The organism is Streptomyces sp. NPDC058665, assembly GCF_042714995.1.
Taxonomy (GTDB): Bacteria; Actinomycetota; Actinomycetes; order Streptomycetales; family Streptomycetaceae; genus Streptomyces.
Map to the genome: position 1 here is coordinate 119,286 of NZ_JBHXRX010000001.1, position 56,974 is coordinate 176,259.

General features: G+C 69.7%; 52 protein-coding genes, 4 tRNA genes and 1 pseudogene (2 of these 57 only partly in view). 41 read left to right on the forward strand and 16 right to left on the reverse strand.

Annotation, left to right across the window (positions count from 1 at the left end; translation table 11 throughout):
• Positions 1-94 carry the 5' end (the start) of a fumarylacetoacetase gene (fahA, locus tag ACFWV8_RS00590; protein ID WP_384196705.1) on the reverse strand. 1,130 nt of this gene lie to the left of the window's left edge, so only the first 94 of its 1,224 coding nucleotides appear in the window; the start codon lies at positions 92-94; its stop codon lies beyond the left edge, outside the window.
• A gap of 318 nt (positions 95-412) precedes the next feature.
• On the opposite strand from fahA, the gene ACFWV8_RS00595 reads away from it, so the two are divergent.
• From ACFWV8_RS00595 to ACFWV8_RS00610, 4 genes are all read left to right on the forward strand, one after another.
• A complete protein-coding gene (locus tag ACFWV8_RS00595; RefSeq protein WP_329383276.1) occupies positions 413-1,423 on the forward strand; it encodes a polyprenyl synthetase family protein in 1,011 nt (336 codons plus the stop codon).
• Positions 1,424-1,660: 237 nt separating this feature from the next.
• Entirely contained in the window at positions 1,661-2,935 is a 1,275-nt protein-coding gene (locus tag ACFWV8_RS00600) for an outer membrane lipoprotein carrier protein LolA (RefSeq protein WP_384196707.1), read from the forward strand.
• A 137-nt stretch (positions 2,936-3,072) separates the two neighbouring features.
• Positions 3,073-4,023: an ATP-binding cassette domain-containing protein gene (locus ACFWV8_RS00605; protein ID WP_384196709.1), complete on the forward strand. Its 951-nt coding sequence runs from the start codon at positions 3,073-3,075 to the stop codon at positions 4,021-4,023.
• Positions 4,010-4,951 carry an ABC transporter permease gene (locus ACFWV8_RS00610; protein ID WP_384196711.1) on the forward strand — a complete coding sequence of 314 codons (942 nt, stop codon included), beginning with the start codon at positions 4,010-4,012 and terminating at the stop codon, positions 4,949-4,951. Before ACFWV8_RS00605 ends, ACFWV8_RS00610 begins: the two co-directional genes overlap by 14 nt.
• Before the next feature lie 18 nt (positions 4,952-4,969).
• Here the strand turns inward: ACFWV8_RS00610 and ACFWV8_RS00615 are convergent.
• Positions 4,970-5,935 (reverse strand): annotated as a pseudogene (locus ACFWV8_RS00615) (M28 family metallopeptidase); the annotation flags it as partial.
• A gap of 235 nt (positions 5,936-6,170) precedes the next feature.
• Here ACFWV8_RS00615 and ACFWV8_RS00620 point away from each other — a divergent pair.
• On the forward strand, positions 6,171-6,809 hold the full coding sequence (locus ACFWV8_RS00620; RefSeq protein WP_384196713.1) for a CGNR zinc finger domain-containing protein: 639 nt from the start codon (positions 6,171-6,173) through the stop codon (positions 6,807-6,809).
• On the opposite strand, the gene rarD is transcribed toward ACFWV8_RS00620, so the two are convergent.
• The 6 genes from rarD to ACFWV8_RS00650 all read right to left on the reverse strand — a co-directional run bounded on the left by rarD (position 6,784) and on the right by ACFWV8_RS00650 (position 14,910).
• Entirely contained in the window at positions 6,784-7,779 is a 996-nt protein-coding gene (gene rarD / locus ACFWV8_RS00625; RefSeq protein WP_384196715.1) for an EamA family transporter RarD, read from the reverse strand. The genes ACFWV8_RS00620 and rarD overlap by 26 nt on opposite strands.
• Positions 7,780-7,957: 178 nt before the next feature.
• A complete protein-coding gene (locus ACFWV8_RS00630; RefSeq protein ID WP_329383261.1) occupies positions 7,958-9,016 on the reverse strand; it encodes a 2-oxoacid:ferredoxin oxidoreductase subunit beta in 1,059 nt (352 codons plus the stop codon).
• The gene (locus ACFWV8_RS00635; protein ID WP_384196717.1) at positions 9,009-10,991 is read right to left on the reverse strand and encodes a 2-oxoacid:acceptor oxidoreductase subunit alpha; all 1,983 of its coding nucleotides are present in this window, start codon (positions 10,989-10,991) and stop codon (positions 9,009-9,011) included. Before ACFWV8_RS00635 ends, ACFWV8_RS00630 begins: the two co-directional genes overlap by 8 nt.
• Positions 10,992-11,273: 282 nt before the next feature.
• Positions 11,274-11,945 (reverse strand): response regulator transcription factor, encoded by a 672-nt coding sequence (locus ACFWV8_RS00640; protein ID WP_078075602.1) that lies wholly within the window; start codon positions 11,943-11,945, stop codon positions 11,274-11,276.
• A gap of 229 nt (positions 11,946-12,174) precedes the next feature.
• Entirely contained in the window at positions 12,175-13,491 is a 1,317-nt protein-coding gene (locus tag ACFWV8_RS00645; protein WP_384196719.1) for a sensor histidine kinase, read from the reverse strand.
• A 186-nt stretch (positions 13,492-13,677) separates the two neighbouring features.
• Positions 13,678-14,910 carry a sensor histidine kinase gene (locus ACFWV8_RS00650; RefSeq protein ID WP_384196720.1) on the reverse strand — a complete coding sequence of 411 codons (1,233 nt, stop codon included), beginning with the start codon at positions 14,908-14,910 and terminating at the stop codon, positions 13,678-13,680.
• A gap of 335 nt (positions 14,911-15,245) precedes the next feature.
• Between ACFWV8_RS00650 and ACFWV8_RS00655 the strand changes: the two genes are divergently transcribed.
• The 12 genes from ACFWV8_RS00655 (at position 15,246) to ACFWV8_RS00710 (ending at position 26,647) form a co-directional block, all read left to right on the forward strand.
• A complete protein-coding gene (locus ACFWV8_RS00655) occupies positions 15,246-15,647 on the forward strand; it encodes an NADH-quinone oxidoreductase subunit A (RefSeq protein WP_329392303.1) in 402 nt (133 codons plus the stop codon).
• Entirely contained in the window at positions 15,638-16,252 is a 615-nt protein-coding gene (locus tag ACFWV8_RS00660; protein WP_384196722.1) for an NADH-quinone oxidoreductase subunit B, read from the forward strand. Before ACFWV8_RS00655 ends, ACFWV8_RS00660 begins: the two co-directional genes overlap by 10 nt.
• Positions 16,252-17,475 (forward strand): NADH-quinone oxidoreductase subunit C, encoded by a 1,224-nt coding sequence (locus tag ACFWV8_RS00665; RefSeq protein ID WP_384196724.1) that lies wholly within the window; start codon positions 16,252-16,254, stop codon positions 17,473-17,475. Before ACFWV8_RS00660 ends, ACFWV8_RS00665 begins: the two co-directional genes overlap by 1 nt.
• Positions 17,472-18,440, forward strand: coding sequence for an NADH-quinone oxidoreductase subunit H (locus ACFWV8_RS00670; RefSeq protein WP_384196726.1), 969 nt, complete (start codon positions 17,472-17,474; stop codon positions 18,438-18,440). Before ACFWV8_RS00665 ends, ACFWV8_RS00670 begins: the two co-directional genes overlap by 4 nt.
• Positions 18,441-19,022, forward strand: a complete 582-nt coding sequence (locus tag ACFWV8_RS00675; RefSeq protein ID WP_384196727.1) for a NuoI/complex I 23 kDa subunit family protein — start codon at positions 18,441-18,443, stop codon at positions 19,020-19,022. It begins immediately after the preceding gene.
• Positions 19,019-19,579, forward strand: a complete 561-nt coding sequence (locus tag ACFWV8_RS00680) for an NADH-quinone oxidoreductase subunit J (protein WP_384196729.1) — start codon at positions 19,019-19,021, stop codon at positions 19,577-19,579. Before ACFWV8_RS00675 ends, ACFWV8_RS00680 begins: the two co-directional genes overlap by 4 nt.
• Complete coding sequence (gene nuoK, locus ACFWV8_RS00685; protein ID WP_329383235.1) at positions 19,579-20,004, forward strand: NADH-quinone oxidoreductase subunit NuoK; 426 nt, start codon at positions 19,579-19,581, stop codon at positions 20,002-20,004. Before ACFWV8_RS00680 ends, nuoK begins: the two co-directional genes overlap by 1 nt.
• Positions 20,001-22,007 (forward strand): NADH-quinone oxidoreductase subunit L, encoded by a 2,007-nt coding sequence (locus ACFWV8_RS00690; protein WP_384196731.1) that lies wholly within the window; start codon positions 20,001-20,003, stop codon positions 22,005-22,007. Before nuoK ends, ACFWV8_RS00690 begins: the two co-directional genes overlap by 4 nt.
• Positions 22,008-22,010: 3 nt before the next feature.
• Entirely contained in the window at positions 22,011-23,603 is a 1,593-nt protein-coding gene (locus tag ACFWV8_RS00695) for a NuoM family protein (RefSeq protein WP_384196733.1), read from the forward strand.
• Positions 23,600-25,207, forward strand: a complete 1,608-nt coding sequence (locus ACFWV8_RS00700) for an NADH-quinone oxidoreductase subunit N (protein WP_384196735.1) — start codon at positions 23,600-23,602, stop codon at positions 25,205-25,207. Before ACFWV8_RS00695 ends, ACFWV8_RS00700 begins: the two co-directional genes overlap by 4 nt.
• A gap of 187 nt (positions 25,208-25,394) precedes the next feature.
• On the forward strand, positions 25,395-26,258 hold the full coding sequence (gene htpX / locus ACFWV8_RS00705; RefSeq protein WP_384196737.1) for a zinc metalloprotease HtpX: 864 nt from the start codon (positions 25,395-25,397) through the stop codon (positions 26,256-26,258).
• Positions 26,255-26,647 (forward strand): YccF domain-containing protein, encoded by a 393-nt coding sequence (locus ACFWV8_RS00710; RefSeq protein WP_384196739.1) that lies wholly within the window; start codon positions 26,255-26,257, stop codon positions 26,645-26,647. The genes htpX and ACFWV8_RS00710 overlap by 4 nt, the downstream gene beginning before the upstream one ends.
• A gap of 34 nt (positions 26,648-26,681) precedes the next feature.
• Here the strand turns inward: ACFWV8_RS00710 and ACFWV8_RS00715 are convergent, their stop codons facing one another.
• Positions 26,682-27,944: an APC family permease gene (locus ACFWV8_RS00715; RefSeq protein ID WP_384196740.1), complete on the reverse strand. Its 1,263-nt coding sequence runs from the start codon at positions 27,942-27,944 to the stop codon at positions 26,682-26,684.
• An 86-nt stretch (positions 27,945-28,030) separates the two neighbouring features.
• Between ACFWV8_RS00715 and ACFWV8_RS00720 the strand changes: the two genes are divergently transcribed.
• Positions 28,031-28,300: a GlsB/YeaQ/YmgE family stress response membrane protein gene (locus ACFWV8_RS00720; RefSeq protein ID WP_384196742.1), complete on the forward strand. Its 270-nt coding sequence runs from the start codon at positions 28,031-28,033 to the stop codon at positions 28,298-28,300.
• A gap of 6 nt (positions 28,301-28,306) precedes the next feature.
• Here ACFWV8_RS00720 and ACFWV8_RS00725 read toward each other — a convergent pair whose 3' ends face one another.
• Together ACFWV8_RS00725 and ACFWV8_RS00730 are read right to left on the reverse strand one after the other, a co-directional pair.
• Complete coding sequence (locus tag ACFWV8_RS00725; RefSeq protein ID WP_384196744.1) at positions 28,307-28,966, reverse strand: alpha-ketoglutarate-dependent dioxygenase AlkB family protein; 660 nt, start codon at positions 28,964-28,966, stop codon at positions 28,307-28,309.
• 139 nt (positions 28,967-29,105) lie between these two features.
• Complete coding sequence (locus ACFWV8_RS00730; RefSeq protein ID WP_329383210.1) at positions 29,106-29,594, reverse strand: YajQ family cyclic di-GMP-binding protein; 489 nt, start codon at positions 29,592-29,594, stop codon at positions 29,106-29,108.
• Positions 29,595-29,821: 227 nt separating this feature from the next.
• Here ACFWV8_RS00730 and ACFWV8_RS00735 point away from each other — a divergent pair.
• A tRNA-Tyr gene (locus tag ACFWV8_RS00735) sits at positions 29,822-29,903 on the forward strand.
• A gap of 64 nt (positions 29,904-29,967) precedes the next feature.
• Here the strand turns inward: ACFWV8_RS00735 and ACFWV8_RS00740 are convergent.
• Positions 29,968-30,627, reverse strand: coding sequence for an SDR family oxidoreductase (locus ACFWV8_RS00740; protein WP_384196746.1), 660 nt, complete (start codon positions 30,625-30,627; stop codon positions 29,968-29,970).
• Between the two features lie 92 nt (positions 30,628-30,719).
• Positions 30,720-31,967: an amidohydrolase family protein gene (locus tag ACFWV8_RS00745; RefSeq protein WP_384196748.1), complete on the reverse strand. Its 1,248-nt coding sequence runs from the start codon at positions 31,965-31,967 to the stop codon at positions 30,720-30,722.
• Positions 31,968-32,282: 315 nt separating this feature from the next.
• On the opposite strand from ACFWV8_RS00745, the gene ACFWV8_RS00750 reads away from it, so the two are divergent.
• The 8 genes from ACFWV8_RS00750 (at position 32,283) to ACFWV8_RS00785 (ending at position 37,107) form a co-directional block, all read left to right on the forward strand.
• Positions 32,283-32,355 (forward strand) — tRNA-Thr (locus ACFWV8_RS00750).
• A gap of 47 nt (positions 32,356-32,402) precedes the next feature.
• Positions 32,403-32,475: transfer RNA gene (locus ACFWV8_RS00755), tRNA-Met, on the forward strand.
• Positions 32,476-32,564: 89 nt separating this feature from the next.
• Positions 32,565-32,729, forward strand: coding sequence for a 50S ribosomal protein L33 (gene rpmG / locus ACFWV8_RS00760; protein ID WP_003956487.1), 165 nt, complete (start codon positions 32,565-32,567; stop codon positions 32,727-32,729).
• 130 nt (positions 32,730-32,859) lie between these two features.
• Positions 32,860-33,312 carry a MaoC family dehydratase N-terminal domain-containing protein gene (locus ACFWV8_RS00765; protein ID WP_384196750.1) on the forward strand — a complete coding sequence of 151 codons (453 nt, stop codon included), beginning with the start codon at positions 32,860-32,862 and terminating at the stop codon, positions 33,310-33,312.
• A 5-nt stretch (positions 33,313-33,317) separates the two neighbouring features.
• Complete coding sequence (locus ACFWV8_RS00770; protein ID WP_384196752.1) at positions 33,318-33,746, forward strand: MaoC family dehydratase; 429 nt, start codon at positions 33,318-33,320, stop codon at positions 33,744-33,746.
• A 102-nt stretch (positions 33,747-33,848) separates the two neighbouring features.
• Entirely contained in the window at positions 33,849-34,412 is a 564-nt protein-coding gene (locus ACFWV8_RS00775) for a TetR/AcrR family transcriptional regulator (protein WP_384196754.1), read from the forward strand.
• Between the two features lie 102 nt (positions 34,413-34,514).
• A complete protein-coding gene (locus ACFWV8_RS00780) occupies positions 34,515-35,978 on the forward strand; it encodes an MFS transporter (protein ID WP_384196756.1) in 1,464 nt (487 codons plus the stop codon).
• Positions 35,979-36,051: 73 nt separating this feature from the next.
• Positions 36,052-37,107 (forward strand): UDP-N-acetylmuramate dehydrogenase, encoded by a 1,056-nt coding sequence (locus ACFWV8_RS00785; RefSeq protein ID WP_384196758.1) that lies wholly within the window; start codon positions 36,052-36,054, stop codon positions 37,105-37,107.
• A 548-nt stretch (positions 37,108-37,655) separates the two neighbouring features.
• Here the strand turns inward: ACFWV8_RS00785 and ACFWV8_RS00790 are convergent.
• Complete coding sequence (locus tag ACFWV8_RS00790; protein WP_384196759.1) at positions 37,656-38,291, reverse strand: NAD(P)-dependent oxidoreductase; 636 nt, start codon at positions 38,289-38,291, stop codon at positions 37,656-37,658.
• 104 nt (positions 38,292-38,395) lie between these two features.
• On the opposite strand from ACFWV8_RS00790, the gene ACFWV8_RS00795 reads away from it, so the two are divergent.
• The gene (locus ACFWV8_RS00795; protein WP_384196761.1) at positions 38,396-38,998 is read left to right on the forward strand and encodes a TetR/AcrR family transcriptional regulator; all 603 of its coding nucleotides are present in this window, start codon (positions 38,396-38,398) and stop codon (positions 38,996-38,998) included.
• Positions 38,999-39,018: 20 nt separating this feature from the next.
• On the opposite strand, the gene ACFWV8_RS00800 is transcribed toward ACFWV8_RS00795, so the two are convergent.
• Both ACFWV8_RS00800 and ACFWV8_RS00805 read right to left on the reverse strand, forming a co-directional pair.
• Positions 39,019-40,077, reverse strand: coding sequence for an adenosine deaminase (locus ACFWV8_RS00800; RefSeq protein WP_384196763.1), 1,059 nt, complete (start codon positions 40,075-40,077; stop codon positions 39,019-39,021).
• A gap of 119 nt (positions 40,078-40,196) precedes the next feature.
• Complete coding sequence (locus ACFWV8_RS00805; protein WP_384196764.1) at positions 40,197-41,423, reverse strand: pyridoxal phosphate-dependent aminotransferase; 1,227 nt, start codon at positions 41,421-41,423, stop codon at positions 40,197-40,199.
• 226 nt (positions 41,424-41,649) lie between these two features.
• Here ACFWV8_RS00805 and ACFWV8_RS00810 point away from each other — a divergent pair.
• From ACFWV8_RS00810 to fusA, 13 genes are all read left to right on the forward strand, one after another.
• Positions 41,650-41,722: transfer RNA gene (locus ACFWV8_RS00810), tRNA-Trp, on the forward strand.
• Between the two features lie 108 nt (positions 41,723-41,830).
• Positions 41,831-42,121, forward strand: coding sequence for a preprotein translocase subunit SecE (gene secE / locus ACFWV8_RS00815; protein ID WP_329383175.1), 291 nt, complete (start codon positions 41,831-41,833; stop codon positions 42,119-42,121).
• Positions 42,122-42,201: 80 nt separating this feature from the next.
• A complete protein-coding gene (nusG, locus tag ACFWV8_RS00820) occupies positions 42,202-43,050 on the forward strand; it encodes a transcription termination/antitermination protein NusG (RefSeq protein WP_384196766.1) in 849 nt (282 codons plus the stop codon).
• Positions 43,051-43,250: 200 nt separating this feature from the next.
• Complete coding sequence (gene rplK, locus ACFWV8_RS00825) at positions 43,251-43,685, forward strand: 50S ribosomal protein L11 (RefSeq protein ID WP_078075574.1); 435 nt, start codon at positions 43,251-43,253, stop codon at positions 43,683-43,685.
• Positions 43,686-43,783: 98 nt separating this feature from the next.
• On the forward strand, positions 43,784-44,506 hold the full coding sequence (rplA, locus tag ACFWV8_RS00830; RefSeq protein ID WP_384196768.1) for a 50S ribosomal protein L1: 723 nt from the start codon (positions 43,784-43,786) through the stop codon (positions 44,504-44,506).
• Between the two features lie 142 nt (positions 44,507-44,648).
• The gene (locus ACFWV8_RS00835; protein WP_384196769.1) at positions 44,649-45,596 is read left to right on the forward strand and encodes a hypothetical protein; all 948 of its coding nucleotides are present in this window, start codon (positions 44,649-44,651) and stop codon (positions 45,594-45,596) included.
• A gap of 329 nt (positions 45,597-45,925) precedes the next feature.
• Entirely contained in the window at positions 45,926-46,483 is a 558-nt protein-coding gene (gene rplJ, locus ACFWV8_RS00840; protein WP_384196770.1) for a 50S ribosomal protein L10, read from the forward strand.
• A gap of 85 nt (positions 46,484-46,568) precedes the next feature.
• Complete coding sequence (rplL, locus tag ACFWV8_RS00845) at positions 46,569-46,955, forward strand: 50S ribosomal protein L7/L12 (RefSeq protein ID WP_363240248.1); 387 nt, start codon at positions 46,569-46,571, stop codon at positions 46,953-46,955.
• A gap of 606 nt (positions 46,956-47,561) precedes the next feature.
• Positions 47,562-51,044, forward strand: coding sequence for a DNA-directed RNA polymerase subunit beta (gene rpoB / locus ACFWV8_RS00850; RefSeq protein WP_329383161.1), 3,483 nt, complete (start codon positions 47,562-47,564; stop codon positions 51,042-51,044).
• Positions 51,045-51,178: 134 nt separating this feature from the next.
• Positions 51,179-55,084, forward strand: a complete 3,906-nt coding sequence (locus ACFWV8_RS00855; protein WP_329383158.1) for a DNA-directed RNA polymerase subunit beta' — start codon at positions 51,179-51,181, stop codon at positions 55,082-55,084.
• A gap of 316 nt (positions 55,085-55,400) precedes the next feature.
• The gene (rpsL, locus tag ACFWV8_RS00860) at positions 55,401-55,772 is read left to right on the forward strand and encodes a 30S ribosomal protein S12 (RefSeq protein WP_003948652.1); all 372 of its coding nucleotides are present in this window, start codon (positions 55,401-55,403) and stop codon (positions 55,770-55,772) included.
• Positions 55,773-55,775: 3 nt separating this feature from the next.
• Positions 55,776-56,246, forward strand: coding sequence for a 30S ribosomal protein S7 (gene rpsG / locus ACFWV8_RS00865; RefSeq protein ID WP_023539364.1), 471 nt, complete (start codon positions 55,776-55,778; stop codon positions 56,244-56,246).
• 38 nt (positions 56,247-56,284) lie between these two features.
• On the forward strand, positions 56,285-56,974 hold the 5' portion of the coding sequence (gene fusA / locus ACFWV8_RS00870) for an elongation factor G (protein ID WP_384196773.1). Its footprint extends 1,440 nt past the window's final position; only the first 690 of its 2,130 coding nucleotides appear in the window; the start codon lies at positions 56,285-56,287; its stop codon lies off the right edge, out of view.

Sequence of the window (56,974 nt, forward strand, 5' to 3'; positions counted from 1 at the left end):
CGGGCTCGTCGGCGGTGGTGAAGACGCCGTAGGGGAGGTTGTGCGGACCGTAGGGGTCACCCTCGGCCACTTCGAGCGGGCTCTGCTCGGGCATGGGTGCTGCCTCACTTTCCGGATCGATGCGGGACACGTTACGTCGGTGTTGCCCGGTGGCGGCAGTGGTGAAAAGCGTGCAATGCCCGAAAGGGCCCGAGTGCGGTGGGGAGTTAGGGGAACCTACCGGCGGTAGCCCGAACGAGCAGGGGGTGCGGACAAACGGGGGTAGTTCAGGTCGTATTTACTGATCACGAACATACGGGTGGAGCCGGGAAGGCGCCCATGGTGATCGAAACTCGACCGGATACGCTGACTTGAATGACAGCAGCGACACATCGACAATCCATGTGATCGTCAGCAGACAGGAGTACCCCTCGTGACCGTCGTCGGGCCGTTCGGGCTGAGCGTGCGGGACCCGGCTCTTGAAGCCGATGTCCTGAGCGGATTGTCGGCCGTGGAGGCGGGTCTCCTCGAAGCCACCAAGAGCGAGGTCCCTTTCATCACGGAAGCGGCGCAGCACCTGGTGCGCGCCGGAGGCAAGCGGTTCCGGCCGCTCGTCGTGATGCTGGCAGCCCAGTTCGGCGACCCGTACGCCCCCGGGATCGTCCCGGCGGCCGTCGTCGTCGAGCTGACCCACCTGGCGACGCTCTACCACGACGACGTGATGGACGAGGCGGACGTACGCCGGGGTGTCGACAGCGCCAACAGCCGCTGGGGCAACTCCGTCGCGGTCCTCACCGGTGACTTCCTCTTCGCGCGCGCCTCGCACATCCTGGCGGACCTCGGCCCCGAGGCCGTACGGATCCAGGCCGAGGCGTTCGAGCGGCTGGTGACGGGTCAGATCCTGGAGACGGCCGGACCGCGCGACGGGCGGGACCCGGTCAGCCACTACCTCGACGTGCTCGCCGGCAAGACCGGCGCGCTGTTCGCCGTGTCGGGCCGCTTCGGCGCGCTGACGTCCGGCGCCGACGAGACGGTCATCGACACCCTCACCCAGTACGGTGAGCGGCTCGGCGTCGCCTTCCAGCTCGCCGACGACGTCCTGGACATCGCCAGCGACTCCCACGAGTCCGGCAAGACACCGGGCACCGACCTCCGCGAGGGCATCCCCACGCTGCCGGTGCTGCTGCTGCGGGCCCAGGCGGAGGCGCATGGGCGCCCCGAGGACATCGAGCTGGTCGAACTCCTCGACGGCGACCTGACGGACGACGCCCGGCACACCGAGGCGCTGCACAGGCTGCGCGCCCACCCGGCGCTGGAGCAGGCGCGGCGGGACACCGTCCGGTACGCCGAGGAGGCGCGTACGGCCCTCGCGCCGCTGCCCGAGTGCTACGCGAAGTCCGCGCTGCTGGAGCTGTGCGACCTGGTGGTCCACCGCGCGGGCTGAGTACGCCTGTTGACGCCCCCGACGCCGGACCCGGCCGTCCCCTACTGGATGGGGGAGGTGGCGGGTCCGGCTGTCATCCCAGAGCAGTACGCGAGGTTGGCCCCGCGGGTTGACGCTTCCGGTTAGCCGATTTGGTCTTATGGAGAACGCCACCCCGGACCAATTCGAGTGAGAATGGCGGCAAGGGGTGGACGAGTGTGAAGGACGGAAGCCGCCGACCACGGAGGTAGGGCACACATGGCACCGAACGACAGCGCACAGATCACCGGCGGGAACGACGAAACCGGGGACCTTCCGGCGGGCCGTCGCAGAGCGGCGCGCTATGTGGTCCCGGTCGCGGTGGCGGGGGTCGCCGCGGCGACCATCGGACTCGTCCCCGCGCTCGCCGCGTCGGGCGACCCGGACCTGCCGAAGATCACCGCGGCGCAGCTGATCGAGAAGATGGCGGCGTCCGACACGGAGCGGCTGTCCGGCACGGTCAAGATCACGACCGACCTCGGCATCCCGTCGCTCGGCGGCCTCGGCGGTTCGGCTGCCGGAGCGCTCGCGCCGAAGGGCGGGGCCGACAGCGGCGGCAAGGACGGCGGTTCGGCCGCGGAGCCGACCGGCAAGCTGATGGAACTGGCCTCCGGCGAGCACACCCTGCGTGTCGCCACGGACGGACCCGACAAGCAGCGGCTGTCGATCCTCGACAGCGCCGCGGAGTACAGCCTGATCCACAACGCCGGCGAGGTGTGGGCGTACGACAGCTCTTCCAACCAGGCGTATCACGCGAAGGCGCCCGCCGGCGCGGACAGCGGCAAGCTCGGGGTGTCCGGCAAGTCCGGCAAGGACCAGGCGGTTCCGAAGGAGCTGCCCGCCACGCCGCAGGACTTCGCGCGGGAGGCTCTGAAGGCCGCCGGCGACACGACCTCGGTGACGGTGGACGGTACGGCGCGGATCGCGGGCCGGGACGCCTACCAGCTGGTGATCAAGCCGAAGCAGGCCGGTTCGACGATCGGCTCCGTCAAGGTGGCGGTCGACTCCAAGACCGGTACGCCGCTGAAGTTCACGCTCCTGCCGAGCAGCGGCGGCAAGGCCGTGATCGACGTCGGCTTCACCAAGGTCGACTTCTCCCGGCCGGCCGCGTCCACCTTCACCTTCACGCCTCCCAAGGGCGCGAAGGTGACGGAGGCCGACGAGTCGAAGGCCGCCGGCAAGGACCAGGCCCACAAGGCGCCCAAGGACGCCAAGGAGCTCGGTTCGGAGCCGAACGTGATCGGCGAGGGCTGGACCTCCGTGGTCCAGCTCAACACCGGCGCCAAGGTCCCGACGGCAGCCGCGTCGAAGGACATGCCGGCCGAGGCCCGGCAGTTCATGGACGCGCTGGGTGACAAGGTCAAGGGGAAGTTCGGTTCGGGCACGGTCTACAAGACGCGCCTGGTGAACGCCCTGATGACGGACGACGGCAAGGTCTTCGTCGGCGCGGTCACGAAGGACGCGCTGGTCAAGGCGGCCAACGAGGCGAAGTAGCGCGAGGTGGGGCCGCCCCGTCGTACGCTCCGTACGGCGGGGCGGACCGCTGTCCGCGCGCCGGGTCCGGGAGGGCCGGGCGGACCCGCGGGGCCGGGCAGGACCGGTGGGACCGGTCGGGAAAGGAAGGGCCAGGGATGACCGTCGTCATAGAGACACGCGGGCTCACCAAGCGCTACCGGGGCGGGCAGCTCGCCGTCGACCGTCTCGACCTCGCCGTGCCCGCCGGCAGTGTCTTCGGCTTCCTCGGCCCCAACGGCTCCGGGAAGACCACCACCATCCGCATGCTGATGGGCCTGATCGAGCCGACCGCGGGGACGGCCTCGGTCCTCGGCCGCGCCATGCCGCGCGCGGCCAGGGCCGTACTGCCGCAGGTGGGCGCGTTGATCGAAGGCCCGGCGCTGTACGGGTACTTGAACGGCCGCGACAATCTGCTGCGGTACGACTCCGCCGACCCGACGGCCGATCCCCGTACCCGGCGGGCCCGGGTGGCGGAGGCGCTGGAGCGCGTCGGGCTCACGGCGGCGGGCGGCAAGAAGGCGAAGGCGTACTCGCTCGGTATGAAGCAGCGGCTCGGGCTCGCCGCCGCGCTGCTCCAGCCGCGCAGGCTCCTGGTGCTCGACGAGCCGACGAACGGGCTCGACCCGCAGGGCATGCGGGAGATCAGGGCACTCGTACGGGAGCTGGCCGGGGAGGGCACGACGGTCTTCCTCTCCTCGCATCTGCTGGACGAGATCGAGCAGGTGTGCACGCACGCCGCCGTGATGGCACGTGGGCGGCTGCTGACCCAGGCCACGGTCGCCGAGCTGGCGGCGGGCACCCGCGGGCGGCTGGCGGTCACGACGCCCGATCCGGCGGACGCGGCGCGGGTGCTGAAGGAGCTGGGCGTCACCGATGTGACGGTGGCCGGGGACCGGGTCAGCGGAGAGCTCGCCGTGTCCGACACGGGGGAGCCCGCCGATCCGGCGGAGGTGAACGCCGGGCTCGTACGGTCGGGTGTGCGCGTACGGGCCTTCGGGGTCGAACGGGCCTCGCTGGAGGACGCGTTCGTGGCGCTGACCGGGGAGGGATTCGATGTCGCGGGTTGAGGACGCGGGTGCGGACGCGCGTACGGACGTGGCGATCGGCGCCGCCAAGGCCCCCGCTCCCGCCTCCGCGCGCGCCGTGTCGCCGCTCTGGACGCTCGGGCTCTTCCGCTCCGAGCTGACCACCACCTTCCGCCGCTGGCGTACCCTCGCGCTGCTGGGCGTGCTGGCGGCCGTACCGGTCCTGATCGGCATCGCCATCAAGATCGAGACGAGCGACGGCGGCCCGGTCGGCGGCGGCGGGCCCGAGGGCCCCGCCGGCCCCGCCTTCCTCACGCAGATCACCAACAACGGGCTGTTCCTGGTCTTCGCCGCGCTCGCCGCGACGCTGCCGGTCTTCCTCCCGATGGCGGTCGGCGTCATCGCGGGCGACGCGGTCGCGGGCGAGGCGAACGGCGGCACCCTGCGCTATCTGCTGGTCGCACCGGCGGGCCGGACCCGCCTGCTGCTGGCCAAGTACGCGGCGACGCTGGTGTTCTGTCTGGCCGCCACCCTGGCGGTCTCGGTCTCGGCGCTGGTGGTGGGGGCGCTGCTCTTCCCGCTCGGCGACGTCACGACCATCTCGGGCACGACCATCTCGTTCGGCGAGGGACTGCTGCGGGCGGTGCTGATAGCGCTGGTCGTGGCCGCCTCGCTGATCGGCCTCGCGGCGCTCGGCCTGTTCGTCTCCACCCTCACCAACAGCGGGATCGCGGCGATGGCCACGACGGTCGGGCTGGTGATCACGGTGCAGATCCTGGACACGATCCCGCAGCTGCACGGGATCCACCCGTATCTCTTCCCGCACTACTGGCTGTCCTTCGCCGATCTGCTCCGCGAGCCGTTCTACTGGGACGACGTGCTGAAGAATCTCGGCCTGCAGAGCGTGTACGCGGCCGTGTTCGGCTCGGCGGCCTGGGCGCGTTTCACGGCGAAGGACATCAGTGCGTGAGGAGAGCGGGGGTCAGGTCGCCAGCTCCCAGATCGCGTAGGCGACGGCGTCGCTGTTGCGGTCGAGCGCGGTGTCGTTGATGCTCGCCGTCGTGTCGCAGGCCGAGTGGTAGCAGCGGTCGAAGGCCTGCCCCGCCGTACCGCCCCACTTCTGGGCCTGGGCGGCCGACTTCGTACGCCCGGCGCCGGTGAAGAGCCCGCCGACCGGTACGCCGATGCTCATGAAGGAGGCGTGGTCCGAGCGGCCGTCGCCCTCGGTCTCGATCTCCGTCGGGACGCCGAGTCCGGCGAAGTACGTCTTGAAGGTCTGCTCGATGGCGGGGTCGTCGTCGTAGACGAAGTAGCCGGGGTTCGACGAGCCGATCATGTCGAAGTTGAGATAGCCGTCGAGCTTCGCGCGCTCGGCGGACGGCAGGTTGTTCGCGTAGTAGCGGGAGCCGACCAGCCCCAGCTCCTCGGCGCCCCACCAGCCGAACCGCAGGTGCTTCGCCGGCTGCAGCCCTGCTCTGGACACCGCGAGCGCGGTCTCCAGTACGGCGGCCGAGCCGGACCCGTTGTCGTTGATCCCGGCGCCCGATGTCACGGAGTCGAGGTGCGCGCCGGCCATCAGGACCTGGTTGGGGTCACCGCCGGGCCAGTCGGCTATCAGGTTGTACCCGACGCGCCCACCGGAGGTGAACTGCTGCACGGAGGTGGTGAACCCGGCCGCGTCCAGCTTGCCCTTCACATAGTTGACGGAGGCCAGATAACCGGGCCGGCCGTGGGCCCGGTTGCCGCCGTTGGCGGCGGCTATGGAGGAGAGCTCGCCGAGATGCGCCTTGACGTTGGTGAGAGATATGTCGGGGGCGGCGAGAACGGCGGCGGGCGCCGCGCTGCCGCCCTGCGAAGCGGTCGCGGCGGGCACACCGCCCGCGAGCAGCCCGCCGATCGCGAGCGCGCCGACAAGGAGGGAACGTGCGGGAACGGAGAGCGTGGAGAGTTTCATGTGGGGGCTCCGGATTCCGTACGGGGGACTGACGGAAGTGGTGCGGATGCGTGCTGATGGTCGACGCACGCTCAACACACCGTCAAGAGCGGGAACCGGACACGGGTGTTCGCACTCCGGATACCTGTAGGTCAGCGCCGTTCCATGCCCTGTCGGGACATGGCGGTGAACGTGGGCGTCCCGGCGGCCGGAAGTCGGCCCAGTGCGGGGTCATGAAACTGCTTATAGTGGTTACATGACTGGTCGCGCGACGAACACGCCGGGGATGGTCCTGGGGACCTCCGAGGGGCGTCCCTACCGTTTCGATCCGGGCGCCCTCTGCCTGGAGTTGCTGGTGACCGGTGGGCCGGCGGCGCCGACGCCGTACGAGGTGCTGGACCGGCCCGCCGCGCTGGTCCGCTGGGCCGGGGAGAGCCGGCTCGCGCCCGGACTGGGGGCGGTGCTCGCGGTGGGCGAGGCGGACGTGCGCGCGGCCCGTGCGGTGCGTGACGCGCTGCTGCGGATCACCGCCGACCGCGCGGGGGGTCACCGCTTCGGCCGCCCCGCCGACGCCTGCGACTTCGCCGTCCTCAACGCGGCGGCGGCCGAGGCCCCGCTCGTCGCCCGGGTGGGCGCGGACGGGGCGCGGGAGTGGGCTCCCGGGGCGACAGGGGCGCAGTTGCTGTCGACCGTCGCGCGCGATGCCGTGGACCTCTTCACGGGGCCGTACGCGGACCGTATCCGCGAATGCGGCACGCACAACTGCTATTTGCTGTTCGTCGACACCTCGCGGCCGGGCCGTCGCCGCTGGTGCGCGATGGAGCGGTGCGGGAATCTCCACAAGGTCCGGGCCCATCGCGCCCGCCGTACTACGGCCGCGACGACGACTCCGTAGGCGCTGGCGTTGGCGTTGGCGCGGGCGACGGAGCAAGGGGCGCGGCCGTGTTCTCCGCCCGCCGCAGCGCCTCCGCCTTCGCCCTCGTACGCCGCGACGTCCGCAGCGCGTCCCACGTCAGGATCGTCAGCGCCGCCCACACCAGCGCGAAGCCCGCCCACCGCTCGGCCGGCATCGCCTCGTGGAAGTACAGGATCCCCAGCAGGAACTGGAACACCGGCGCCAGATACTGGAGCAGCCCCAGCGTCGACAGCGGCACCCGTATCGCCGCCGCCCCGAAGCAGACCAGCGGCACGGCCGTCACCACACCCGTGGCCGCAAGCAGCGCGGCGTGCCCCGCCCCCTCCGGTCCGAACGTCGCGTCGCCTGAGACCCCCAGCCAGACCAGATAGCCGAGTGCGGGCACGAACAGGATCACGGTCTCGGCGGCCAGCGACTCCAGACCGCCGATGTTGACCTTCTTCTTCACCAGGCCGTACGTCGCGAACGAGAACGCCAGCGTCAGCGAGATCCAGGGCGGCTGCCCGTACCCGATCGCCAGCACCAGCACGGCGAGCAGACCGACGCCGACCGCCGCCCACTGGGCGGGCCGCAGTCGTTCCTTGAGGAGCAGGACCCCCATGGCGATGGTGACGAGCGGGTTGATGAAGTACCCGAGGGACGCCTCCACGACATGGCCGGTGTTGACCGACCAGATGTAGAGGCCCCAGTTGACGCTGATCACGGCCGCGGCCACCACCAGCAGGCCCAGCTTTCGGGGCTCGCCCAGCAACTCCCGTACCCACGCCCAGCGGCGCACCACGAGCAGCGCGATCGCGACGAAGGCCAGCGACCAGACCATCCGGTGGGCCAGGATCTCGACCGCGCCGGAGGGCTTGAGCAGCGGCCAGAAGAGGGGGACCAGGCCCCACATGCCGTAGGCGCCGATCCCGTACAGCAATCCCGCGCGCTGCTCTCCGTCCGACTTCACTGGCCCTCCCGAACCGCACACATCAGTTCGACGACGGTAGCGCCGGGCGGACCGGACTGTCATGTCCGTATCGGAATACGGTCATGACAGCCCGGCCCGCCACGGGACGACACGACGAGGCCCGGGTCTCGTGGAGGACGAGATCCGGGCCCCGGGACGTGACGACGTGGTCGGCCGGTCAGCCGACCACCGTCCAGGTGTCGTTGCCGGCGAGCAGCTGCGACAGATCGCCCTTGCCGTTCTGCTCGACCGCCGCGTCGAGCTGATCGCTCATCAGCGTGTCGTAGACCGGCCGCTTCACGCTGCGCAGCACACCGATCGGCGTGTGGTGCAGCGTGTCAGGGTCGGCGAGGCGCGAGAGCGCGAACGCCGTGGTCGGGCTGGTGGCGTGCGCGTCGTGCACCAGGATCTGGTGCTCGTTGTCCGCCGTCACCGGTACGACGACGAGATCGCCGGTCGCCGGGTCCCGTACGACACCCTTGGAGTTGTCGGCCCCGAACCGGATCGGCTCGCCGTGCTCCAGGCGGATGACCGCCTCCTGGGCCCGCTCCTTGTCCTTCAGCGCCTCGAAGGCACCGTCGTTGAAGATGTTGCAGTTCTGGTAGATCTCCACCAGCGCCGTGCCCGGGTGGTCGGCCGCCTGGCGCAGCACGCTCGTGAGGTGCTTGCGGTCGGAGTCGACCGTCCGGGCCACGAAGGACGCCTCGGCGCCGATCGCCAGCGACACCGGGTTGAAGGGCGAGTCCAGCGAACCCATCGGCGTCGACTTGGTGATCTTGCCGACCTCGGAGGTGGGCGAGTATTGCCCCTTCGTCAGCCCGTAGATCCGGTTGTTGAACAGCAGGATCTTCAGGTTGACGTTGCGCCGGAGCGCGTGGATGAGGTGGTTGCCGCCGATGGACAGCGCGTCGCCGTCACCCGTGACGACCCAGACGGACAGATCGCGGCGCGAGGTCGCGAGCCCGGTGGCGATGGCCGGAGCGCGCCCGTGGATGGAGTGCATGCCGTAGGTGTTCATGTAGTACGGGAAGCGGCTGGAGCAGCCGATCCCCGACACGAACACGATGTTCTCCTTGGCCAGCCCGAGGTCCGGCATGAAGCCCTGGACGGCGGCCAGCACGGCGTAGTCACCGCAGCCGGGGCACCAGCGGACCTCCTGGTCGGACTTGAAGTCCTTCATGGACTGCTTGGCCTCGGCCTTGGGGACGAGGGAAAGCAGCTCGTTGACCTCAGGCATCGATGGCCTCCTTGAGAGCCGTGGCGAGCTGTTCGGCCTTGAACGGCATGCCGTTGACCTGGTTGTAGGAGTGCGCGTCGATGAGGTACTTCGCCCGCAGGAGCGTGGCGAGCTGACCCAGGTTCATCTCCGGCACCACGACCTTGTCGTAACGCTTCAGCACCTCGCCCAGATTCCGCGGGAACGGGTTGATGTGGCGCAGATGCGCCTGCGCGATCGCGTTGCCGCCCGTGCGCAGCCGGCGGACGGCGGCGGTGATGGGGCCGTACGTGGAGCCCCAGCCGAGCACCAGCGTGCGCGCGCCGTCCGGGTCGTCCACGACGAGGTCCGGCACCTCGATGCCGTCGATTTTGGCCTGGCGGGTGCGGACCATGAAGTCGTGGTTGGCGGGGTCGTAGGAGATGTTGCCCGTGCCGTCCTGCTTCTCGATGCCGCCGATGCGGTGTTCGAGACCGGGTGTGCCGGGCACGGCCCACGGCCGGGCCAGGGTCTGCGGGTCGCGCTTGTACGGCCAGAACACGTCCGTGCCGTCGGGCAGCTGGTGGTTGGGCGCCGTGGTGAACCGCACACCCAGGTCCGGCAGTTCGTCCGGCTCGGGGATCCGCCAGGGCTCGGAGCCGTTGGCGAGGTAGCCGTCGGAGAGCAGGAAGACCGGCGTGCGGTACGTGACCGCGATCCGGGCGGCCTCGATGGCCGCGTCGAAGCAGTCCGCGGGGGTCTGCGGGGCGACGATCGGCACCGGCGCCTCGCCGTTGCGGCCGTACATCGCCTGGAGCAGGTCGGCCTGCTCGGTCTTGGTCGGCAGACCGGTCGAAGGACCACCGCGCTGGATCGCCACCACCAGCAGGGGCAGCTCCAGCGAGACCGCCAGACCGATCGTCTCCGACTTCAGGGCCACACCGGGCCCGGAGGTCGTCGTCACGGCGAGGGAACCGCCGAAGGACGCGCCGAGCGCCGCGCCGATGGCGGCGATCTCGTCCTCCGCCTGGAAGGTGCGGACGCCGAAGTTCTTGTGGCGCGACAGCTCGTGGAGGATGTCGGACGCCGGCGTGATCGGGTACGACCCGAGGTAGAGCGGCAGATCGGCCTGGTGGGAGGCGGCGATCAGCCCGTACGACAGCGCCAGGTTCCCGGAGATGTTGCGGTAGGTGCCGGTCGGGAACGCCTTGGTGGCGGGGGCGACCTCGTAGGAGACGGCGAAGTCCTCGGTGGTCTCGCCGAAGTTCCAGCCCGCCCGGAACGCCGCGACGTTCGCCTCGGCGATGTGCGGCTTCTTCGCGAACTTCGTCCGCAGGAACTGCTCCGTGCTCTCGGTCGGGCGGTGGTACATCCACGAGAGCAGACCCAGCGCGAACATGTTCTTCGAACGCTCGGCCTCCTTGCGGGAGAGCCCGAACTCCTTCAGCGCCTCGATCGTCAGCGTCGTCAGCGGCACCGGGTGGAGCTGGTACGCCTCCAGCGAGCCGTCCTCCAGGGGCGAGGTGGTGTAACCGACCTTCGCCATGGGGCGCTTGGTGAACTCGTCGGTGTTGACGATGATGTCGGCGCCCCGCGGCACGTCGCCGATGTTCGCCTTGAGCGCGGCCGGGTTCATCGCGACCAGCACGTTCGGCGCGTCGCCCGGGGTGAGGATGTCGTGGTCGGCGAAGTGCAGCTGGAACGAGGACACACCCGGCAGGGTGCCTGCGGGCGCGCGGATCTCGGCGGGGAAGTTCGGCAGCGTGGACAGGTCGTTCCCGAACGACGCCGTCTCGGAGGTGAACCGGTCACCCGTCAGCTGCATGCCGTCACCGGAGTCACCCGCGAAACGGATGATCACCCGGTCCAGACGGCGGACTTCCTTCGAGCCTGACGCACTGGGCACACCGGGCACGCCGGACGCGTCTTCGGGCGCGCGCTGATCGCCGACGACGGACTCACTCGTGTCGTCAGCCCCGTCGGCCTGCTCGGCTGGGCTACTGACCTGGCTGGTCACTGAACTGGACCTCCCTCGAGGCGGCTGCTTGGGCCGACCGGTACGACCGGCACACCCAGGGGCCACCCTACGTCGGTAAGGGTCGCCTTCCCTGGACCGCTCGTATGGTGGACGTCGTTTCGAGACGCTTCGTAGTGGCAATTTGCCATGTTTTATCCGCCCCCGGGTGCTCTGTGTTCATCCCTGTCTGTACCGATTTGAACTCAGTCTTTTGGACTAGGACCCACTGCCTGCCCCTACTTGCCCCTCACCTGGCCGCGGCGACCGGTGGGCACGCCGCCGTCACGAGTTGAGATAGGTCAGCACCGCCAGCACCCGGCGGTGATCTCCGTCACTCGGCGACAGGCCCAGCTTCTGGAAGATGTTGCTGACGTGCTTCTCCACCGCGCCGTCGCTCACGACCAGCTGCCTGGCGATCGCCGAGTTGGTCCGCCCCTCCGCCATCAGGCCCAGGACCTCGCGCTCCCGGGGTGTCAGACCGACCAGCACGTCCTGCTTACGGCTGCGGCCGAGAAGCTGCGCCACCACCTCGGGGTCCAGTGCCGTGCCGCCCCTGGCCACCCGTACGACCGCGTCCACGAACTCCCGGACCTCGGCCACCCGGTCCTTGAGCAGATAGCCGACCCCCCGGCTGCTGCCCGCGAGCAGTTCCGTCGCGTACTGCTCCTCCACGTACTGGGACAGCACCAGCACGCCGATGCCCGGATGGTCCTTGCGCAGCTGGACCGCGGCCCGGACCCCTTCGTCGGTGTGGGTCGGCGGCATCCGTACGTCGGCCACCACCACGTCCGGCGCCGCTCCTTCACGGGCCAGGTCGCCGACGGTCTTGATCAGCGCCTCACCGTCCCCGACACCGGCGACGACGTCATGCCCGAGATCGGTCAGCAGCCGGGTCAGGCCCTCCCGCAGGAGCACCGAATCCTCGGCGATGACCACTCGTACCCTGTCCTCCACAACCCTGCCGCCCCCATGTCGATGTGCGTACGCGCTCCGCGTCCGCCCTGCGGTTCCAGCATCCCAGTATTCGTATCCGAGTGCGTCCACCGACCGGGAACTGATCGAAGCGAGAGACGTGACTCCGGCGCGGCCGGGCGGGGCCGGACACGCGACTCCGGCGCACCGGACGATGTCCGGTGCGCCGTGGCCGCGTCTGTGTCCCGCCGGTGCTCCGGCGGCGCCGGTGTCACTTGCGCCAGGGCAGCTCCGCCGTCACCGTCGTCGGCCCGCCGACCGGCGAGTCCACGACGAGGATCCCGTCCACCGCGTCGAGCCGCTCCGCGAGACCGGCCAGGCCGCTGCCCGACGAGGTGTTCGCGCCGCCCCGGCCGTCGTCCGAGACCTGGAGCATCAGCCGGTCCTGCATCCGCCACACGTCCACCGACGCGCGCCCGGCCCGGGAGTGCTTGCTGACGTTCTGCAGGAGCTCGGAGACGGTGAAGTAGGCGATGCCCTCGATGGCCGCCGCCGGGCGCTGGTCGAGGTCGACCTCGACCTGGACCGGCACGGTGCAGCGGGAGGCGACGGAGGAGAGCGCGGCGTTCAGGCCCCGGTCGGTGAGGACCGCCGGGTGGATGCCGCGCGCGAGGTCGCGCAGTTCCTGGAGGGCGACCTTCACCTCGCCGTGCGCCTCGTCCACCATCCGCGCCGCCGCCTCCGGGTCGTGCAGCAGCTTCTCCTTCGCCAGCCCCAGGTCCATGGCGAGGGCCACCAGCCGGGCCTGGGCGCCGTCGTGCAGGTCACGCTCGATACGGCGCAGGTCCGCCGCGGCGGTGTCGACCACGACACCGCGGTCCGACTCCAGCTCCGAGACGCGCTCGGCCAGCCGGGACGGGCCGAGCAGACCGGTGACCAACAGCCGGTCCACACAGGCCAGTCCACGGACCACCCACGGCGACGCGAGGACGACGACCAGACCGACGACGCACGTCGCGGCCGTCTCGAAGGGGGTGTCCAGGAAGAAGTCGTTGGTGCCGTCGCTGAAGAGCGCGATGCCGTCCTGGTCCGTGTACTCGGGGAAGACCCACTGCCACAGCGGATAGAGGAAGAGGCTCCAGCCGGTGACCATGAAGGTCACGGAGACGACGAAGGAGAACAGCGCCCACGGGAAGTGCAGGAAGCCGTAGAGCAGATGCCGCCAGGAGACGCCGCTCTTGAGGACCGCGCCGACCCAGGACATCAGACCTGACTTCTTCCCCCGGACGGGCAGCGGGCTCGCGATGTCCAGATCGAGCAGGGCCCGCGCCCTCATCCGCTCGACCGCTCCCAGGGCCCGGCAGCCGACGAGCGCGGCGGCCAGCAGCGGAATGCCGACGAAGGTCACGAGGAGTCCCGCGCTGAGCGAGACCGTCGTCACCGCGTAGACGAAGAAGAGGATGCCCATCGGGAGGTTGAGAAGGAGGTAGGCGAACTCCTTCCACGCCCGGCCCGAGAACGGAGCGCGCAGTGCCGGATGAAGGGTGTGGCTCCGTGGCGGTGTCCGCGTGCCGTAATCCGTGGCCATCGTGTCGTCCGTTCTGCGAGCGGGGCGGTCGTGTCTGCGAGCGGGGCGGTCGTGCGGCCGTGCGGTCGTGCCCCTTGTCGTACCTCTATGCTCGTCCGCCGGCCGGGCCCGCACCATGAGGGCGGTTACCGTCTTCGCCCTGGGGTTTTCCCCACCTTCGGTGGTGCGGTTTCAGGGCCCTGACGCTCACTCGTGGGCCGGTTCGTCGCGGGTCGGCTCGTCGCGGGCCGGCTCGCGCTCGCGCCAGGGGAGTTCGGCTGTGACGACCGTCGGGCCTCCGACCGGCGAGTCCAGTACGAAGAGACCGTCGACCGCGCCCAGCCGCTCGGCCAGCCCCGCCATACCCGTCCCGCCGTCCAGCCGGGCGCCCCCGCGCCCGTCGTCCTGGATCTGGATGAGCAGCCTGTCCTTCGCCCGCCACACCTCGACACCGGCCGCGCTCGCCCCGCTGTGCTTGCTGACGTTCTGCAGGAGCTCGGAGACCGTGAAGTAGGCGATGCCCTCGATCGCCGCTGCAGGCCGCTCCGCCAGCTCGACCTCGACCTTGACCGGGACCGTGCAGCGGGAGGCGATGGCCGAGAGCGCGGCGTCCAGGCCCCTGTCCGTGAGTACGGCCGGATGGATGCCGCGCGCGAGGTCGCGCAGCTCCTGGAGGGCCAGCTTCACCTCGCCGTGCGCTTCGTCCACCATGCTCGCCGCCGTCTCCGGGTCGTCCAGGAGCTTCTCCTTCGCGAGACCGAGCCCCATGGCCAGGGCCACCAGCCGGGCCTGCGCGCCGTCGTGCAGATCGCGCTCGATACGGCGCAGATCGGCGGCTGCCGTGTCCACGACGACGCCCCGGTCCGACTCCAGCTCCGCGATCCGGCTCTCCAGCTCGTCGGAGGGCGAGAGCAGCCCGCGGACCAGGGCGCGGTCGACGTTGGTGAGACCGCGCGCGATGAACGGCAGCACCGGCCAGAGGACGAACAGGCTGACCGTGGTGATCGTGAAGGTCAGGATCCCCCACGGCAGCCGGATGAACTCGTACAACGCGGTCCGCCAGGCCACCGGGTCCTTCAGCCCCGTCCACAGCCAGTCGAAGAACCCCTCGCTGCCGCGGGCCCGCTTCTTACGGCGGCCACGGCCGCGCAGCGGGCTCGGCTCGTCGATCCGGACCCCCAGCAGGGCGCGCGCCCGCGCACGTTCGGCCTTCCCCAGCAGCCGCGCCCCGGCCAGACCGCCGGCGAGCCAGGGCAGACCGATCACGGTGACGGACAGGAAGACGCCGGTGGGTACGACGAACACGACGTAGACGAAGCCGGCGATCGACAGCGGCAGATTGGCGAGGAGATGCGCGATCTCCTTCCAGGTCTGCCGGTCGAAGGCGAAACGCGGCGGCGGGAGCCGTTCGTCGTCGAAGAGGCTGTTACGGGCGGTCATAAGGCTCTAGCCTGCACGGCCACGGGGGCGCACGCCATGGGGTGGCTGGGGGAGCGCGGGTGGGGATAACCCCACCACCCCCTTGGAACCCGCCCGACCAGCACCTGAGCGGACACGTGAGCGGACACGTGTGGGAGCCATCCATGACCCTGCCGTGACTGATGCGCGACCGACTGCTTACGGTCCCTTTAGCAGGGCCTAGACTCCCGTGCGTACGGATCAGCGACCGGGGCGGCGACCAGGGGCGGCATCAAGGCCGGCACCGGGGTCGGCACCAGGTCGGCACGAGGGTCCGGGAACACACCGATCGGCGGAGCGAGGGGCGGGTGACGCGGGTGACGCATGTGCCGGGACCGACCGTTCTCGCGGCGGACTACTTCCAGAGCTACTCGGTGGTCGGCCTGCTCGCGGTCGTCGGCGTGCTCTTCGTCGCCGTCGCGTTCGGGGCGGGCAGGCTGCTGCGGCCGGTGGTACCGACGCCGGAGAAGCTGCTCACGTACGAATGCGGCGTCGACCCGGTGGGCGAGGGCTGGGCACACACCCAGGTCCGCTACTACGTCTACGCCTTCCTCTACGTCATCTTCGCCGTCGACTCGATCTTCCTGTTCCCGTGGGCGACGGTCTTCGCGGCCCCGGGGTACGGCGCGACGACGCTCGTCGAGATGTTCATCTTCCTCGGCTTCCTGGCCGTAGGACTTCTCTACGCATGGAAGAAGGGCGTCCTGGAATGGACGTGACCCCCGCCGCCGCACCGGTCGAACTGCCCGATCCCCAACGTCTGGGTGTGCTCTCGCGCCTGGCGCCCCAGCCGATGAAGGTGGTCCTCAACTGGGGCCGCCGCTACAGCCTCTGGGTCTTCAACTTCGGACTCGCCTGCTGCGCCATCGAGTTCATCGCCGCATCGATGGCCCGGCACGACTTCATCCGGCTCGGCGTCATTCCCCTGGCACCGGGCCCGCGTCAGGCGGACCTGATGGTCGTGTCCGGCACGGTGACGGACAAGATGGCACCGGCGGTGAAGCGGCTGTTCGAGCAGATGCCCGAGCCCAAGTACGTGATCTCCTTCGGCGCCTGCTCCAACTGCGGTGGCCCGTACTGGGACTCGTACTCCGTCACGAAGGGCGTCGACCAGATCATCCCGGTCGACGTCTACGTACCGGGCTGCCCGCCGCGCCCCGAAGCGCTGCTCCAGGGGATCCTCAAGCTCCAGGAGAAGATCTCACGCGAGTCGCTGGGGGAGCGTTACGGCTCCGGGGGCCGCCGGCCGAGCACCGCCGCGCTTACCAGCGGGCTGGTCGCGGCCCCGCCGACGCCGGGGGCCACGGCGGGGGAGAGCACCTGATGACTTCGGACGCGTACGAGGGCCTGCCCGACACCGTCACCGAGATCTTCGGCGCGGACGCCACGGCGGAGCGCGCGTACGACCTGCTGACGGTCGACGTCCCCGCCGCCTCCTGGCTGACCGCGCTCGAAACCGCCCGTGACGGCCTGGGCTGCACCTACTTCGACTGGCTGAGCGCCGTCGACGAACCGGGCACCGGCTTCCGCGTGAGCGCGCACGTCGCGTCGGTCGAACGCGGGGCCGTACGGCGCCTGTTGGTCCGTACGACCGTTCCGCACGAGGCCGCCGTACTGCCCACCGCCCTCGGGGTCTACGCGGGCGCGGGCTGGCACGAGCGCGAGACGTACGAGATGTTCGGCATCACCTTCACCGACCACCCCAACCTGGTGCACCTGTTGCTGCCCGAGACCTTCGAAGGGCACCCGCTGCGCAAGGACTTCGTCCTGGCGGCCCGGGTCGCGAAGGCCTGGCCGGGCGCGAAGGAGCCGGGGGAGTCCGCGCCGGGCCACACGGGCCCCAAGCGCCGCCAGATGCTCCCGCCGGGCGTACCGGACCCGAACGACTGGGGCCCGCTCAAGGGCCAGCTCCCACCGGCCCCCGCCCGCCCGGCCCGCGCACCCCGCGCGACGGGTGACCGCCCGCCCCGCCGCACCCGCAGCGTCACGGAGGGCTCGACGAGCCAGCAATCCTCGCCCGCGACGACGGACGCCCCGTGGCGCAAGGCGGCCCCTGAGTCCGTCGAGCAGACACCGGGGCCCGCACAGCAGCAGACGCCCAAGCCGCAGCCGGAGCCTGCACCCGGGGCCGAGCCTGCGCCCGGGCCCGGGCCGGACACCGCGCCGGAGGCGCGGCCCACGCCCAAGCGTGGGCCGGACGCCGGGCCGGAGCGCGCGCCGGGCGAGGAGCCCACCTCTAAGCCGGTGCCAGAGGTGGCACCCGGGGCCGAGGCCCCGGAGTCCGGCCAGGCGGGGCCTGCGCCGAAGACCGGTTCCGCGCCGGAGGCGCGGCCTGAGGCCGAGGCCGACCCCGCGCCCGAGTCCGAACCCGAGCCTGCGTCCGGGCCGGAGGTGGCACCGGGGTCCGAGGCCCAGGAGTCCGGCCAAGCGGCGCCTGCGCCCGAGCCCGACCCCGCGCCGGAGGCGCGGCCTGAGGCCGAGGCCGAGCCTGGGCTCAAGCCCGACCCCGCGCCGGAGGCGGAACCGCGACCCGGAGGAGACGCGTGAACGACGTGCTCGACGTCGCCATTCGGCTGGTCATCGTCTTCGCCGCCTTCCTCCTCCTGCCCCTGATCGTCGGACAGACCGAGCACAAGGTCATGGCCCACATGCAGGGCCGCCTCGGCCCCATGTACGTCGGCGGCTTCCACGGCTGGGCCCAACTCGTCGCCGACGGCGTGAAGTTCGCGCAGAAGGAAGACATCGTCCCGGCCGCCGCCGACCGCCGGATCTTCCAGCTCGCCCCGGCCGTCGCCCTGCTGCCCTATCTCCTCGTCCTGGTCGTGATCCCGATCGGCCCCCAGGAGGGCGCCGTCGGCGAGGTCGTCGACGCGGGCATCTTCTTCGTGCTCGCCGTGATGGGCGTCGGCGTGCTCGGCTCGCTCATGGCGGGCTGGGCGTCGGCCAACAAGTTCTCCCTGCTCGGCGGTCTGCGCACCGCCGCCCAACTGCTCGCGTACGAACTGCCCATGCTGCTCACCGCCGCCTCCGTCGCGATGGCCGCCGGCACCGTCTCGCTGCCTGGCATCCTCGACGCCTTCGAGTGGTGGTGGGTGCCCTGGCAGATCGTCGGCGCGCTCGTCTTCTTCGTCGCCGGCCTCGCCGAACTCCAGCGCCCTCCCTTCGACATGCCGGTGGCCGACTCCGAGATCATCTTCGGCGCCTACACCGAGTACACCGGTCTGCGCTTCGCGCTGTTCCTGCTCGCCGAGTACGCGGGCATCGTCGTCCTGTGCGGACTGACCACCGTCCTTTTCCTCGGCGGCTGGCACAGCCCGTTCGGCGGGGACGACCTCGGCTGGCTCTGGACCCTCATCAAGACGTTCCTCCTCGCCTTCGTCGTCATCTGGCTGCGCGTCAGCTATCCGCGGCTGCGCGAGGACCAGCTCCAGAAGCTCGCGTGGACCGTGCTCATCCCGCTCGCACTCGCCCAGATCGCCCTCACCGGCATCGTCAAGGTGGTGATCCAGTAAGTGGCTCCGATCCCCGGTAGCGGCCTGGCCAAGGGGCTGGCCGTCACCCTTCGTACGATGACGAGGAAGTCCGTCACCGCGCAGTACCCGGACACCCAGCCCGAACTCCCGCCCCGCAGCCGGGGCGTGATCGGCCTGTTCGAGGAGAACTGCACGGTCTGCATGCTCTGCGCCCGTGAGTGCCCCGACTGGTGCATCTACATCGACTCCCACAAGGAGACGCTGCCCGCCGCCGCCCCCGGCGGACGCGAGCGCAGCCGCAACGTCCTCGACCGGTTCGCCATCGACTTCTCGCTCTGCATGTACTGCGGTATCTGTATCGAGGTCTGCCCTTTCGACGCGCTGTTCTGGTCACCGGAGTTCGAGTACGCGGAGACGGACATCCTGGAACTCACCCACGAGCGCGACAGACTCCGCGAGTGGATGTGGACCGTGCCGGCCCCGCCCGCCCTCGACCCGCGCGCCGAGGAGCCGAAGGAGATCGCCGCCGCCCGCAAGACGGCCGACAAGCTGGCGGCGGCGGAAGCCGCGGCACGGGCGGAGAGCACGTCGGCACCCCGGGAGCAGGAGGACGGCGCGTGACCCACCTCGCGGCCGACCCCGGCTTCCTCTCCCCGACCGGCGTCGAGATCGCCTTCGTCCTCGTCGGCGTCGTCACCCTCGGCGCGGCCGTCATCACCGTCACGACCAAACAGCTGGTGCACGCCGCCCTCTGGCTCGTCGTCGCGCTCGGCGGCCTGGCCGTCGAATACCTGCTGCTGACCGCCGAGTTCATCGCCTGGGTCCAGGTCCTGATCTATGTCGGCTCCGTCGTCGTCCTCCTTCTGTTCGGGCTGATGCTGACGAAGGCGCCCATCGGCCGCTCCCCGGACGCGGACTCGGAGAACCGGTGGGTCGCGCTCGCGGTGGCGATCACCGCTGCCGTCGCGCTGGTGTGGGTGGTCGTCGACGCGTTCCGTACGACCTGGATCGAACTCGAAGGCCCCGCCCAGGGATCCACCGAGGTCTCCGGACAATTCCTCTTCCGGCACTGGGTCCTGCCCTTCGAAGCACTCTCCGTCCTCCTGCTCGCCGCGCTCATCGGCGCGATCGTCCTGTCCCGCAAGAGCGAGGCCGCTCGCGGCAAGGAGCAGCGCTGATGCATCTCGCCTATCCCGCCGTGCTCGCGGCGCTGCTGTTCTGCACCGGTCTGTACGGGGTGCTCGCCCGCCGCAACGCGATCCTCGTCCTCATGTCCGTCGAGCTGATGCTCAACGCCGTCAATCTCAACCTCGTCGCCTTCGACGTCTGGCTGCGCGACACCCTGCACGCCGGCCAGGCGCTCACCCTGTTCGTGATCGCCGTCGCCGCCGCCGAGATCGGCATCGGCCTGGCGATCGTCCTGATGGTCTACCGCGCCCGGGGCACCGCGGACGTCGACCGCCTCCGCGACAGCGTCGAGAGCGACGCGAGCGACGAGGCCGCGGCCAGGTCCGCCGAAGACGCGGCGGCTGAAGACGCGGCCGCCGAGTCCGCGCGGGCCGAAGCCGACGCCCGTGCGAAGAAGGCTGAGGCCACCGCGTGACCACGACCACCCTCGCCGTCCTCGTCCCCCTCCTGCCGTTCCTCGGGGCGGTCGCCGGACTGCTCATCGGCCGTACGGCCCCCGGCTTCGTCCGGCCACTGGCCGTGCTGCCGCCGCTCGCCGCCGCCGTACTCGCCGCGATCGTCGCCGTACGCCAGAGCAACGGGCACGGCGGCACCCGCGCACCGATCGACGCCGCGACCCAGCTCACCCCCACCGGCTCGGTCCCGATCGACCTCGCCCTGCACATCGACGGCTTCGCCGCCCTCGTCGCGATCCTCGTCGGCGTGGTCGCGACATGCGTGCAGATCTACTCGACGAGCTATCTCCGCGACGACCCGCGCTACCCCTCGTACGCCGCCCTGGTCTCCCTCTTCACCTCCGCGATGCTGCTCGTCGTCTACTCCGGCGACCTGATGGTGCTGCTGGTCGGCTGGGAGATCATGGGCATCTGCTCGTACTTCCTCGTCGGCCACTACTGGGAGACGCCCGAGGCGCGCGCCGCCTCCCTGAAGGCGTTCCTGGTCACCAAACTCGGTGATGTCCCCTTCCTGCTCGGTCTGTTCGCGCTCGCCGTCGACACCGGCACGTTCCGCATCACCGGTGTCCTCCAGGCCGTCGCGAACGACGGACTCGACCACCCCACCCTGATCGCGCTCCTGCTGATCGCCGGTGTCGCGGGTAAATCGGCCCAATTCCCGCTGCACACCTGGCTGCCCGACGCGATGGCCGGCCCCACCCCCGTCTCCGCGCTGATCCACGCGGCGACGATGGTCGCCGCCGGTGTCTACTTCGTGGCCCGTCTCCTCCCCGTCTTCGCCGCCTCGGCCGCCGCCCTCGGCGTACTCGCCGTACTGGCGGCGATCACCATGGTCGGCTCGGCGCTCGCCGCCCTCGCGCAGGACGACATCAAACGCGTCCTCGCCTACTCGACCATCGGCCAACTCGGCTACATGACCGGCGCGCTGGCCGTGGGCGACCGCGGCGCGGCCGTCTTCCACCTCATCTCGCACGGCGCCTTCAAGGCGCTTCTCTTCCTCGGCGCCGGCGTGATCATCCACGCTGCGGGCACCAACTCCCTCGCCGCCATGTCCCGGATGGGCGGCCTCGCCAAACGCGTCCCCGACGCCTACTGGACGATGACGGTCGCCCTGCTCGCGCTCGCCGCCATCCCGCCCTTCGCCGGCTTCTTCTCCAAGGAAGCCGTCCTCGTCGCCGCCGAACACACCGCCCTCGGCGAGTCCGAGATCGCCCCCAGCCTCGCCGGCTGGACCGTGCTGGTCGCCGGTCTCCTCACCGCCCTCCTCACCGCCGCCTACGCCACGCGCCTGTGGCTCCTCGCCTTCCGGGGCCGGGGCCCCGAAGCGGCCGACCACGGCAGACAGCCCCTCGCGATGAACACCGTCCTGTGGGTGCTCGCCGTCCCCTCCCTCGCGTTCGGCCTGACGGTCGGCGTCATCGCCCCCTGGCTGGACGCCGACAGCCTCACCCCCACGGTCACCACCTCCGTACTCGGCACAGGAGTCGCCCTCGTCGGCGGACTGGTCACCTACGGCGCCTGGAGCCACACCACGGCACTCGCCGCCCGCACTCCGATGGGCGCCGTCGCCGCGCACCCGGACGCCGAGCCCGCGCTCTCCGAGGCCGAGGCCATCGCCAGCCACACCCCCGCCTACGGCGACATCGCCTCGGCCCCCGACCCGGCCGACCCCGGCCGGCTCCTGCTGGGCAGGCTCCACGACCACGCCGCGGCCGGCTTCCACCTGGACGCCGTCTACCGCGTCCTCTTCCAGCGCCCGGTCCAGGCCGCGGCCACGCTGGTCCGCTTCCTCGACCGCGAGGTCGTCGACACCTACGTACGCGGAGCGGGCACCGGCACCCGCTGGCTCGGCATCGCCGTACGCGGCGGGCAGACCGGCAACGTCCAGACCTACCTGGGCGCCCTGCTCGCCGGAACGGTCGTCCTGGCCATCGCCGCCGTACTCGTCGCAGCCGGAGCGTGAGCCGTGATCGATATCAGCACGTCCGTGATGCGGGTCCTTCTCGCGTTCATCGTCGTCGCCCCCCTCGCGGGCGCGGCGGCGGCGCTGCTGCCCGCCCCGCCCGGACTCCGGGGCAAGAGCCCCGACCAGGCGGTACTGCGCCACGGCGTGAGCGTGACCGGCGCGGTCCTCATCGCCGCGATCGTCCTCGCGCTCGGCTTCGACCACGACCAGCCGTCGAGGACGCAGGCCACGACGGACATCAGCTGGATCGCCGCACTCGACGTGCGGATCCACCTCGGTGTCGACGGCATCTCTCTCCCCCTTCTGGTCCTGACCGCGCTGCTGACCTTCCTCTGCGCGCTCTACAGCTACTTCAAGCCCCCGGCGGGCCCCTCTCCGAAGGCATTCGTCGCCCTGCTCCTCGTCCTCGAATCCGGCACCCTCGCGACCTTCGCCGTACTCGACCTGCTGCTCTTCTTCCTGGCCTTCGAGATGGTGCTCATCCCGATGTACTTCCTCATCGCCCGCTGGGGCGGCGAGGAACGGCAGGCCGCCGCCTGGAAGTTCATCCTCTACACGCTGCTCGGATCCGTGGTCATGCTGCTCGGCCTGCTGCTCGTCGGGCTGCACGCGGGCACATTCGACATGGTGGCACTCGCCACTGACAACGGCCGTGGGCTGAGTACATCCGTGCAGGTCACGGCCGTTCTGGCGATCGGGATCGGGCTCGCGGTCAAGACCCCGATGTGGCCGCTGCACAGCTGGCTCCCGGACGCCCACACCGCCGCCCCGACCGTCGGCTCCGTCCTTCTCGCCGGGGTCATGCTCAAGATGGGTACGTACGGGTTCGTCCGTATCATCCTGCCCGTCGCGCCCGACGGGATGCGGACTTTCGCGCCGTATCTCGCCGCCTTCGCCGTCGCCGGCATCATCTACGGGTCCCTGGCCTGCCTCGCCCTCGCCCGGCAGGGGGCCGGCGGCGACCTCAAGCGCCTGATCGCGTACTCCTCCGTCGGTCACATGGGCTTCGTACTCCTCGGCATCGCGTCCATGACCCCCACCGGAGTCAACGGCGCGCTCTTCGCCAACGTCGCCCACGGCCTGATCACCGGCCTGCTCTTCTTTCTGGTCGGAGCGCTCAAGGACCGCTACGGCACCGCGGACCTCGACACCCTCGCCGGCGTCACAGGCGCGGCGCTGTACGGCCGCGCCCCGCGCCTCGGCGGTCTGCTCGCCTTCGCCGCCGTCGCCTCGCTCGGCCTGCCCGGCCTCGCCGGATTCTGGGGCGAGATGCTCGCGATGTTCGGCGCCTTCGACCCCGCGGACGGCCTCAGCCGCCCCGCCTTCGTCACCTTCACCGCGATCGCCTGCTTCGGCACGCTGCTCACCGCCGCGTACCTGCTGATCGTGGTCCGCCGCGTCTGCATGGGCGTCGTCCGGCAGCCCGGCGAGGACTCCGGCCCCACGCCCGAACTCGCCGACGTCCACGGCTACGAACTCGCCGCCTGGACCCCGCTCGTCGCCCTGACCGTCCTCGCCGGACTCTGGCCCGCCGTCCTCCTCGGCCTTACCGACCCGGCCGTGCAGAAGCTCCTCGCAGGAGGCAAGTCGTGACCGTGGCCGCCCAGGGCGCCGCCGACAGCGCCGCGAATCTCGTCCAGTCCGTCGACTGGCTCGCCATCGCGCCCCCGGCCCTCACAGCCGCCGTCGCCCTGGCCGTCCTCGTCGCCGACCTCTTCGTCCCGGCACGCCGCAAGCCGCTCCTCGGCGTCCTCTCCGTCGCCGGCCTCGCCGCCGCGCTCCTTCTGCTCATCCCGCTGCGCGCCGGCGACCGGTCCACCTTCTGCCTGACGGCGGAGCCCGGGGTGTGCAGCTACACGGCCGACCACTTCACCCTCGTCATCCAGCTCCTGGTGCTCGGCGGCGCCCTGCTCACCGCGCTGCTCTCCGTCACCGAACTCGACGGGGGCAAGAACACCGGCAAGGGGCTCCCGGCGGGCGAATTCTGGTTCCTGCTGCTCTCCTCGGCCTCCGGCGCCGCCCTCCTGCCCGCGGCCCGCGACCTCGCCACCCTCGTCGTCGCCCTCGAAGTCGCCACCCTCCCCGCCTTCGCGCTGGTCGGCCTCAAGCGCGGCGACCGCCTCTCCTCCGAGGCGGCGCTGAAGTTCTTCCTCTCCTCCGTGACGGCCACCGCCGTCATGCTGCTGGGCGTCAGCTTCGTGTACGCCGCCACCGGCTCCCTGCATCTCACCGAGATCGCCGCCGGACTCGACGACGTCCCCGGAAAGCTCGAAACCCTCGCGTCGGCGGGCGTCGCCCTGACCCTCGTCGGCTTCGCCTTCAAGGCCGCCGCCGCGCCCTTCCACTTCTGGGTCCCCGACACCTACGTCGGTGCGCCGCTGCCCATCGCCGCCTACCTCTCCGTCGTCAGCAAGGCCGTCGGCTTCTCGGGGCTGATCCTGGTGACGGTCATCGCCTTCCCGAGCCACTCCGACGTATGGGGCCCGGCCGTCGCGGTGCTCGCCGCACTCACCATGACCGTCGGAAACGTCGCCGCGCTGCGCCAGTCGGCCACGCGCGCGTGGAGCGCGGTACGGCTCCTCGCGTGGTCGTCCGTCGCGCAGGCCGGCTATCTGCTGGTGCCGGTCGCGGCGGCGGCGTACGCGGGCACGGACCAGATCGGCTCCACCGTCGCGTACGCCCTGATGTACGCCGTCGTGAACCTCGGCGCCTTCGCCGTCGCCGCCCTCGTCGCCCGTACGAAGCCCCTGAACCGTCTCGCGGACTACCGGGGCCTTGCCTCCGAGCGCCCGCTCGTCGCGCTCGCCATGGGCTTCTTCCTGCTCTGCCTCGCCGGACTGCCGCCCGGCGTCGTCGGCCTCTTCGCGAAGGTCACGGTCTTCTCGTCGGCCGTCGACGCGGGCCTCGGCTGGCTGGCCGTCGTGATGGCCTTCAACGTCGTCATCGCGCTCTTCTACTACCTCCAGTGGACGGCGGTCCTCTTCCGGGGCCCCGAGAGCGCCGAGGACGCCCGCCCGGAGAGCACCGAGGACGTCCCGGAGACGCCCGCTCCCGCCGGCCTCACCGCGGGCACCCTGGCCGCCCGGCCCGCCCCGGCCCCGCTCACCGCCGCGATCGGCCTGACCGCCCTCGCGGGCGTCGCCCTGTCGGGAGCGCCCCAGCTGGTCCTCCGCTTTGCCGCCGAAAGCCTCTTCTGAGGCGCTCTCCCGCCCGGGAACCCGCCCCACCCGCACCCTCCGCCACCCGTACGGCGTACACGCCCGCGCGGGCGCGCCAGGGAACCCGTGACCCTCGCCTGGCGTTGACCAGTGAGGAAGGGTCCACTGGAGAGTGGAGCAGCATCACGTAAAGGGTTCCCCTGCCGCACGATTTGGAGGGCGCTCCGTGCACCGCCGGCACAACGGGTTGAGGACCGCCGCACTCCTCGGGGGACTGTCCGCACTCATCATCGTCATCGGCAGCATCTTCGGCAGGACGGGTCTGATCGTCGCGGTCGTCATCGCGCTCGGGACGAACGCGTACGCCTACTGGAACAGCGACAAGCTCGCCCTGCGCGCCATGCGCGCACGCCCGGTCAGCGAGTTCGAGGCGCCGAAGCTCTACCGCATCGTCCGCGAGCTCTCCACGAACGCGCGCCGGCCGATGCCACGGCTCTACATCTCGCCGACCCAGGCCCCCAACGCGTTCGCCACCGGCCGCAATCCCCGTAACGCAGCCGTCTGCTGCACGGACGGGATCCTCCAGATCCTGACCGAGCAGGAGCTGCGCGGAGTGCTCGGCCATGAGCTCAGCCATGTCTACAACCGCGACATCCTCATCTCGTCCGTCGCCGGCGCCCTCGCCTCGGTCGTCATGTTCCTGGTGAACTTCGCCTGGCTCATCCCCATCGGCCGCTCGGACGACGACGAGGGCCCCGGCCTCGTCGGCGTGCTCCTGGTGATGCTCCTGGGCCCGCTGGCCGCCTCGGTGATCCAGCTCGCCGTGAGCCGTTCCAGGGAGTACGAGGCGGACGCGGCCGGCGCGCAGCTCACCGGTGATCCGCTGGCCCTCGCGAGCGCCCTGCGCAAGCTGGATGCCGGTACGAAGCAGTTGCCGCTGCCCCCGGAGCCACGGATCGAGACGGCGAGCCACCTGATGATCGCCAATCCCTTCCGGCCCGGACAGGGTGTATCGAGAATGTTCTCCACGCATCCGCCGATGGCGGAGCGCATCGCCCGACTAGAGCAGATGGCAGGTGGCCGCCCATGAAGACAATCCTCAACATCATCTGGCTGGTTCTGAGCGGTTTCTGGCTGTTCCTCGGCTACATGTTCGCCGGACTGCTTCTGTGCATCACGATCATCGGCATTCCCTTCGGGGTGGCCGCGTTCCGTATCGGCCGGTACGCGCTGTGGCCGTTCGGCTACACGACGGTGGAGCGCCGCGACGCGGGATCACCGTCGTTCGTCGCCAACATCCTGTGGGTGATCCTGGCCGGCTGGTGGCTCGCCCTCGGCCATATCTTCACCGGGCTCGCTCTCTGTGTGACGATCATCGGCATCCCGCTGGGCATCGCCAACTTCAAGATGATCCCCGTCTCGCTGCTGCCCTTCGGCCGCGACATCGTCCGTACGGACGAGGCGTTCGCGGGCTGGTGATCCCAGCGGGCCTCAGCGGCGCCGCAGTGACGCCTCAGCGGCTCGTACGGCTCCGGGCGGCGTACCAGGCCGCCCCCAGCAGCAGCACCGCGGCCCCGGAGACGACCGACGCGGCGGGCAGCGCGAAGGCCAGCACGACACAGCCCGCGAGACCGACCGCCGCCCGTATCCGTACGGGCCGCGAACCGAGCGTCCACGCCGAGGCGTTGGCGATCGCGTAGTACGCCAGCACCCCGAAGGACGAGAAGCCGATCGCCCCGCGCACGTCCGCCGTCGCCGCCAGCACGGCCACGACCGCGCCCACCGCCACCTCGGCCCGGTGCGGCACCTGGAAGCGGGGATGCACGGCGGCCAGCCCGCGCGGCAGATGCCCGTCCCGCGCCATCGCCAGCGTCGTACGGGAGATCCCGAGGATCAGGGCCAGCAGCGCCCCGAGCGCCCCCGCGGCGGCCCCGACACGCACCACGGGCACCAGCCAGGACGCCCCGGCGGCCCGTACGGCATCGGCCAGCGGGGCCGCCGAACGCCCCAACTCCCCGGCCCCGAGGACCGACAGCGCCGCGACCGCCACGCACGCGTAGACGGCCAGCACGAGGCCAAGGGCCAGCGGGACGGCGCGCGGGATCGTACGGGCCGGGTCACGCACCTCCTCTCCGAGCGTGGTGATGCGGGCGTATCCGGCGAAGGCGAAGAAGAGCAGCCCGGCGGCCCCCAGCACCCCCCACGCCGTGACCGACCCCGCCTCCGGCTCGCCCTCCGTACCGAGACCGAGACCGAGCCCCAGCCGCCCGGCGTCGGCCGCGTCCGAGCCGAGGCACACGACCACGACGGCGGCGAGGACCCCCAGCACCACCGCCACGATCACCCGCGTCAGTGCCGCCGACTTCCGCACGCCCCCGTAGTTCACCGCGGTCAGGACCACCACCGCCGCGACGGCCACCGCGTGCGCCTGCCCCGGCCACACGTACGCCCCGACCGTCAGCGCCATCGCCGCGCACGAGGCGGTCTTGCCGACCACGAAGGCCCAGCCCGCCAGCCACCCCCAGAACGGACCCAGCCGCTCACGGCCGTACACGTATGTCCCGCCCGAAGCCGGGTAGTCGACCGCGAGCCGGGCCGACGACATCGCGTTGCAGTACGCCACCACGGCGGCCACCGCCAGCCCCCACAACAGACCGGTTCCGGCCGCCCCTGCGGCAGGCCCCAGCGCGACGAAGACACCCGCCCCGAGCATCGCCCCGAGACCGACCACGACGGCGTCGAAGACGCCCAGCGTGCGACGCAGCTCCTGTGTCATACGCCGCACGCTATCGACGTCCGCAACCGCGGCCCGCCCCACGGGCGTCTTTCCGCGGAACACAGCACGAAAGGCAGGTTCACGGCATGACCATCATCGGCTGGCTCGTCCTCGGACTCCTCGCCGGAGCCGTCGCCAAGATCCTGCTGCCCGGCCGGGACCCGGGCGGCCTGATCGGCACCACCCTCATCGGCATCGTCGGCGCCTTCATCGGTGGCTGGATATCGTCCCGCTGGCTGGACCGCCCGATCGACACCGACTTCTTCGACGCGGCCACCTGGGCGGCGGCGATCGGTGGCTCCCTGGTGCTGCTGATCATTTACCGCCTCCTCTTCGGCCACTCCCGCTCCCGCTGACGAGGCTCAGTCGCCGAGTCCGGTCTCGCGGAGGGTGATGTTCAGCCGCCCGGCGCGCATCCCGCTCGCCGGGCCGGCTGTGCCCGGATACACCTTGGTCACGCCGTGGAACGCGAGCCGGGCCGGCCCGCCGAAGACGAAGAGATCACCGGACGCCAACTCGACATCCGTATAAGGACGCGTCCGCGTCTCCGTGTTGCCGAACCGGAAGACGCAGCTGTCACCGATGCTCAGCGACACCACGGGCGCCCGGGACTTCTCGTCCTTGTCCTGGTGCATGCCCATCCTGGCGTCGCCTTCGTAGAAGTTGACCAGCGCGGTGTCGGGCGCGTAACCGGCCCCGGCCCCCGCTCCGTACGCCTCGTCGACCGCCGCCCGCCCCAACTCCCCGAGCCACGCGGGAAAAGGCGCGACCGGCGCGCCGTTCACGTCCCCGGCGGTACGGGTGTAGCGGTACGGCTGCCAGTGCCACCCCAGACAGACGGTCCGCACGGACATCACACCTCCGTTGGGCAGCCGGGTGTGCCGCATGGGCACGGGCCCCCGCGCCCACTCCCGGCAAGCCTCCACCAACTCCCGCTGCCGCGCCTCACTCAGCCACCCGGGCACATGCACGGCCCCTTCCCCAAGGACGACCCGTTCTGGCGGAAACAACGCGTCACTCAACGGAACCACCTTCTTAGGAGGAGAACGCAACGAGAGGAGAACGCAACGAGGGCCGCGGCCGGGAAGTCCCCGGCCGGCCGCCCTCGTTGTGCCGTGTTTGTGCCGGACCGGCGACGCCCGCGCCCGGCGGGGCCTTCGGTCAGCGGTAGTTGACGTACTGCAGCGCGAAGTCGAAGTCCTGCCCCTTCAACAGCGCCTGTACGGCCTGAAGATCGTCCCGGCTCTTCGAGCTGACCCGCAGCTCGTCGCCCTGCACGAGCGCCTTGACGCCCTTGGGGCCCTCATCGCGGATGATCTTGGCGACCTTCTTCGCGTTCTCCTGGGAGATGCCCTCCTCGATGGACGCGAAGATCTTGTACTCCTTGCCGGACTGCTGCGGCTCGCCCGCGTCCAGCGCCTTCAGCGAGATGCCCCGCTTGATCAGCTTGGACTGGAAGACGTCGAGGATCGCGTTGACCCGCTCCTCGCTGTTGGCCTGCATAAGGATCTTCTCGCCGGACCAGGCGATCGAGGCTCCGACGTTCTTGAAGTCGTACCGCTGGGAGACCTCCTTCGCGGTCTGGTTGAGGGCGTTGTCGACCTCCTGCCGCTCGACCTTCGAGACGATGTCGAAACTGGAGTCGGCCATGTCCTGTGGCTCCTTGAATCGGGTGCTGGAAAGAGAGCCGCGACTCGTGCCGCGACTGATGCCGAAACTACGGCCGGGCCCCCGGCCCGCTCCGGTAAAGGGTAGTCATCCCGCCCCCCTCCCGGCCTGATCAATCCGGTGGCGGAGCACCCCTGGGCATCGGGTATCGTTTACGTCGTTGCCACGGAGCAGCGCCCCACAGCGCCGGTCCCGCGACGACATCCCATGGCGGTGTGCCCGAGTGGCCAATGGGAGCGGACTGTAAATCCGCCGGCTTAGCCTTCCCAGGTTCGAATCCTGGCGCCGCCACACGGAAATGATGGCCCCTGACCCGCGGAGACGCGGACCAGGGGCCATCGTCGTCAGCTCACCATCAGCCGGACGACGCCGCGTTCTTCACCGCTTCCGCCACCGGCACCGTCCCGCTGATCAGCTCCAGCGTCAGCCCCGCCGTCGCCGGTGTCTCCACCAACTCCACCAGCGTCGCCGCCACATCGTCCCGGGGCACCGGGCCACGGCCTGTTGACGGCGCGAGGTTCACGACGCCCGTGCCCGCGTCGTTCGTGAGCATTCCCGGGCGCAGCACCGTCGTGTCGAGCCCCTGCCTGCCCATGACGTACGCGTCCGCCGCGCCCTTGGCCCGCAGATAGTGGTCGAAGATGTCGTCGCCCCGGTGGTCCGGGTCGGCGCCCATGGACGAGACGATCACGTAGCGCCGTACGCCCGCCCGTTCCGCCGCGTCGGCGAAGAGGACCGCCGCGCCCCGGTCGACGGTGTCCTTGCGTTCCGTCGTGCTGCCCGGCCCCGCTCCGGCGGCGAAGACCGCCGCGCCGGCGCCCTCCAGCACAGCGGCGACCTCGTCCACCGAGGCCGACTCCAGATCGAGCACGACGGCTTCGGCGCCCGCGTCCCGCAGATCGTCCGCCTGTTCGGGTTTGCGGATGATTCCCGCGACCTCGTGTTCGCGCGCGGCGAGCAGCCGCTCCAGCCGCAGCGCGATCTGACCGTGTCCTCCGGCGATGACAATTCGCATGCTCACGACGGTACGTCCGACGGGCGGTCACCGCTCACGCGGCACCTCCGTAGGAGGCACGCCCCGCACGGCACGCCCCGCACGCACGTCCCTCACGGCCGCGTCTCCGGCCGCCCCTGCCGTCCCTGCCGGGGCAGATCCAACGGCACGGCCACCGCCGAGTCGTCGCAGTACTCCCGCACCGCGTTCGTCCGGGCCACCACCCGCCCCCGGTGAATGACGATCCTGCTGTACGCCAGCGACAGCACCCCCTCCAGCCGGTCCCCCCGCACCGCCAGCAACTCCGCCGGAAAGCCCGCCTCCACCCGTACCTCCGGCAGCCGCATCGCCTCACGCGCGGCCGTGCTCACCGCCTCGTACGCCTCCGCCGCCCGCAGCCCTCCTTGGGAGGCCAGCAGATACGCCGCCTCCAACGGATCCCCTCGCCCCACCGGGTTCGCCACGTCCTGTACGGCCCCGCTGCCCGCCGCCACCCGCACCCCGGCGGCACGCAGCACCCGTACGGGCGCCACCCCCCGCTGCTCGACCCCGCCGCAGCCGCCCTGCGGCACACAGACCACGGTCACACCCGCCGCCGCCAACTGGTCCGCAGCCCGGCCCGTCACGTCCGCCGGCAGCCGGGACAGCCCCGCGCAGGGCCCGATCGAGACGCCGGGCCGCAGCCCGCCGGCCATCGCCGCGAGACGCGCGAGGCGTGCCGGGTCGCCGCCGTCCGTATGGAGGTCGACCGGACAGCCGTGCTCTGCTGCCACGGTCAGCACCGATTCCACGTATCCGGCCGGGTCGGGGTCGAGGTCCGGGCAGCCGCCCACCACCTCCGCGCCCATCTTCACCGCGTCCCGCAGCATCGCCAGCCCGTCGGCGCCCGCGATCCCGGTCAGCAGGCGCGGGACGGCGACGACCGTCAGATTCCCGAGCCCCCGCAGCGAACGCCGCGCCTCGAGCACCGCCTCCATGGGCTCCAACTCCCGCGCGTCACCGACCCGCACATGTGTCCGCAGCGTCGTCGCCCCGTGCCCGACCTGGAGCAGCGCTGCCTCGGTCGCCCGGCGCTGGACGGACTCGGGGTCGTACGAGACGGGCCCGTCCGGCGTGACGGCGCTCAGCGCGGTGTCGCTGTGCGCGTGCGGCTCGGCGGGGGCGGGCAGGAGCAGATGCCCGTCGAGGTCCAGGCAGGCGTCGGTCGCGGGAAGGCTGCCTGCGGTGCCGACGGCCTCGATACGGCCGCCGCTCAGCAGTACGTCGACGGCGCGGCCGTCGACGAGCCGGGCCCTGCGCAGCAGCAGCGCGGGGGCGTTCGCCGTGATGCCGTCCGACGGCTCCGGCTGGCTGTCGGGCATCGTCCTCCTGGTGGGCTCCTGGGTGGGGGCGGTGAAGCTCTGGCTGCAAGATCACGCAGCGTGCGTCGAGCCTAGAGCCGCCCCGCGCGGGCTTCGAGGAGGAAAGAAATAGTCATACCGCTGTGGCTCTTACCGGGCGCCCGGGACGGCGCGCACGGCCGTCCTGGCGCCCGCTCAACACCCTTCCCGCGCCCGCCCGACGCCCTCCCCACGCACACCCGACATCCGCCCCGGCACGGAAGGGGACAGGTGGGACGAGAGGCCGGAAACGGATTTGGGCGAACGGCGACGGACCGTGTAATGTCTTCATCGCTCGCCCCAATAGCTCAGTCGGTAGAGCGTCTCCATGGTAAGGAGAAGGTCTACGGTTCGATTCCGTATTGGGGCTCTGGTGTTCGGCCCTCCTCGCCTTCGGGTGAGGAGATCCGACATCACAGCGGTGTAGCTCAGTCGGTAGAGCAAGCGGCTCATAATCGCTGTGTCACCGGTTCAAGTCCGGTCACCGCTACACACGGTAGCCGATGGTGGGGGCGATCCTTCGATCGGCTACTCTTTTATGCGTTAACCCGTCAATCTGTCCGTCCAAGGAGCACTCACGTGGCTGCCACCGACGTCCGCCCGAAGATCACGCTGGCCTGCGTGGAGTGCAAGGAGCGGAACTACATCACCAAGAAGAACCGGCGCAACAACCCGGACCGTCTTGAGATGAAGAAGCACTGCCCTCGCTGCAACTCGCACACGGCTCACCGCGAAACGCGCTGAACCAGGCTCGCACCCGAGGCCGTCCCCTTGACCGGGGGGCGGCCTCGTGTCGTTTGCCGCGCCCGATCCATAGTTGGGCACCATTCATCAGGGCAGTCTCAGGGCAGTCTGATCAGGAGGGAACGAGTCCATGGCGCTCGACCAGTCCTTCGTCGGGCGGACGTATCCGCCGACCGAGCCGTACGAGGTCGGCCGGGAGAAGATCCGCGAGTTCGCCGAGGCGGTGGGTGACACCAATCCCGCGTACGTCGATCCGGACGCCGCGAAGGCGTTCGGTCACCTCGACGTGATCGCCCCCCCGACGTTCGTCTTCGCGATCACCTTCAAGGCGGCGCGGGAGGTCATCGCCGATCCGCGGCTGGGTCTCGACTACAGCCGGGTCGTGCACGGCGACCAGAAGTTCGTCTACACCCGTCCCGTACGTGCGGGCGACCGGCTGACGGTCACCTCCACCATCGAGGGAATCAAGTCCATCGCGGGCAACGACATCCTCGACGTCCGCGGCGAGGTGCACGACGAGGCGGGCGCGCACGTCGTGACCGCGTGGACCAAGCTGGTGGCGCGCGCCGCCGAGGGGGAGTGAGGCCGATGGCCACGCAGATCGCCTACGACAACGTCGAGATCGGTACGGAGCTGCCGGCCGCGACGTTCCCGGTGACGCGCGACACCCTGGTGCGCTACGCGGGCGCATCGGGCGACTTCAACCCGATTCACTGGAACGAGAAGTTCGCGCGGGAGGTCGGGCTGCCCGACGTCATCGCGCACGGCATGTTCACGATGGCCGAGGCCGTCCGGGTGGTGACCGACTGGGTGGGGGACCCGGGGGCCGTGGTCGAGTACGGCGTCCGCTTCACCAAACCCGTCGTGGTGCCCAACGACGACAAGGGCGCGGTCATCGAGGTGACCGCCAAGATCGGCGACAAGCTCGACGACAACCGCGTACGCGTGGATCTGACGGCGACCAGCGAGGGCAAGAAGGTGCTGGGGATGTCCCGCGCCGTCGTCCAGCTGGCCTAGGTGCGGCCGGTTCCCGGGCGCCGTCCGGCGCCCGGGAACGTGGGGCGAGTTCAGGGCTTGACAAGTAAGTAATCAATCAATAACTTACTTCTCATGGTCAGGATGAGCGCAGAAGAGCGACGCGAGAGCGTCATCCACGCGGCGATCACCGAATTCGCCCGCACCGGGTATCAAGGCACCTCCACCGAGGCGATCGCCCGCCGCGTGGGCGTCTCGCAGCCGTACCTCTTCCGCCTCTTCCCGAACAAGCAGGCGATCTTCCTCGCGGCGTCGGAGCGCTGCCTCCAGGACACCCGGCGCATCTTCGAGGAGGCGTCCGAGGGGGTCGCCCCCGACGAGGTCATCCACTCCATGGCCCGCGCCTATCAGCAGCTCATCGCGGACGACCCGGACAAGCTGATGATGCAGATGCAGATGTACGTCGCCGTCGCGGCGGCCGAAGCGGCGGGGGACCACGAATTCGGCGCCTCCGTACGGGCCGCGTGGTCGCGGCTCTGGGACACCGCGCATCTGGCGCTGGGTGCGGACGTGAAGGAGACGACGACGTTCCTGGCCTTCGGCATGCTGGTCAACACCCTGCTGGCGCTGGGGTTTCCGGCCGACGACCGCGTCTGGGGCGGCTTCTACGACTCCGCGCGGCCGCTGGCCGGCGGCTCGGACGGCTGATCCGAGGCGGGCGGCCCCGCTCATGCTTTTCGCTACTCGTTTCATGCCCTTTTCATGGCCCGGAAAGTTAGTAATCCATAACTAATCAGATCGGGGAGAACAATGAACCAGCCAGCAGCCCGCGGCGGCGCGAACGCCACCTGGGCCCTCGTCATCACCGGCGCCGCGGGCTTCATGGCGGCCCTCGACAACCTCGTCGTCACCACCGCCCTGCCGTCCATCCGCGAGGACCTCGGCGGCAAACTCGCCGACCTTGAGTGGACGGTCAACGCCTACACGCTCACCTTCGCGGTGCTGCTCATGTTCGGCGCGGCCCTCGGCGACCGCTTCGGCCGCCGCAGGCTCTTCGTCGGCGGCCTCTCGATCTTCACCGCGGCGTCCGCCGCCGCGGCCCTCGCGCCCGGCATCAACAGCCTCATCGCCGCACGCGCGGTCCAGGGAGTCGGCGCGGCGATCATGATGCCGCTGGCACTCACCCTGCTCACCGCGGCGGTCCCGGCCGCGAAGCGCGGCGCGGCCCTCGGCATTTTCAGTGCTGTCACCGGCATCGCCGTGGCCGCGGGTCCGCTCGTCGGCGGGAGCCTCACCGAACACATCTCCTGGGAATGGATCTTCTGGCTGAACGTCCCGGTCGGCCTCGTGCTGCTGCCGCTCGCCAGGACCCGGCTCAAGGAGTCGTACGCCCCGAACGCCCGTATCGACATCCCCGGCACCCTGCTCATCAGCGGCGGCCTCTTCGGCATCGTCTACGCCCTGGTCACCGCCAACACCGAGGGCTGGACCAGCCCGCTCGTCCTCACCGGGCTGATCGTCGGCACAGCCTTGATCGGCGGCTTCGTACGCCACGGCATCCGCAGGCCCGACTCGATGCTGCCCATGCGGCTGTTCAAGGACCGCACCTTCGCCGGGATCAACGCCGCGAGCCTGCTGATGTTCCTGGGCATGTTCGGTTCGATCTTCCTGCTCAGCCAGTTCATGCAGGGCGTCGCCGGCTACTCGCCCACCGAGGCCGGCCTGCGGATGCTGCCCTGGACCGCGATGCCGCTGCTCGTCGCGCCGCTCGCCGGGATCCTCTCCGACCGGATCGGCGGCCGGCCCGTCGTCACCACGGGGCTCGCCCTCCAGGCCGTCGGACTGGCCCTGTTCGCGATGGTCATCGAGCCCGGTGTGTCGTACGCGGCGCAGCTGCCCGCCCTGATCATCAGCGGGATCGGCATGGCGATGTACTTCGCCCCCGCCGCCAGCCTGGTCATGTCCAGCGTCAGGCCCGAGGAGCAGGGGATCGCGTCCGGCGCCAACAACGCGCTGCGCGAGGTCGGCGGAGCGCTCGGCGTCGCGGTCCTCGGGGCGGTGTTCTCCGCGCAGGGCGGTTACGAGACGCCGCAGATCTTCGTCGACGGCACGGTCCCGGCCCTGTGGATCGGCTCGGCGGTCGTGGGGGTCGCGGCCCTGGCGGCCCTGGCCATGCCGGGCCGCCGGGCGCGGGCGAAGACCGTACTGCTGGGGAAGCCGGAAGCCGGGTCGGAAGCCGGGTCGGCGGGGGAGCGCAAGACGGTCGGTGTCTGACAGCCCCCGGCGCGGCGCGGAGCGGTCCGGTCCGGAGACGAATCGTCTCCCGACCGGACCGTAGTCTTGTCCCGTGCAGGAACTCCAGGACGCTCCCCTCGCCCCGCTGACCACCTTCCGCCTCGGCGGCCCGGCCACCCGGCTGATCACCGCGACCACCGACGCCGAGGTCGTCACCGCCGTGCGCGAGGCGGACGACGCCGGCATCCCGCTCCTGATCATCGGCGGCGGCAGCAATCTGGTCATCGGCGACAAGGGCTTCGAGGGCACCGCCCTGCGCATCGCGACACGCGGCTTCTCCCTCACGGGTACGACGCTGGAACTGGCCGCCGGCGAGACCTGGACCGACGCCGTCGCCCGTACGGTCGACGCGGGGCTCGCGGGTATCGAATGCCTGGCCGGCGTCCCCGGCTCGGCCGGCGCCACCCCGATCCAGAACGTCGGCGCGTACGGCCAGGAGGTGTCCAGCACCATCACCGAGGTCGTCGCCTACGACCGCGCCACCCGGGAGATCCTGACCCTCGCCAACGCCGAGTGCGCCTTCTCGTACCGGCACAGCCGCTTCAAGGAGCACCCCGAGCGCTACGTCGTCCTGCGGGTCCGGTTCGCGCTGGAGGACGCGGGCGGGCTCTCGGCCCCGCTCAAGTACGCCGAGACGGCCCGCGCGCTCGGAGTCGCCCCCGGCGACCGCGTCCCGCTGGACGCCGCCCGCCGTACGGTGCTCGAACTGCGCGCGGGCAAGGGCATGGTGCTCGACCCCGCGGACCACGACACCTGGTCGGCCGGCTCTTTCTTTACCAACCCGATCCTCGACGACACGGCGTACGCGGCCTTCCTCGCCCGCGCGGCGGAGCGGCTGGGCCCGGACGTCACGCCGCCGGCGTACCCGGCGGGGGAGGGCCGCACGAAGACCTCGGCCGCGTGGCTGATCGACCGCGCGGGCTTCACCAAGGGGTACGGCACCGGCCCCGCCCGTATCTCCACCAAGCACACGCTCGCGCTGACCAACCGGGGCCACGCCACCACCGAGGACCTGCTCGCGCTCGCGCGGGAGGTCGTCGCGGGCGTCCGCGAGGCGTTCGGGATCACGCTGATCAACGAGCCGGTGACGGTCGGCGTCAGCCTCTGAGCCCGCCGTCGCCCGCCGAGGGGCGCCAGGGCGTGTCGGACGAACCCCGTCCGGTTCGGGCCCCCGGTCGGGCGGCCGATGTCCGGCCGCGCCCGCCGCGGAGCGGCTGGTGTCTCGTCGGCACGTGCGCTCTCCCCGCGGTCCTTCGGGCACGGGAGGCCCCCGCGTTGTCCACAGGGCTGAACCGGCCGAGCCCTGGGCGCTGCTGGTGCCCGCGCCGCCCCGTCGTGTCCGCCCCGGGACCGTGGTGACGAAGCGCTTCTTCCCCGCGCCTCATGTACGTCCCGTACGAGGGTGATCCTCCGCCCCGCGGTCGCACGCACCAGCCGCCGCGAGCCCCGTCGCGCGCGGCCGAGGCTGCTTTCACAGCACGCCCTGGCCGCAAGTCCTGGGCCGTGTCTTCGAAGTCCCGCCTGGCCTGCGGCGTCTGGCACGGCACCTCGCCGCGTTGGAGCACTCTCGAAGGCAGCCGAGTACGTCCAGTACGAGCACGGCCCCGCCTCGCAGGCGGACGGCGCTACTTCGAAGACACGGCCCAGCCCCGCCCCTCAGTACGCGACCCCCACCGGCCGCTTCACCGTCGCCGGGTCGTCGATCATCGCCAGCATCGCGTGGGCGAGGTCCGGGCGGCCGATCTTGTTGCCGCCGCGCGGGTTCGCCCCCACCACCGCGCGGTAGACGCCCGTCACCGGCTTGTTCAGAAGCTGCGGGGGCCGGACGGCGGTCCAGTCGGTCCCGCTGCGGGCCAGTTCCTCCTCCATCCGCGCCAGGTCGTCGTAGACGGGCCTGAGCACGACCTTGACCACACCCAGCGCCACCTTCCCCAGCAGCGGCTCGTCCGGCGGCACCTCGCCGACCGGGGCCGCGCTCACCACCAGCAGCCGGCGCACGCCCTCCGCGTCCATCGCCCGCAGGATCGAGCGGGTCACCGGCGCGGCGATCCCCGCGTCCTTGCGCCCGCGCGGACCGACGCCCGACAGCACCGCGTCACGGCCGGCCACGGCGGCCCGCAGCGACTCCGGGTCGTCGAACGAGGCCGCGGTAACCACGTCGAGCCGGTCCCCGGTGACCTCCAGCCGCGCCGGGTCCCGTACCACCGCCGTGACCCGATGCCCCGCCGCCAGTGCCTGCCGCACGATCTCCCGGCCGACGCCCCCGGTCGCCCCGAACACGGTGAGTCTCATCGCCCTCGCCTCTTCCGCTCTATGGTGGGTGAGTATTCACTCACCTCTATGGTGAGTATCCACCCACCCCCTCGTCAAGCCTTGTCAGAGCGATCGGAGCGCACATGAAGCCCGCGCGGGCCCGCATCCTGGACGCCGCCGCCCAACTCATGGGCACCATCGGGCTGGCACGCGCCACCACCAAGGAGATCGCGCGCGCCGCCGGGTGCTCGGAGGCCGCCCTCTACAAGTACTTCTCCGGCAAGGAGGAGCTCTTCCTGCGCGTATTGGAGGAGCGGCTGCCCCGCCTCGGCCCGCTGCTCTCCGAGCTCGGGGAGGGGCCGTTCGGCGCGAACGCCCGTCACAGCGTCGAGGAGAATCTCACCGAAGTCGTCCGCCAGGCAGCCCTCTTCTACGAGGCGACCTTTCCGATCGGCGCCTCGCTCTTCGCCGAACCGGCGCTGCTGCGCAGGCACGCCGAAGGGATCCGTGCCCTGGGCGCCGGCCCTCGGTGGCCGCTGCGCGCACTCGCCGGATATCTGCGCGCCGAACGTGAGGCCGGCCGCGTACGGGAGGGTGCCGACGTCGACGCCGTGGCGTCACTGCTGCTCGGCGCGTGCCTGCAACGGGCCTTCCTGAAGGCCTTCCCGGACGGCGAACAGGTCCCCCCGCTCGACGAGTTCGCCCCGGCCCTGGTACGGACGGTCCTGTCCCCGCTCAGCCCCTGACGGCCCCCGCCACCGTCCGCTCAGCCCTCCAGCCAGGCGTCGATCCCCGCCAGCAGCTTGTCCCGCGTCCCGTCCGGCGCCGCCGAGGCCCGCACCGACTGCCGTGCCAGCTCCGCCAGTTCGACGTCCGTGAACCCGTGGTGCCCGCGCACCAGTTCGTACTGCGCCGCGAGCCGCGACCCGAAGAGCAGCGGGTCGTCCGCGCCGAGCGCCATCGGCACCCCGGCCTCGAACAGAGTGCGCAGGGGTACGTCGTCGGGCTTCTCGTAGACACCCAGCGCCACGTTCGACGCCGGGCACACCTCACAGGTCACCCCGCGGTCGGCCAGCTTGCGCAGCAGCCGCGGGTCCTCGGCCGCCCGTACGCCGTGCCCGATCCGGCTCGCCCGCAGATCGTCCAGGCAGTCCCGCACCGACGAGGGCCCGCTCAACTCACCGCCGTGCGGCGCCGCGAGCAGCCCGCCCTCCCTGGCGATGGCGAAGGCCCGGTCGAAGTCCCGTGCCATGCCCCGGCGTTCGTCGTTCGACAGTCCGAAGCCGACGACGCCCCTGTCCGCGTACCGCACCGCGAGCCGCGCCAGCGTGCGGGCGTCCAGCGGATGCTTCATCCGGTTCGCCGCGACCACGACGCGCATCCCGAGCCCGGTGTCGCGCGACGCCGCGTCCACGGCGTCCAGGATGATCTCCAGCGCCGGGATCAGCCCGCCGAGCAGCGGGGCGTACGAGGTGGGGTCGACCTGGATCTCCAGCCACCCGGAGCCGTCCCGTACGTCCTCCTCGGCGGCCTCGCGGACCAGCCGCTGGATGTCCTCGGGGGCCCGCAGACAGGACCGGGCGATGTCGTAGAGCCGCTGGAAGCGGAACCAGCCCCGCTCGTCGGTCGCGCGCAGCTGGGGCGGCTCGCCGCCGGTGAGCGCGTCCGGGAGATGGACGCCGTACTTGTCGGCGAGCTCCAGCAGGGTCGTGGGCCGCATCGAGCCGGTGAAGTGCAGATGCAGATGGGCCTTGGGCAGCAGACGGATGTCGCGGGTGGCGCGGTCGTCACGCGTGGGGCGCGGGGGGCCGGAAACGTTCTCCATCCATGGATCTTGCCGTACGCGGGCGGACTGCGGGAGTCCCTTTCCACCTTCGGGCCGTCGCCCGAACGAAAGAACGGGCCCCGGACGCGCCGGGAACCCGTTCCGTCGAAGCGGCGCACTCAGTCGCGGGCCTCCGCCAGCAGCTTCTGGAGCCGCGCCACACCCTCGACCAGGTCCTCGTCGCCCAGGGCGTACGACAGCCGCAGATACCCCGGCGTACCGAACGCCTCACCAGGTACGACCGCGACCTCGGCCTCTTCCAGGATCAGGGTGGCGAGGTCGACCGAGCTCGCGGGCCGCTTGCCGCGGATCTCCTTGCCGAGCAGCGCCTTCACCGACGGGTACACGTAGAAGGCACCCTCTGGCTCCGGGCAGACCACGCCGTCGATCTCGTTGAGCATCCGGACGATGGTGCCCCGGCGCCGGTCGAAGGCGACCCGCATCTCGTCCACCGCGTCGAGACTCCCGGTCAGGGCGGCGAGCGCGGCGGCCTGCGAGACGTTGGCCACGTTCGACGTCGCGTGCGACTGGAGGTTGGTCGCGGCCTTCACCACGTCCTTGGGGCCGACGACCCAGCCCACCCGCCAGCCGGTCATCGCGTACGTCTTCGCCACACCGTTGACGACGACGCACTTGTCGCGCAGCTCGGGCACGGCCGCGGGCAGCGAGGTGAACTCGGCGCCGCCGTAGACGAGGTGCTCGTAGATCTCGTCCGTCATGACCCACAGGCCGTGCTCCACGGCCCAGCGGCCGACGGCCTCGGTGTCCTCGCGGCTGTAGACGGCGCCGGTCGGGTTGGACGGCGAGACGAAGAGCACGACCTTCGTACGCTCCGTGCGCGCCGCCTCCAACTGCTCGACCGAGACCCGGTAGCCGGTGGTCTCGTCGGCCACCACGTCCACCGGGACACCGCCGGCCAGCCGGATCGACTCGGGGTACGTCGTCCAGTACGGCGCCGGGACGATGACCTCGTCGCCCGGGTCGAGGATCGCGGCGAAGGCCTCGTAGATCGCCTGCTTGCCGCCGTTGGTGACCAGGACCTGGGCGGGGTCGATCTCGTAACCGGAGTCACGCAGCGTCTTCGCGACGATCGCGGCCTTCAGCTCGGGGAGCCCGCCGGCCGGGGTGTAGCGGTGGTACTTCGGGTTGTGGCAGGCCTCACTCGCGGCGTCGACGATGTAGTCGGGCGTCGGGAAGTCGGGCTCACCGGCGCCGAAGCCGATCACCGGCCGGCCGGCGGCCTTGAGGGCCTTGGCCTTGGCGTCGACGGCAAGGGTGGCGGACTCGGAGATTGCGCCGACTCGGGCGGAGACCCGGCGCTCGGTCGGAGGAATTGCAGCGCTCATGCGGGCCATGGTCCCAGACCCCCGGAGACCCGGGCACAGGGGTTTCGCCGAGTGGACAGCCCACGGACAGAGAGCGGACAGGTTCGGACAAGGGCCGGTCCGGTGTTACCTGTTCGACGCCGGGCCCCCGAGCACGTACACTCACTGGTCGTTGGCCCTCAGCCGCCACCGCCGATCCGGGCACGCCGTGCTTCCGGTCGGATGCGGTAGGTTGGGGAAAACACAAAGGGTCGTAGCTCAATTGGTAGAGCACTGGTCTCCAAAACCAGCGGTTGGGGGTTCAAGTCCCTCCGGCCCTGCTACACAATCCTTCGCCAGGATGTGTGCGCGTGTACGTACTTCAAAAGCACTGCCGTGCGGCTCCACCGGGCGCGGCACGGCCACGACCCGGAATCAGGTGAGAGAGCGTGACGGACGCCGTGGGCTCCATCGACAAGCCTGATGCTGACGATGACGAGACCCCCGAGTCGAGCAAGAAGACCCGCAAGGGTGGCAAGCGCGGCAAGAAGGGCCCGCTGGGCCGTCTCGCCCTCTTCTACCGTCAGATCGTCGCGGAGCTGCGCAAGGTCGTCTGGCCGACTCGCAACCAGCTGACGACCTACACGACTGTTGTGATCGTCTTCGTCGTCGTCATGATCGGTCTGGTGACCGTGATGGACTACGGCTTCCAGAGAGTAGTCAAGTACGTCTTCGGCTAGGCCCGCGGAGGCAGAGGGCGCCCACGGGCGTCCTTATCCGCATGTTCCACCCATCGTGAAGCCAGGAAGAAGCAGCCAACGTGTCTGACCCGAACCTGAACGACGCCAACGAGGCGGTCGAGTCCCGCGAGGACGAGACCGACATCGTGGAGGCGGCGGACGCTGTCGAGCCAGACCAGGCCGAAGCCGCTGACGCCGAGGCCGGCGAGCCGGCCGAGGAGTCGGCGGTGCACGCCGAGGACGCGGACACCGAGGCCGACGCCGACGCCGACGCCGAGGACATCGAGCTCGTCGAGGAGCCCGCCCCCGCGGCCGACCCCGTCGCCGCGCTCCGCGAGGAGCTGCGCGGGCTGCCCGGCGAGTGGTACGTCATCCACACGTACGCGGGCTACGAGAAGCGCGTGAAGGCCAACCTGGAACAGCGCGCCGTCTCGCTCAACGTCGAGGACTTCATCTACTCGGCCGAGGTGCCCGAGGAAGAGATCGTCCAGATCAAGAACGGCGAGCGCAAGAACGTCCGCCAGAACAAGCTCCCGGGCTACGTCCTGGTGCGGATGGACCTGACGAACGAGTCCTGGGGTGTCGTACGGAACACGCCGGGCGTCACCGGCTTCGTCGGCAACGCCTACGACCCGTACCCGCTGACGCTGGACGAGATCGTGAAGATGCTCGCCCCCGAGGCCGAGGAGAAGGCCGCGCGCGAGGCGGCCGAGGCCGAGGGCAAGCCGGCTCCGTCCCGCAAGGTCGAGGTCCAGGTGCTGGACTTCGAGGTCGGCGACTCGGTCACCGTCACCGACGGCCCGTTCGCGACGCTCCAGGCGACGATCAACGAGATCAACGCCGACTCGAAGAAGGTCAAGGGCCTCGTCGAGATCTTCGGCCGCGAGACCCCGGTCGAGCTGAGTTTCGACCAGATCCAGAAGAACTGACGCGCTTTCCGCGCGCTCCAAGCCAGTTCCGACCAGGTCAGACAGGCTCTCGCAGGGGATTGCCCCCACGCGCGGGAGAGGGTCTGACCTGCTCGGTTTTTGGCCGTGCAGCTGTACCCGTTATCGTTGCGCGGTATGCCCGCATCCGGATGACCGGATGACCGGGCCGGAACACTCTCACTAGGACCCGGAGAGAGCACATGCCTCCCAAGAAGAAGAAGGTCACGGGGCTCATCAAGCTCCAGATCTCGGCCGGCGCGGCCAACCCGGCTCCGCCGGTCGGCCCCGCGCTGGGTCAGCACGGCGTCAACATCATGGAGTTCTGCAAGGCCTACAACGCCGCGACCGAGTCGCAGCGTGGCATGGTCGTGCCGGTGGAGATCACGGTCTACGAGGACCGCTCCTTCACCTTCATCACCAAGACTCCGCCGGCCGCCAAGCTGATCCTCAAGGCCGCCGGTGTGGACAAGGGCTCAGGCGAGCCGCACGTCAAGAAGGTCGCCAAGCTCACCCGTGCGCAGGTCCGTGACATCGCCACGACCAAGATGCCCGACCTGAACGCCAACGACCTGGACGCCGCCGAGAAGATCATCTCCGGCACCGCCCGTTCGATGGGCATCACGGTCGAGGGCTGAGCCCCGCCCGGCGGGCCCCCTCGGGCGCGCCAAGTGGAAGGGCCATGCGCGGCCCGCACCACGAACTCCACGCCTGAATGAACCACCAGGAGAATGAAGTGAAGCGCAGCAAGGCACTCCGCAGCGCGGACGCGAAGATCGACTCGGAGCGTACGTACCCTCCGCTCGAAGCCGTCCGTATCGCCAAGGACACCAACACCACCAAGTTCGACGGCACCGTCGAGGTCGCCATGCGGCTGGGCGTCGACCCGCGCAAGGCGGACCAGATGGTCCGTGGCACCGTGAACCTTCCGCACGGCACCGGCAAGACCGCCCGGGTCCTGGTCTTCGCGACCGGTGACCGTGCCGAGGCAGCGCGCGCCGCGGGCGCCGACATCGTCGGCTCCGACGAGCTGATCGAAGAGGTCCAGAAGGGCCGTCTCGACTTCGACGCCGTCGTCGCCACCCCGGACCTCATGGGCAAGGTCGGCCGCCTCGGCCGCGTCCTCGGCCCGCGTGGTCTGATGCCGAACCCGAAGACCGGCACCGTCACCCCCGATGTCACGAAGGCCGTGAACGACATCAAGGGCGGCAAGATCGAGTTCCGCGTCGACAAGCACTCGAACCTGCACTTCATCATCGGCAAGGTCTCCTTCGACGAGACGAAGCTGGTCGAGAACTACGCCGCGGCGCTGGAGGAGATCCTCCGTCTCAAGCCGTCGGCCGCGAAGGGCCGTTACATCAAGAAGGCGACCCTGGCGACGACGATGGGCCCCGGCATTCCGCTGGACGCCAACCGCACGCGCAACCTCCTCGTGGAGGAGGACCCGGCCTCCGTCTGATCCTGGACGGCAGTCGAGTCGCTGTTTGTCAAGAGCCGGTCCCGGCACCTCTGTTGAGGCGCTGGGGCCGGCTTTGGCATGAGCGGGCTGTCATATCCGTGCGATACCTTTCAACAAGGAACATCGGAATAAGGGGTGGGGTATGACCATGTCGACATGGGGGCGCGTCGGCGTCTCGCTGACGGCAGTGGCCGTGGTGGCCGGTGTCGCGGGCTGTCAGAGCGGTGACGCGGACTCGGACAGCAAGAAGAACGGCGGGAGTTCGGCCGCCAAGGGGGAGACGCAGTCGCGTTCCGCGGTGACGGACGTGCTGACGGCGGCGTACGAGAAGACGGCGGCGGCGAAGTCCGCCAAGGTCACGATGACGATGTCGATGCCGGCCGCCATGGGCGCCGGGGCGGGCGACATGGAGATGTCCGGCGTCATGGGGTGGGACCCCGTAGTGATGGACATGACCATGACCGGCTCGATGCTCCAGTCCGAGCCCGACGCCCCGGACAAGATCCGGATGGTGTGGGTCAAGAACGCCATGTACATGGACATGGGCGCCGAGGCGGCCAAGGACATGGACGGCAAGCGCTGGATGAAGCTGGACCTGGCCGCGGCGGCGGAGGCCTCGGGCGACCCGGCGGTCGCCCAGGAGCTCACCGGCGGCATGGAGAACATGAACCAGGACCCGGCGCAGCAGCTCGCGCTCCTCCTGGACTCGCCGAACGTGAAGCACGTCGGCTCGGAGAAGATCGACGGGGCCGAGGCGCAGCACTACAAGGGCACGCTCACCGTCGCCGAGATGATGGAGTCGAACGACGGCCTCGACGTGCTCAGCGAGAAGGAGCGCAAGGACCTTCTCGACAACGTCAAGAAGTCCGGCATCACGGGTTACGACACCGAGGTCTGGGTCAACGAGGACAACTACCCGGTCAAGATGGATGTCGCGATGGACACCCCGCAGGGCGAGGTGAAGATCGGCGCGCGTTACACCGACTACGGGGCCGAGGCCTCCGTCCAGACGCCGCCGGCCGCCGACACCGTCGACCTGTTCAAGATGCTGGGCGACCTCGGCGCGGACGCCGAGGGCTCCGGAATCTGATCTCCTTTCCGAATCCCTGAATTCGGGGAGCTGATCTCTCAAATCCGGTCACCGGGGCGGGTTTACGGCCCCGGCGACCGGATTTGCCTGCGGGTAACCGCGTCACGTACTCTTCAGTTGAAGCCAAAGACCGCTGGTCGTCGCCGTGCTCTCGCAAGAGGGTGAGGCGACCGAAGGATCCGCTACAGGCGGACGACCCGCGTAGGTGACCGAGGAGAGTTCCCGGGCGTGTCCCGGTTGAGCTACGCCCCGTGCGCCCGCGCCGGGGCGTTTCGTTCTGTCCGGCCCCTTCTGAGCGGTCCTCATCACCCGGAAGGAGGCCGACGCTCATGGCAAGGCCCGACAAGGCTGCCGCGGTGGCCGAGCTGACGGAACAGTTCCGCAGCTCGAACGCCGCAGTGCTGACCGAGTACCGGGGTCTCACCGTGGCGCAGCTCAAGGAGCTGCGTCGTTCCCTCGGTGAGAACGCCCAGTACGCCGTGGTGAAGAACACGCTGACCAAGATCGCGGCCAACGAGGCCGGGATCAACACGCTGGACGACCTGTTCGCGGGTCCGACGGCGGTTGCCTTCGTCACCGGTGACCCGGTGGAGTCGGCGAAGGGTCTTCGTGACTTCGCCAAGGACAACCCGAATCTCGTCATCAAGGGCGGAGTCCTTGATGGCAAGGCGCTCAGCGCCGACGAGTTCAAGAAGCTCGCGGACCTTGAGTCCCGCGAGGTGCTGCTCGCCAAGGTGGCCGGTGGAATCAAGGCGTCGATGGCCAAGGCCGCGGCGACGTTCCAGGCCCCGCTGTCGGAGTTCGTCCGCACCGCGGACGCGCTTCGCGCCAAGGTCGAGCAGGGCGGTGCCGGTACGCCGGCTCCCGCCGAGGCCGACGCCGAGTAGTTCGGCGCCGCGTCGCAGCGGGCCCCACCGTACGCCCGCCGTCATATACATCCGGCACCTGCCGACATAGTGGAAGGACGCCATCATGGCGAAGCTGTCCCAGGACGAGCTGCTTGAGCAGTTCGAGACCCTGACCCTCATCGAGCTCTCCGACTTCGTGAAGGCCTTCGAGGCCAAGTTCGACGTCAAGGCCGCCGCCCCGGTCGCCGTCGCCGCCGCCGGCGGTGCCGCCGGTGCCGCTGTCGAGGCCGAGGCCGAGCAGGACGAGTTCGACGTCATCCTCACGGGTGCCGGCGAGAAGAAGATCCAGGTCATCAAGGTCGTGCGTGAGCTCACCTCGCTGGGCCTCAAGGAGGCCAAGGACCTCGTCGACGGCGCGCCGAAGCCCGTCCTCGAGAAGGTCGCCAAGGAGGCCGCCGAGAAGGCTGCCGAGTCCCTCAAGGGCGCCGGCGCCTCCGTCGAGGTCAAGTGACCTCGTAGCACCACCCCGCTGATCACCCGCCTCACGGGAGCCGCGAAAGCTCCCGTGGGTCCGGTGTGACGGCGACCACGCCGAGCGAGGCGCGGAGCGTTGACGAGAAGGGCGGTCATCCGTACGGGTGACCGCCCTTCTCCGTTGCCGTGAGGGGTTCCTTGCTCTTCGTCCGGCTGCGAGTATGGTGATCATCGTCGTGCCTTCCGTATGACCGGTGACGGTCCGTACGGGACGGGGGGCCTTGACGAACCGCACGCAGCGCGCAATTCTCAGGGACGCGTCGCCATATTCGATCCGATTCCGAGGCATGGATCGGCGACGAAGAGGGCAGGATCGATGTGCGCCTACGGCGTGGGTCCGAACGCAGTTGAGACAAGGTGTTGAGTACAACGAGGGTCTCGCAAAACCCGGCCTGGACATCAGTGTGCCAAGTGGCTACACTGACCCTTTGCGCTGCCTGTTAGCTGCTCCCTGCCCGTCACCAGGGGCACCCCCATGCAAGACATCGTCGGTTGACCAGCCCTTTTGGGGCCTGTGATCCGACGTGTCCAGCTCGGGACCGGTACGCGCGTAGTGAGTCCGAGCCCTCGGAAGGACCCCCTCTTGGCCGCCTCGCGCAACGCCTCGACCACGAATACGAACAACGGCGCCAGCACCGCCCCGCTGCGCATCTCCTTTGCAAAGATCAAGGAGCCTCTTGAGGTTCCGAACCTCCTCGCGCTGCAGACCGAGAGCTTCGACTGGCTGCTCGGCAACGCCGTGTGGAAGGCACGGGTCGAGGCAGCTCTTGAGAGCGGCCAGGACGTCCCCAGGAAGTCGGGTCTGGAGGAGATCTTCGAGGAGATCTCTCCGATCGAGGACTTCTCCGGGTCGATGTCGCTGACGTTCCGCGACCACCGTTTCGAGCCGCCGAAGAACTCGATCGACGAGTGCAAGGAACGCGACTTCACGTACGCGGCCCCGCTCTTCGTCACCGCCGAGTTCACCAACAACGAGACCGGTGAGATCAAGTCCCAGACGGTCTTCATGGGCGACTTCCCGCTCATGACGGACAAGGGCACCTTCGTCATCAACGGCACCGAGCGTGTCGTGGTGACCCAGCTCGTCCGCTCGCCGGGTGTGTACTTCGATTCCTCGATCGACAAGACGTCCGACAAGGACATCTTCTCCTCCAAGATCATCCCCTCCCGGGGTGCCTGGCTGGAGATGGAGATCGACAAGCGCGACATGGTCGGTGTCCGTATCGACCGCAAGCGCAAGCAGTCCGTGACCGTTCTGCTCAAGGCTCTCGGCTGGACGACCGAGCAGATCCTGGAGGAGTTCGGCGAGTACGAGTCGATGCGCGCCACCCTGGAGAAGGACCACACCCAGGGCCAGGACGACGCGCTGCTCGACATCTACCGCAAGCTGCGTCCGGGCGAGCCCCCGACGCGCGAGGCGGCCCAGACGCTGCTCGAGAACCTCTACTTCAACCCCAAGCGCTACGACCTCGCGAAGGTCGGCCGCTACAAGGTGAACAAGAAGCTCGGCGCCGCGGAGCCGCTGGACGCCGGTGTGCTCACCACCGACGACATCATCGCCACGATCAAGTACCTGGTGAAGCTGCACGCCGGTGAGACCGAGACGGTCGGCGAGAGCGGCACCCAGATCCTGGTCGAGACCGACGACATCGACCACTTCGGCAACCGCCGTCTGCGCAACGTGGGCGAGCTCATCCAGAACCAGGTCCGTACGGGTCTGGCGAGGATGGAGCGCGTCGTACGCGAGCGCATGACGACCCAGGACGTCGAGGCGATCACGCCGCAGACCCTGATCAACATCCGGCCGGTCGTCGCCTCCATCAAGGAGTTCTTCGGCACCAGCCAGCTGTCGCAGTTCATGGACCAGAACAACCCGCTGTCGGGTCTGACCCACAAGCGCCGGCTCAACGCGCTCGGCCCCGGTGGTCTGTCCCGTGAGCGGGCTGGCTTCGAGGTCCGTGACGTGCACCCCTCGCACTACGGCCGCATGTGCCCGATCGAGACCCCCGAAGGCCCGAACATCGGTCTGATCGGCTCGCTCGCCTCGTACGGCCGGGTCAACGCGTTCGGCTTCGTCGAGACGCCGTACCGCAAGGTCGTCGGCGGTGTCGTCACGGACGACGTCGACTACCTGACCGCCGACGAGGAGGACCGCTTCGTCATCGCGCAGGCCAACGCGACGCTGTCCGAGGAGATGCGGTTCACCGAGCCGCGCGTCCTGGTCCGCCGTCGTGGCGGCGAGGTCGACTACATCCCCGGTGACGACGTCGACTACATGGACGTCTCGCCGCGCCAGATGGTGTCGGTCGCGACCGCGATGATCCCATTCCTGGAGCACGACGACGCCAACCGTGCCCTCATGGGCGCGAACATGATGCGCCAGGCCGTGCCCCTGATCACCTCCGAGGCGCCGCTCGTCGGCACCGGCATGGAGTACCGCTGCGCGGTCGACGCCGGTGACGTCATCAAGGCGGAGAAGGAGGGTGTGGTCCAGGAGGTCTCCGCGGACTACATCACCATCGCCAACGACGACGGCACGTACACCACGTACCGCATCGCCAAGTTCTCCCGCTCCAACCAGGGCACCTCCGTCAACCAGAAGGTCATCGTCTCCGAGGGTGACCGGGTCGTCGAGAACCAGGTGCTCGCCGACGGTCCCGCCACCGAGCGTGGCGAGATGGCGCTCGGCAAGAACCTCCTCGTGGCGTTCATGCCGTGGGAGGGCCACAACTACGAAGACGCGATCATCCTCAGCCAGCGGCTGGTGCAGGACGACGTCCTCTCCTCGATCCACATCGAGGAGCACGAGGTCGACGCCCGTGACACCAAGCTCGGCCCGGAGGAGATCACCCGGGACATCCCGAACGTCTCCGAAGAGGTCCTCGCGGACCTCGACGAGCGCGGCATCATCCGTATCGGTGCCGAGGTCACGGCCGGGGACATCCTCGTCGGCAAGGTCACGCCCAAGGGCGAGACCGAGCTGACGCCGGAGGAGCGGCTGCTCCGCGCGATCTTCGGCGAGAAGGCCCGTGAGGTCCGCGACACCTCGCTGAAGGTGCCGCACGGCGAGACCGGCAAGATCATCGGTGTCCGCGTCTTCGACCGCGAGGAGGGCGACGAGCTTCCTCCGGGCGTGAACCAGCTGGTCCGCGTCTATGTCGCCCAGAAGCGCAAGATCACCGACGGTGACAAGCTCGCCGGCCGTCACGGCAACAAGGGCGTCATCTCCAAGATCCTGCCGATCGAGGACATGCCGTTCCTGGAGGACGGCACCCCGGTCGACATCATCCTCAACCCCCTCGGTGTCCCGTCCCGTATGAACCCGGGACAGGTCCTGGAGATCCACCTCGGCTGGCTCGCCAGCCAGGGCTGGAAGGTCGAGGGCAGCGAGGAGTGGATGGAGCGGCTGAAGGGCATCGGGGCCGACGACGTCGCCCCCGGTACCAACGTCGCGACACCGGTCTTCGACGGCGCGCGCGAGGACGAGATCTCCGGTCTCTTCGAGGCCACGATCCCGAACCGCGACGGCGAGCGGATGGTCAAGGCCTCCGGCAAGGCCAGCCTGTTCGACGGCCGCTCCGGTGAGCCGTTCCCCGAGCCGGTCTCCATCGGCTACATGTACATCCTGAAGCTCCACCACCTGGTCGACGACAAGCTCCACGCCCGCTCGACCGGTCCGTACTCGATGATCACCCAGCAGCCGCTGGGTGGTAAGGCCCAGTTCGGCGGTCAGCGCTTCGGTGAGATGGAGGTGTGGGCGCTGGAGGCTTACGGCGCCGCTTATGCCCTCCAGGAGCTCCTGACCATCAAGTCCGACGACGTGACCGGCCGCGTGAAGGTCTACGAGGCCATCGTCAAGGGCGAGAACATCCCCGAGCCCGGCATTCCCGAGTCCTTCAAGGTGCTCATCAAGGAAATGCAGTCGCTCTGTCTCAACGTGGAGGTGCTGTCCTCGGACGGTATGTCCATCGAGATGCGCGACACGGACGAGGACGTCTTCCGCGCGGCGGAGGAGCTCGGTATCGACCTGTCCCGGCGAGAGCCGAGCAGCGTCGAAGAGGTCTGACGGGTTGTCCGGCCGCTCCTGTCTCGGGGCGGCCGGCTCCTCCCGGACCCCCCCCTCGCGCCCTGGTGGGCTCGGGCGGGACCCCCTTCAGACCATTGATTGAGACTCGACCCCGAAAGAGGGATTGACGACAAGTGCTCGACGTCAACTTCTTCGACGAGCTGCGGATCGGCCTCGCCACCGCGGACGACATCCGGACCTGGTCCCACGGCGAAGTGAAGAAGCCGGAGACCATCAACTACCGCACGCTCAAGCCCGAGAAGGACGGACTCTTCTGCGAGAAGATCTTCGGTCCGACCCGGGACTGGGAGTGCTACTGCGGCAAGTACAAGCGTGTCCGCTTCAAGGGCATCATCTGTGAGCGCTGTGGCGTCGAAGTCACGCGCGCCAAGGTGCGCCGTGAGCGGATGGGCCACATCGAGCTTGCCGCGCCCGTCACCCACATCTGGTACTTCAAGGGAGTTCCGTCCCGGCTGGGGTACCTGCTCGACCTCGCGCCGAAGGACCTTGAGAAGGTCATCTACTTCGCCGCGTACATGATCACGTTCGTGGACGAGGAGCGCCGTACGCGCGACCTGCCCTCGCTGGAGGCGCATGTCTCCGTCGAGCGCCAGCAGGTCGAGAACCGCCGCGACTCCGACCTTGAGGCCCGCGCCAAGAAGCTTGAGACCGACCTGGCCGAGCTGGAGGCCGAGGGTGCCAAGGCCGACGTGCGCCGCAAGGTGCGCGAAGGCGCCGAGCGTGAGATGAAGCAGCTGCGCGACCGCGCGCAGCGCGAGATCGACCGGCTCGACGAGGTGTGGAGCCGTTTCAAGAACCTCAAGGTCCAGGACCTGGAGGGCGACGAGCTGCTCTACCGCGAGCTGCGTGACCGCTTCGGCACGTACTTCGACGGTTCCATGGGCGCCGCCGCTCTGCAGAAGCGCCTGGAGTCCTTCGACCTGAACGAAGAGGCCGAGCGGCTCCGCGAGATCATCCGTACCGGCAAGGGCCAGAAGAAGACCCGTGCGCTCAAGCGCCTCAAGGTCGTCTCCGCGTTCCTCCAGACCAGCAACAGCCCCAAAGGCATGGTGCTGGACTGCGTGCCGGTGATCCCGCCGGACCTGCGTCCGATGGTGCAGCTGGACGGTGGCCGCTTCGCGACCTCCGACCTGAACGACCTGTACCGCCGTGTGATCAACCGCAACAACCGCCTCAAGCGTCTCCTTGACCTCGGTGCCCCCGAGATCATCGTGAACAACGAGAAGCGGATGCTCCAGGAGGCCGTCGACGCGCTGTTCGACAACGGCCGCCGCGGTCGCCCGGTCACCGGTCCCGGCAACCGGCCCCTGAAGTCCCTCAGCGACATGCTGAAGGGCAAGCAGGGCCGTTTCCGCCAGAACCTGCTCGGCAAGCGGGTCGACTACTCGGCCCGTTCCGTGATCGTCGTCGGACCGCAGCTCAAGCTGCACCAGTGCGGTCTGCCGAAGGCCATGGCGCTGGAGCTCTTCAAGCCGTTCGTGATGAAGCGCCTGGTGGACCTGAACCACGCGCAGAACATCAAGTCGGCCAAGCGCATGGTCGAGCGTGGCCGCACCGTCGTGTACGACGTCCTCGAAGAGGTCATCGCCGAACACCCGGTGCTGCTGAACCGTGCTCCGACCCTGCACCGCCTCGGCATCCAGGCCTTCGAGCCCCAGCTGGTCGAGGGCAAGGCCATCCAGATCCACCCGCTCGTCTGCACCGCGTTCAACGCGGACTTCGACGGTGACCAGATGGCCGTCCACCTGCCGCTCTCCGCGGAGGCGCAGGCCGAGGCCCGCATCCTGATGCTGTCCTCGAACAACATCCTCAAGCCGGCCGACGGCCGTCCCGTCACCATGCCCACCCAGGACATGGTGCTCGGCCTCTTCTTCCTCACCACGGACGAGGAGGAGCGCGAAGTCATCGGCGAGGGCCGGTCCTTCGGCTCCAGCGCCGAGGCCACGATGGCGTTCGACAACCGCGAGCTCTCGCTCCAGGCGAAGATCGACATCCGGTTCCCGGTGGGCACCATCCCGCCGCGCGGCTGGACCCCGCCGGTCGGCGAGGACGGCGAGACGAACACCGAGTGGCAGCAGGGCGACCCGTTCCGGCTGCGTACGACCCTGGGCCGCGCGCTCTTCAACGAGCTGCTGCCCGAGGACTACCCGTTCGTCGACTACTCGGTGGGCAAGAAGCAGCTCTCCGAGATCGTCAACGACCTCGCCGAGCGCTACCCCAAGGTCATCGTGGCGGCGACGCTCGACAACCTGAAGGCGGCCGGCTTCTTCTGGGCGACCCGCTCCGGTGTCACCGTCGCCATCTCCGACGTCGTCGTGCCCGAGGCGAAGAAGGCGATCGTCCAGGGTTACGAGACCCAGGACGAGAAGGTCCAGAAGCAGTACGAGCGCGGTCTGATCACCAAGGACGAGCGCACCCAGGAGCTCATCGCGATCTGGACCAAGGCGACCAACGAGGTCGCCGAGGCGATGAACGCGAACTTCCCGAAGACCAACCCCATCTTCATGATGGTGAATTCGGGTGCTCGTGGAAACATGATGCAGATGCGTCAGATCGCCGGTATGCGTGGTCTGGTGTCCAACGCCAAGAACGAGACGATTCCCCGTCCCATCAAGGCGTCCTTCCGTGAAGGCCTGTCCGTGCTGGAGTACTTCATCTCCACCCACGGTGCCCGTAAGGGTCTGGCCGACACCGCCCTGCGTACCGCCGACTCGGGTTACCTGACCCGTCGTCTGGTGGACGTCTCGCAGGACGTCATCATCCGCGAGGAGGACTGCGGCACCGACCGCGGCCTCAAGCTGCGGATCGCGGAGCGCGGCGAGGACGGTGTTCTGCGCAAGGCGGAGGACGTCGAGACGTCCGTGTACGCGCGGATGCTCGCCGAGGACGTCGTCGTGGACGGCAAGGTCATCGCACCGGCCAACGTCGACCTGGGCGATGTCCTGATCGACGCGGTCGTGGCGGCCGGCGTGGAGGAGGTCAAGACCCGCTCGGTCCTGACCTGTGAGTCCGCGGTGGGCACCTGTGCCTTCTGCTACGGCCGTTCGCTGGCCACCGGCAAGCTGGTCGACATCGGTGAGGCGGTCGGCATCATCGCCGCCCAGTCCATCGGTGAGCCCGGCACCCAGCTGACGATGCGTACCTTCCACACCGGTGGTGTGGCGGGCGACGACATCACGCAGGGTCTGCCGCGTGTCGTCGAGCTCTTCGAGGCCCGTACGCCCAAGGGTGTCGCGCCGATCTCCGAGGCCGCGGGCTCCGTCCGCATCGAGGAGACCGAGAAGACGAAGAAGCTCGTCGTCACCCCGGATGACGGAAGCGAGGAGACGCCGTTCCCGATCTCCAAGCGCGCCCGGCTGCTCGTCGGCGACGGTGACCGCGTCGAGGTGGGCCAGAAGCTCACCGTCGGTGCCACCAACCCGCACGACGTGCTGCGGATCCTCGGTCAGCGCGCCGTCCAGGTCCACCTGGTCGGCGAGGTCCAGAAGGTCTACAACTCGCAGGGTGTGTCGATCCACGACAAGCACATCGAGATCATCATCCGGCAGATGCTGCGCCGGGTGACGATCATCGAGTCCGGCGACGCGGAACTGCTGCCGGGCGAGCTCGTCGAGCGCTCGAAGTTCGAGACCGAGAACCGTCGCGTGGTCACGGAAGGCGGCCACCCGGCCTCCGGCCGTCCGCAGCTGATGGGTATCACCAAGGCCTCGCTGGCCACGGAGTCGTGGCTGTCGGCGGCGTCCTTCCAGGAGACGACCAGGGTCCTGACCGACGCGGCGATCAACGCCAAGTCGGACTCCCTGATCGGCCTCAAGGAGAACGTCATCATCGGAAAGCTCATCCCGGCCGGTACGGGTCTCTCCCGCTACCGCAACATCCGGGTGGAGCCGACCGAGGAGGCCAAGGCCGCGATGTACTCGGCCGTCGGCTACGACGACATCGACTACTCCCCGTTCGGCACGGGCTCCGGCCAGGCCGTTCCGCTGGAGGACTACGACTACGGTCCGTACAACCAGTAGGAGTGAGTGCGGTCCGATGGGCGGTCACCCCGGTGGGGTGGCCGCCCATCGGCCATGTGTGAGGCGATCGAAACCAGGTGCGGCGCATCTTTTTTGACCGGAGTCGATGAGGTAGGTACGCTCAGACCTTGTGCCTGGGGTGTGCCTGGGCTCCTGTGCGTGTCCTCAACCGCATGGCGAGTCCGGACAAAGGCCACCGCGATCTGCGCTTTCCTCGCCTCCAGCGGGAGCTTGCAGTATCCGACACACCCGACCGCGTGGGTCGGCGAGTGTTCCAGGTTAGTTTTACTGACGGCACACAGAAACCGGAGAAGTAGTGCCTACGATCCAGCAGCTGGTCCGGAAGGGCCGGCAGGACAAGGTCGAGAAGAACAAGACGCCTGCCCTTGAGGGTTCCCCTCAGCGCCGCGGCGTCTGCACGCGTGTGTTCACGACCACCCCGAAGAAGCCCAACTCCGCCCTGCGGAAGGTCGCGCGTGTGCGGCTGACCTCCGGTATCGAGGTCACGGCATACATTCCGGGTGAGGGACACAACCTGCAGGAGCACTCCATCGTGCTCGTGCGTGGTGGCCGTGTGAAGGACCTGCCGGGTGTTCGCTACAAGATCATCCGCGGTTCCCTGGACACCCAGGGAGTCAAGAACCGCAAGCAGGCCCGCAGCCGCTACGGCGCCAAGAAGGAGAAGTAAACAATGCCTCGTAAGGGCCCTGCCCCGAAGCGCCCGGTCATCATCGACCCGGTCTACGGTTCTCCTCTTGTCACGTCGCTGATCAACAAGCTTCTGCTCAACGGCAAGCGTTCCACCGCCGAGCGGATCGTCTACGGCGCCATGGAAGGCCTCCGCGAGAAGACCGGCAACGACCCGGTCATCACGCTGAAGCGCGCGCTTGAGAACGTCAAGCCCTCGCTGGAGGTCAAGTCCCGCCGCGTCGGCGGCGCCACCTACCAGGTGCCGATCGAGGTCAAGCCCGGTCGCGCCTCCACCCTCGCGCTGCGCTGGCTGGTCGGTTACTCCCGCGCCCGTCGCGAGAAGACCATGACCGAGCGCCTCATGAACGAACTGCTCGACGCCTCGAACGGCCTCGGCGCTTCGGTCAAGAAGCGTGAGGACACGCACAAGATGGCCGAGTCCAACAAGGCCTTCGCGCACTACCGCTGGTAGTCAGCGCCCACATCGAGACCGAGAGAAGATTGAGCCTCATGGCCACCACTTCGCTTGACCTGGCCAAGGTCCGCAACATCGGGATCATGGCCCACATCGACGCGGGCAAGACGACCACCACCGAGCGGATCCTGTTCTACACCGGTGTGAGCTACAAGATCGGTGAAGTCCACGACGGCGCTGCCACGATGGACTGGATGGAGCAGGAGCAGGAGCGCGGCATCACGATCACGTCTGCCGCGACGACCTGTCACTGGCCGCTCGACGATGTCGATCACACGATCAACATCATCGACACCCCCGGTCACGTCGACTTCACCGTCGAGGTGGAGCGTTCGCTCCGCGTCCTCGACGGCGCTGTCACCGTCTTCGACGGCGTGGCCGGCGTCGAGCCGCAGTCCGAGACCGTATGGCGTCAGGCGGACCGCTACGGCGTGCCGCGTATCTGCTTCGTCAACAAGCTCGACCGGACCGGCGCGGAGTTCCACCGATGCGTCGACATGATCGTGGACCGCCTCGGCGCGGTTCCGCTGGTCATGCAGCTTCCGATCGGTGCCGAGGCCGACTTCAAGGGCGTCGTCGACCTCGTGTCGATGAAGGCCTTCGTCTGGTCCGCCGAGGCCACCAAGGGCGAGATGTACGACGTCGTCGACATCCCGGACACGCACACCGAGGCCGCCGAGGAATGGCGCGGCAAGCTCCTCGAAGCCGTGTCCGAGAACGACGAC

Bases quoted from the DNA above. Each gene is read 5' to 3' on its own strand.
- ACFWV8_RS00600 (WP_384196707.1), top strand. From the start codon at position 1,661: ATGGCACCGAACGACAGCGCACAGATCACCGGCGGGAACGACGAAACC.
- ACFWV8_RS00605 (WP_384196709.1), top strand. From the start codon at position 3,073: ATGACCGTCGTCATAGAGACACGCGGGCTCACCAAGCGCTACCGGGGC.
- ACFWV8_RS00610 (WP_384196711.1), top strand. From the start codon at position 4,010: ATGTCGCGGGTTGAGGACGCGGGTGCGGACGCGCGTACGGACGTGGCG.
- ACFWV8_RS00620 (WP_384196713.1), top strand. From the start codon at position 6,171: ATGACTGGTCGCGCGACGAACACGCCGGGGATGGTCCTGGGGACCTCC.
- ACFWV8_RS00630 (WP_329383261.1), bottom strand. From the start codon at position 9,016: ATGCCTGAGGTCAACGAGCTGCTTTCCCTCGTCCCCAAGGCCGAGGCC.
- ACFWV8_RS00645 (WP_384196719.1), bottom strand. From the start codon at position 13,491: ATGGCCACGGATTACGGCACGCGGACACCGCCACGGAGCCACACCCTT.
- ACFWV8_RS00650 (WP_384196720.1), bottom strand. From the start codon at position 14,910: ATGACCGCCCGTAACAGCCTCTTCGACGACGAACGGCTCCCGCCGCCG.
- ACFWV8_RS00660 (WP_384196722.1), top strand. From the start codon at position 15,638: ATGGACGTGACCCCCGCCGCCGCACCGGTCGAACTGCCCGATCCCCAA.
- ACFWV8_RS00665 (WP_384196724.1), top strand. From the start codon at position 16,252: ATGACTTCGGACGCGTACGAGGGCCTGCCCGACACCGTCACCGAGATC.
- nuoK (WP_329383235.1), top strand. From the start codon at position 19,579: ATGCATCTCGCCTATCCCGCCGTGCTCGCGGCGCTGCTGTTCTGCACC.
- ACFWV8_RS00710 (WP_384196739.1), top strand. From the start codon at position 26,255: ATGAAGACAATCCTCAACATCATCTGGCTGGTTCTGAGCGGTTTCTGG.
- ACFWV8_RS00715 (WP_384196740.1), bottom strand. From the start codon at position 27,944: ATGACACAGGAGCTGCGTCGCACGCTGGGCGTCTTCGACGCCGTCGTG.
- ACFWV8_RS00720 (WP_384196742.1), top strand. From the start codon at position 28,031: ATGACCATCATCGGCTGGCTCGTCCTCGGACTCCTCGCCGGAGCCGTC.
- ACFWV8_RS00730 (WP_329383210.1), bottom strand. From the start codon at position 29,594: ATGGCCGACTCCAGTTTCGACATCGTCTCGAAGGTCGAGCGGCAGGAG.
- ACFWV8_RS00740 (WP_384196746.1), bottom strand. From the start codon at position 30,627: ATGCGAATTGTCATCGCCGGAGGACACGGTCAGATCGCGCTGCGGCTG.
- ACFWV8_RS00745 (WP_384196748.1), bottom strand. From the start codon at position 31,967: ATGCCCGACAGCCAGCCGGAGCCGTCGGACGGCATCACGGCGAACGCC.
- ACFWV8_RS00765 (WP_384196750.1), top strand. From the start codon at position 32,860: ATGGCGCTCGACCAGTCCTTCGTCGGGCGGACGTATCCGCCGACCGAG.
- ACFWV8_RS00770 (WP_384196752.1), top strand. From the start codon at position 33,318: ATGGCCACGCAGATCGCCTACGACAACGTCGAGATCGGTACGGAGCTG.
- ACFWV8_RS00775 (WP_384196754.1), top strand. From the start codon at position 33,849: ATGAGCGCAGAAGAGCGACGCGAGAGCGTCATCCACGCGGCGATCACC.
- ACFWV8_RS00780 (WP_384196756.1), top strand. From the start codon at position 34,515: ATGAACCAGCCAGCAGCCCGCGGCGGCGCGAACGCCACCTGGGCCCTC.
- ACFWV8_RS00790 (WP_384196759.1), bottom strand. From the start codon at position 38,291: ATGAGACTCACCGTGTTCGGGGCGACCGGGGGCGTCGGCCGGGAGATC.
- ACFWV8_RS00795 (WP_384196761.1), top strand. From the start codon at position 38,396: ATGAAGCCCGCGCGGGCCCGCATCCTGGACGCCGCCGCCCAACTCATG.
- ACFWV8_RS00800 (WP_384196763.1), bottom strand. From the start codon at position 40,077: ATGGAGAACGTTTCCGGCCCCCCGCGCCCCACGCGTGACGACCGCGCC.
- ACFWV8_RS00805 (WP_384196764.1), bottom strand. From the start codon at position 41,423: ATGAGCGCTGCAATTCCTCCGACCGAGCGCCGGGTCTCCGCCCGAGTC.
- rplK (WP_078075574.1), top strand. From the start codon at position 43,251: ATGCCTCCCAAGAAGAAGAAGGTCACGGGGCTCATCAAGCTCCAGATC.
- ACFWV8_RS00835 (WP_384196769.1), top strand. From the start codon at position 44,649: ATGACCATGTCGACATGGGGGCGCGTCGGCGTCTCGCTGACGGCAGTG.
- rplJ (WP_384196770.1), top strand. From the start codon at position 45,926: ATGGCAAGGCCCGACAAGGCTGCCGCGGTGGCCGAGCTGACGGAACAG.
- rplL (WP_363240248.1), top strand. From the start codon at position 46,569: ATGGCGAAGCTGTCCCAGGACGAGCTGCTTGAGCAGTTCGAGACCCTG.
- rpsG (WP_023539364.1), top strand. From the start codon at position 55,776: ATGCCTCGTAAGGGCCCTGCCCCGAAGCGCCCGGTCATCATCGACCCG.